The 57671-nt window shown below is 39.2% G+C and carries 62 protein-coding genes (2 of these 62 cut by a window edge); 6 read left to right on the top strand and 56 right to left on the bottom strand.

The window, feature by feature from the left end; genetic code table 11:
* From FG383_RS03115 to FG383_RS03075, 9 genes are all read right to left on the bottom strand, one after another.
* Nucleotides 1-570 carry the 5' portion of a glycosyltransferase gene (locus FG383_RS03115; RefSeq protein WP_142605390.1) on the bottom strand. It extends 1428 nt beyond the left edge of the window, so 570 of the gene's 1998 nt are visible here — the first part of the coding sequence; it begins with the start codon at nt 568-570; the stop codon falls past the left edge of the window.
* A 16-nt stretch (nt 571-586) separates the two neighbouring features.
* Entirely contained in the window at nt 587-754 is a 168-nt protein-coding gene (locus FG383_RS03110) for a GDP-mannose 4,6-dehydratase (protein WP_142605389.1), read from the bottom strand.
* A 124-nt stretch (nt 755-878) separates the two neighbouring features.
* Nucleotides 879-2468 carry an O-antigen ligase family protein gene (locus tag FG383_RS03105; RefSeq protein ID WP_142605388.1) on the bottom strand — a complete coding sequence of 530 codons (1590 nt, stop codon included), beginning with the start codon at nt 2466-2468 and terminating at the stop codon, nt 879-881.
* 16 nt (nt 2469-2484) lie between these two features.
* Complete coding sequence (locus tag FG383_RS03100; RefSeq protein WP_142605387.1) at nt 2485-2979, bottom strand: tetratricopeptide repeat protein; 495 nt, start codon at nt 2977-2979, stop codon at nt 2485-2487.
* A gap of 256 nt (nt 2980-3235) precedes the next feature.
* Nucleotides 3236-5224 (bottom strand): hypothetical protein, encoded by a 1989-nt coding sequence (locus FG383_RS03095; RefSeq protein ID WP_142605386.1) that lies wholly within the window; start codon nt 5222-5224, stop codon nt 3236-3238.
* A gap of 1038 nt (nt 5225-6262) precedes the next feature.
* The gene (locus tag FG383_RS21590) at nt 6263-7141 is read right to left on the bottom strand and encodes a nuclease-related domain-containing protein (RefSeq protein ID WP_425467617.1); all 879 of its coding nucleotides are present in this window, start codon (nt 7139-7141) and stop codon (nt 6263-6265) included.
* Between the two features lie 440 nt (nt 7142-7581).
* Nucleotides 7582-8310, bottom strand: coding sequence for an amino acid ABC transporter ATP-binding protein (locus tag FG383_RS03085; RefSeq protein WP_142605385.1), 729 nt, complete (start codon nt 8308-8310; stop codon nt 7582-7584).
* Between the two features lie 21 nt (nt 8311-8331).
* On the bottom strand, nt 8332-8991 hold the full coding sequence (locus FG383_RS03080) for an amino acid ABC transporter permease (RefSeq protein WP_142605384.1): 660 nt from the start codon (nt 8989-8991) through the stop codon (nt 8332-8334).
* Between the two features lie 31 nt (nt 8992-9022).
* Complete coding sequence (locus FG383_RS03075; protein ID WP_142605383.1) at nt 9023-9844, bottom strand: transporter substrate-binding domain-containing protein; 822 nt, start codon at nt 9842-9844, stop codon at nt 9023-9025.
* 246 nt (nt 9845-10090) lie between these two features.
* Here FG383_RS03075 and FG383_RS03070 point away from each other — a divergent pair, with 246 nt between their 5' ends.
* Nucleotides 10091-10645, top strand: a complete 555-nt coding sequence (locus FG383_RS03070; protein ID WP_142605382.1) for a helix-turn-helix domain-containing protein — start codon at nt 10091-10093, stop codon at nt 10643-10645.
* Nucleotides 10646-10726: 81 nt separating this feature from the next.
* Here FG383_RS03070 and FG383_RS03065 read toward each other — a convergent pair whose 3' ends face one another.
* The 16 genes from FG383_RS03065 to FG383_RS02990 all read right to left on the bottom strand — a co-directional run bounded on the left by FG383_RS03065 (nt 10727) and on the right by FG383_RS02990 (nt 25679).
* Nucleotides 10727-11104 (bottom strand): DUF1761 domain-containing protein, encoded by a 378-nt coding sequence (locus FG383_RS03065; protein WP_142605381.1) that lies wholly within the window; start codon nt 11102-11104, stop codon nt 10727-10729.
* 2 nt (nt 11105-11106) lie between these two features.
* Nucleotides 11107-11574, bottom strand: coding sequence for an SRPBCC family protein (locus tag FG383_RS03060; protein WP_142605380.1), 468 nt, complete (start codon nt 11572-11574; stop codon nt 11107-11109).
* Nucleotides 11575-12288: 714 nt separating this feature from the next.
* Nucleotides 12289-13413 carry an acetylornithine transaminase gene (locus FG383_RS03055; protein ID WP_142605379.1) on the bottom strand — a complete coding sequence of 375 codons (1125 nt, stop codon included), beginning with the start codon at nt 13411-13413 and terminating at the stop codon, nt 12289-12291.
* Nucleotides 13410-14186 (bottom strand): acetylglutamate kinase, encoded by a 777-nt coding sequence (gene argB, locus FG383_RS03050; protein ID WP_142605378.1) that lies wholly within the window; start codon nt 14184-14186, stop codon nt 13410-13412. Before argB ends, FG383_RS03055 begins: the two co-directional genes overlap by 4 nt.
* Nucleotides 14149-15354: a bifunctional ornithine acetyltransferase/N-acetylglutamate synthase gene (argJ, locus tag FG383_RS03045; RefSeq protein ID WP_185907831.1), complete on the bottom strand. Its 1206-nt coding sequence runs from the start codon at nt 15352-15354 to the stop codon at nt 14149-14151. The genes argB and argJ overlap by 38 nt, the downstream gene beginning before the upstream one ends.
* A 35-nt stretch (nt 15355-15389) precedes the next feature.
* Nucleotides 15390-16424: an N-acetyl-gamma-glutamyl-phosphate reductase gene (gene argC / locus FG383_RS03040; protein WP_142605376.1), complete on the bottom strand. Its 1035-nt coding sequence runs from the start codon at nt 16422-16424 to the stop codon at nt 15390-15392.
* 200 nt (nt 16425-16624) lie between these two features.
* Nucleotides 16625-17581, bottom strand: coding sequence for an anti-sigma factor domain-containing protein (locus FG383_RS03035; RefSeq protein WP_142605375.1), 957 nt, complete (start codon nt 17579-17581; stop codon nt 16625-16627).
* Nucleotides 17581-18330, bottom strand: coding sequence for an RNA polymerase sigma-I factor (gene sigI / locus FG383_RS03030; protein WP_142605374.1), 750 nt, complete (start codon nt 18328-18330; stop codon nt 17581-17583). The genes FG383_RS03035 and sigI overlap by 1 nt, the downstream gene beginning before the upstream one ends.
* A gap of 87 nt (nt 18331-18417) precedes the next feature.
* A complete protein-coding gene (locus tag FG383_RS03025) occupies nt 18418-19080 on the bottom strand; it encodes a hypothetical protein (protein ID WP_142605373.1) in 663 nt (220 codons plus the stop codon).
* Nucleotides 19081-19366: 286 nt separating this feature from the next.
* Nucleotides 19367-19561: a hypothetical protein gene (locus FG383_RS03020; RefSeq protein ID WP_142605372.1), complete on the bottom strand. Its 195-nt coding sequence runs from the start codon at nt 19559-19561 to the stop codon at nt 19367-19369.
* A 61-nt stretch (nt 19562-19622) separates the two neighbouring features.
* The gene (locus FG383_RS03015) at nt 19623-20555 is read right to left on the bottom strand and encodes a DMT family transporter (RefSeq protein WP_142605371.1); all 933 of its coding nucleotides are present in this window, start codon (nt 20553-20555) and stop codon (nt 19623-19625) included.
* Nucleotides 20556-20929: 374 nt separating this feature from the next.
* Nucleotides 20930-22177, bottom strand: coding sequence for an efflux RND transporter periplasmic adaptor subunit (locus tag FG383_RS03010; protein ID WP_142605370.1), 1248 nt, complete (start codon nt 22175-22177; stop codon nt 20930-20932).
* Entirely contained in the window at nt 22174-22851 is a 678-nt protein-coding gene (locus FG383_RS03005; RefSeq protein ID WP_142605369.1) for a hypothetical protein, read from the bottom strand. The genes FG383_RS03010 and FG383_RS03005 overlap by 4 nt, the downstream gene beginning before the upstream one ends.
* A 16-nt stretch (nt 22852-22867) precedes the next feature.
* Entirely contained in the window at nt 22868-24247 is a 1380-nt protein-coding gene (locus FG383_RS03000; RefSeq protein WP_142605368.1) for a S41 family peptidase, read from the bottom strand.
* A 438-nt stretch (nt 24248-24685) separates the two neighbouring features.
* Nucleotides 24686-25147, bottom strand: coding sequence for a transcriptional regulator (locus tag FG383_RS02995; protein ID WP_142605367.1), 462 nt, complete (start codon nt 25145-25147; stop codon nt 24686-24688).
* Between the two features lie 163 nt (nt 25148-25310).
* Complete coding sequence (locus FG383_RS02990; RefSeq protein WP_142605366.1) at nt 25311-25679, bottom strand: hypothetical protein; 369 nt, start codon at nt 25677-25679, stop codon at nt 25311-25313.
* A 176-nt stretch (nt 25680-25855) separates the two neighbouring features.
* Here FG383_RS02990 and FG383_RS02985 point away from each other — a divergent pair, with 176 nt between their 5' ends.
* The 3 genes from FG383_RS02985 to FG383_RS02975 all read left to right on the top strand — a co-directional run bounded on the left by FG383_RS02985 (nt 25856) and on the right by FG383_RS02975 (nt 30776).
* Nucleotides 25856-26254 carry a helix-turn-helix domain-containing protein gene (locus FG383_RS02985; protein ID WP_142605365.1) on the top strand — a complete coding sequence of 133 codons (399 nt, stop codon included), beginning with the start codon at nt 25856-25858 and terminating at the stop codon, nt 26252-26254.
* A 233-nt stretch (nt 26255-26487) separates the two neighbouring features.
* Entirely contained in the window at nt 26488-28068 is a 1581-nt protein-coding gene (locus tag FG383_RS02980; RefSeq protein WP_142605364.1) for a hypothetical protein, read from the top strand.
* Nucleotides 28065-30776 carry a DEAD/DEAH box helicase gene (locus FG383_RS02975; protein ID WP_142605363.1) on the top strand — a complete coding sequence of 904 codons (2712 nt, stop codon included), beginning with the start codon at nt 28065-28067 and terminating at the stop codon, nt 30774-30776. The genes FG383_RS02980 and FG383_RS02975 overlap by 4 nt, the downstream gene beginning before the upstream one ends.
* 82 nt (nt 30777-30858) lie before the next feature.
* On the opposite strand, the gene FG383_RS02970 is transcribed toward FG383_RS02975, so the two are convergent.
* Complete coding sequence (locus FG383_RS02970; RefSeq protein ID WP_142605362.1) at nt 30859-31278, bottom strand: single-stranded DNA-binding protein; 420 nt, start codon at nt 31276-31278, stop codon at nt 30859-30861.
* Nucleotides 31279-31523: 245 nt separating this feature from the next.
* Between FG383_RS02970 and FG383_RS02965 the strand changes: the two genes are divergently transcribed.
* Entirely contained in the window at nt 31524-31952 is a 429-nt protein-coding gene (locus tag FG383_RS02965) for a YwpF family protein (RefSeq protein WP_142605361.1), read from the top strand.
* A 46-nt stretch (nt 31953-31998) separates the two neighbouring features.
* Here the strand turns inward: FG383_RS02965 and FG383_RS02960 are convergent, their stop codons facing one another.
* The 10 genes from FG383_RS02960 to spoIID all read right to left on the bottom strand — a co-directional run bounded on the left by FG383_RS02960 (nt 31999) and on the right by spoIID (nt 39085).
* Nucleotides 31999-32358: a hypothetical protein gene (locus FG383_RS02960; RefSeq protein WP_142605360.1), complete on the bottom strand. Its 360-nt coding sequence runs from the start codon at nt 32356-32358 to the stop codon at nt 31999-32001.
* Nucleotides 32359-32508: 150 nt separating this feature from the next.
* Nucleotides 32509-32949, bottom strand: coding sequence for a 3-hydroxyacyl-ACP dehydratase FabZ (fabZ, locus tag FG383_RS02955; protein ID WP_142605359.1), 441 nt, complete (start codon nt 32947-32949; stop codon nt 32509-32511).
* Nucleotides 32950-32961: 12 nt separating this feature from the next.
* On the bottom strand, nt 32962-33228 hold the full coding sequence (locus FG383_RS02950; protein ID WP_142605358.1) for a DNA-directed RNA polymerase subunit beta: 267 nt from the start codon (nt 33226-33228) through the stop codon (nt 32962-32964).
* 24 nt (nt 33229-33252) lie between these two features.
* The gene (locus FG383_RS02945; RefSeq protein ID WP_142605357.1) at nt 33253-34092 is read right to left on the bottom strand and encodes a flagellar hook-basal body protein; all 840 of its coding nucleotides are present in this window, start codon (nt 34090-34092) and stop codon (nt 33253-33255) included.
* A gap of 22 nt (nt 34093-34114) precedes the next feature.
* Nucleotides 34115-34954: a flagellar hook-basal body protein gene (locus tag FG383_RS02940; protein WP_142605356.1), complete on the bottom strand. Its 840-nt coding sequence runs from the start codon at nt 34952-34954 to the stop codon at nt 34115-34117.
* A gap of 31 nt (nt 34955-34985) precedes the next feature.
* Nucleotides 34986-35978 (bottom strand): rod shape-determining protein, encoded by a 993-nt coding sequence (gene mreB / locus FG383_RS02935; RefSeq protein ID WP_142605355.1) that lies wholly within the window; start codon nt 35976-35978, stop codon nt 34986-34988.
* Nucleotides 35979-36205: 227 nt separating this feature from the next.
* Nucleotides 36206-37078, bottom strand: a complete 873-nt coding sequence (locus tag FG383_RS02930; protein WP_142605354.1) for a hypothetical protein — start codon at nt 37076-37078, stop codon at nt 36206-36208.
* Nucleotides 37079-37106: 28 nt separating this feature from the next.
* Nucleotides 37107-37382 carry a sporulation transcriptional regulator SpoIIID gene (locus tag FG383_RS02925; RefSeq protein ID WP_093267914.1) on the bottom strand — a complete coding sequence of 92 codons (276 nt, stop codon included), beginning with the start codon at nt 37380-37382 and terminating at the stop codon, nt 37107-37109.
* 68 nt (nt 37383-37450) lie between these two features.
* Nucleotides 37451-38113, bottom strand: coding sequence for a M23 family metallopeptidase (locus FG383_RS02920; protein WP_142605353.1), 663 nt, complete (start codon nt 38111-38113; stop codon nt 37451-37453).
* Nucleotides 38114-38143: 30 nt separating this feature from the next.
* Complete coding sequence (spoIID, locus tag FG383_RS02915; RefSeq protein WP_142605352.1) at nt 38144-39085, bottom strand: stage II sporulation protein D; 942 nt, start codon at nt 39083-39085, stop codon at nt 38144-38146.
* A 338-nt stretch (nt 39086-39423) separates the two neighbouring features.
* Here spoIID and FG383_RS02910 point away from each other — a divergent pair, with 338 nt between their 5' ends.
* The gene (locus FG383_RS02910) at nt 39424-40371 is read left to right on the top strand and encodes a nuclease-related domain-containing protein (protein ID WP_185907829.1); all 948 of its coding nucleotides are present in this window, start codon (nt 39424-39426) and stop codon (nt 40369-40371) included.
* Nucleotides 40372-41400: 1029 nt separating this feature from the next.
* Here FG383_RS02910 and murA read toward each other — a convergent pair.
* The 20 genes from murA to FG383_RS02810 all read right to left on the bottom strand — a co-directional run.
* A complete protein-coding gene (murA, locus tag FG383_RS02905; RefSeq protein ID WP_142605350.1) occupies nt 41401-42696 on the bottom strand; it encodes a UDP-N-acetylglucosamine 1-carboxyvinyltransferase in 1296 nt (431 codons plus the stop codon).
* 324 nt (nt 42697-43020) lie between these two features.
* A complete protein-coding gene (locus FG383_RS02900) occupies nt 43021-43257 on the bottom strand; it encodes a DUF1146 family protein (protein WP_142605349.1) in 237 nt (78 codons plus the stop codon).
* An 82-nt stretch (nt 43258-43339) separates the two neighbouring features.
* On the bottom strand, nt 43340-43744 hold the full coding sequence (locus tag FG383_RS02895; RefSeq protein WP_142605348.1) for a F0F1 ATP synthase subunit epsilon: 405 nt from the start codon (nt 43742-43744) through the stop codon (nt 43340-43342).
* A 24-nt stretch (nt 43745-43768) separates the two neighbouring features.
* Complete coding sequence (gene atpD / locus FG383_RS02890; RefSeq protein ID WP_142605347.1) at nt 43769-45184, bottom strand: F0F1 ATP synthase subunit beta; 1416 nt, start codon at nt 45182-45184, stop codon at nt 43769-43771.
* A gap of 35 nt (nt 45185-45219) precedes the next feature.
* Complete coding sequence (atpG, locus tag FG383_RS02885; protein WP_142605346.1) at nt 45220-46080, bottom strand: ATP synthase F1 subunit gamma; 861 nt, start codon at nt 46078-46080, stop codon at nt 45220-45222.
* Between the two features lie 45 nt (nt 46081-46125).
* Complete coding sequence (gene atpA, locus FG383_RS02880; RefSeq protein ID WP_142605345.1) at nt 46126-47634, bottom strand: F0F1 ATP synthase subunit alpha; 1509 nt, start codon at nt 47632-47634, stop codon at nt 46126-46128.
* A gap of 27 nt (nt 47635-47661) precedes the next feature.
* Nucleotides 47662-48198, bottom strand: coding sequence for a F0F1 ATP synthase subunit delta (locus tag FG383_RS02875; RefSeq protein WP_142605344.1), 537 nt, complete (start codon nt 48196-48198; stop codon nt 47662-47664).
* The gene (gene atpF, locus FG383_RS02870) at nt 48195-48716 is read right to left on the bottom strand and encodes a F0F1 ATP synthase subunit B (protein ID WP_142605343.1); all 522 of its coding nucleotides are present in this window, start codon (nt 48714-48716) and stop codon (nt 48195-48197) included. The genes FG383_RS02875 and atpF overlap by 4 nt, the downstream gene beginning before the upstream one ends.
* Before the next feature lie 129 nt (nt 48717-48845).
* Complete coding sequence (gene atpE, locus FG383_RS02865) at nt 48846-49070, bottom strand: F0F1 ATP synthase subunit C (RefSeq protein ID WP_053590520.1); 225 nt, start codon at nt 49068-49070, stop codon at nt 48846-48848.
* A gap of 68 nt (nt 49071-49138) precedes the next feature.
* Complete coding sequence (atpB, locus tag FG383_RS02860) at nt 49139-49849, bottom strand: F0F1 ATP synthase subunit A (RefSeq protein ID WP_142605342.1); 711 nt, start codon at nt 49847-49849, stop codon at nt 49139-49141.
* Nucleotides 49850-49878: 29 nt separating this feature from the next.
* On the bottom strand, nt 49879-50250 hold the full coding sequence (locus FG383_RS02855; protein ID WP_142605341.1) for an ATP synthase subunit I: 372 nt from the start codon (nt 50248-50250) through the stop codon (nt 49879-49881).
* A gap of 6 nt (nt 50251-50256) precedes the next feature.
* Nucleotides 50257-50475, bottom strand: a complete 219-nt coding sequence (locus FG383_RS02850; RefSeq protein WP_142605340.1) for an AtpZ/AtpI family protein — start codon at nt 50473-50475, stop codon at nt 50257-50259.
* Between the two features lie 273 nt (nt 50476-50748).
* Nucleotides 50749-51378: a uracil phosphoribosyltransferase gene (gene upp, locus FG383_RS02845; protein WP_142605339.1), complete on the bottom strand. Its 630-nt coding sequence runs from the start codon at nt 51376-51378 to the stop codon at nt 50749-50751.
* Between the two features lie 909 nt (nt 51379-52287).
* Nucleotides 52288-53523, bottom strand: coding sequence for a serine hydroxymethyltransferase (glyA, locus tag FG383_RS02840; RefSeq protein WP_142605338.1), 1236 nt, complete (start codon nt 53521-53523; stop codon nt 52288-52290).
* Nucleotides 53524-53544: 21 nt separating this feature from the next.
* Complete coding sequence (locus FG383_RS02835; protein WP_142605337.1) at nt 53545-54090, bottom strand: TIGR01440 family protein; 546 nt, start codon at nt 54088-54090, stop codon at nt 53545-53547.
* Between the two features lie 18 nt (nt 54091-54108).
* Entirely contained in the window at nt 54109-54546 is a 438-nt protein-coding gene (gene rpiB, locus FG383_RS02830; protein ID WP_142605336.1) for a ribose 5-phosphate isomerase B, read from the bottom strand.
* Between the two features lie 97 nt (nt 54547-54643).
* On the bottom strand, nt 54644-55951 hold the full coding sequence (locus FG383_RS02825; protein WP_142605335.1) for a methyl-accepting chemotaxis protein: 1308 nt from the start codon (nt 55949-55951) through the stop codon (nt 54644-54646).
* A 1-nt stretch (nt 55952) separates the two neighbouring features.
* A complete protein-coding gene (locus FG383_RS02820) occupies nt 55953-56393 on the bottom strand; it encodes a low molecular weight protein arginine phosphatase (protein ID WP_142605334.1) in 441 nt (146 codons plus the stop codon).
* 59 nt (nt 56394-56452) lie between these two features.
* Nucleotides 56453-56956 carry a manganese efflux pump gene (locus FG383_RS02815; RefSeq protein WP_142605333.1) on the bottom strand — a complete coding sequence of 168 codons (504 nt, stop codon included), beginning with the start codon at nt 56954-56956 and terminating at the stop codon, nt 56453-56455.
* A gap of 609 nt (nt 56957-57565) precedes the next feature.
* A protein-coding gene (locus FG383_RS02810; RefSeq protein WP_142605332.1) for an L-threonylcarbamoyladenylate synthase crosses the window boundary here: on the bottom strand, nt 57566-57671 show its end. 923 nt of this gene lie beyond the right edge of the window; only the last 106 of its 1029 coding nucleotides appear in the window; the start codon falls outside the window, past its right edge — the gene reads right to left on this strand; the stop codon is at nt 57566-57568.

The following is a 57671-nucleotide window of genomic DNA, read 5'->3' as shown; positions in this document are numbered from 1 at the left end:
TATGTGAAATCCAATTAAATTATTTTTCCCTAATCTAATGATGAACTCCCAGTCTTCATAGCCACTTAACATTTTCTCATCATATCCACCGATAGTTTCCCAAGCAGAATGTTTAATAAAAATAGTTGCTGGAATTGTATTACGATATTTTAGATAGCTTAAGTTATATGGTAACGTCTCCCATACTTTCTGCTGTTCACCAAACAATTGTACTAAGCTGTATACATAGTTGTAGTTATCATACTTCTCTAGTATCCATAAAGCTTTCTCGATAAATGTTGGCGCAATTTTATCATCTGCATCTAATGTTAAAACATATTCAGCATCCGTATTTCTAAATCCAAAATTTCTAGCAGCTGACAAACCACCATTTTCTTGCCGACATATTTTTGTCTTTGGTTTTTTAGCAATCTGTTTTAATTTTTCAATTGTGTAAGGATCTGTAGAACCATCATCTACCACTATTATTTCTAGCTCTTCATACGTAGAAGATAAACAACTATCAACAGCCTCTTCAATATACTGCCCATAATTAAAACATGGTATCACCACTGCAACTTTTTTCTTCAAATCTAGTCCACCTTATTTATATACTGATTATTTTCATCCATTCGACTTGATTTTTTATAAATTCTATATTCACCATAATTGATTTACTTGCTCTTCTAACTAAACCGTAAAATTTGTAACCCTTTTTTAATAAGAGATACGTTAAATAAGAGCCAGACTGTCCTGTAATTAGTACAGTTTTCAATTTAGATTTTCTTCTAAATAAATGTTGCTATTCTGTTTTAATAAAATTTCTTCCTTATCCAAGCTAAAAAAAGTGAATCTATCGGCAATTTAAATGTCTTTATTTTACAATAGATTCTTGTAAATTATATATTTCTTTCATTAATAGATCCGCTTATCTCTTTCTTGTTGTACAACTGTGCCATCATGATGCCAGCAATAGCAAAAAGTGAAGCAGTAGTACCGGGTAATGAATCATTAAATAAGGCTTGTACTAAAAATGCGAGCCATCCTATGCAAAGTATTACTGTTAATCCTGAAAATACCTTAAAACGAATAATGCTCATTACTGCCGCACATACAGTATAAATTATTATACCTAGAAAGCCCACTATCCCAACAATACCCGTTCCATAAGCAACCCCCACATAAAGACTATGTGGTTTATCAACAATAGTCACCACTGTTAAATTAGACCGTGCTTCTATATCATTGTGAGGGAAATTATACATGAGTGTATCTAAACCATAACCGAACAATGGTCTTTCACTTAATAAATGAAGTGTTTTCTGCCAAATATAGATACGTCCGGTACCAGGACCCCAAGCACTTTCTGGTAACTCTGGCAATTGAAATACTTCATCAGCTGCAAAAGCTTTAGCACCAAGTAAAATCGAAGGGGCCCAGCTAGTATCATCATTAAGCGATGTGTCTACTGATTGTTCATCAATGTAAGGATTTCCAGGTAAAAAGAATCCTATTGATTCATCCCAAGCTTCTGGATCCTTCATAGATAAAACATGAAGTATCCCTGCCGTTAATATAGTAAAAATAACGAGTGAAATGAAAGCCATTTTTTTGTTTGATGATTTAATAGCAAGCCAGATAATTAAAGGTGTAATGCATACAAACGTTACAAAACCACTTGCTGACATTGCTATCAACATTGTAGTCATAGCTAGTATAGCAAAGACAAAGTTAATAACTCTTCGCACCTTGTTCGTATCAATAACTATCCATGATAAATACATAATCGTAACTATTGCAAACATTCCACTCATATAATTCCAGTGATTAAGCGTTCCTAATAGTTGTGAATTTTCTCCTACAACTATCTCTGGTGCAAAAAGTGTAAGAGCTGTTTTTAATGGACCATACATTAATGCATCGTGATTAGTAAAATTCATCGTTGTTACGACAAAGTTTATAATAACTAATGGATAGAATGCATAAAGTACGTATTCTACTACTTTTTTAGGATATTGAATATGCATAGCAACAAACATTAATAAAATATAACATATGTATGAAAGTGCACCATCTGTACGATTGTATTGTCCATACAGGGCTATTGTCTTACTAGGAGAAAACGTAGTTGCTAAAACAATAGCAAGTAGAAATAGTGCAAAAAACCATAAAATAGGGCGTTTGGGTAAGCGATAATCTAAGAAGAAGAATTTATACAAAAATAAACTCGTAGCGATTACAGTTAAAATAATAAGAGCAATAAATTTATAAAATGTAAAAAAGTCAATTTTTTCGCCGGATACAAGTTGGCTGGCATCAGCTATTAGTGGACTCACAACATTTGTAACATGACCTCCAACAAGTAACGGTACAAGAACAATAGCGGCGAGTAGCGAATATAAAATCCATTTATCTACTTGTTGTTGCGAACGTCGATCTTCTTCTTTATCACGCTTGATGTGTACTTTTCTATGTAAAGTATAACTCATTACTTATAACTCCTTATCATGAACTTGTTGAAATTTGCATTAACAACTCATTCACCTGTTCTTGGTAGTTGGGCATTTGTTCTGGAATAGGCAGCGTTTGGCAACGTTCAAAAACAATTTTCGCTTCATCATTTTTGTTTGCATTCAAAAGGACGCTTCCATACTGTAACATAAATAAAGAGTCTTCCACTCTGTATGGGTTCAAATCAAGTACTCTTTTATATTCCTGAGCAGCATTATTCCACTCACCAATATTTGCATATGTTATTGCTAGGTTGTATTTGACATTTGCAGACTCTGGATAATTTTCCTCCACTTGCTTCAAGTACAATAATGCTTGGTCAAATTGTTCTTCTTCGATAAGATCTAACGAATGTTTATAAATTTCTTGTTCTGCTTCATATTGTTCGTCCTGTTTTGCTCCTGAAAACGATGTATAGCCGAGACCAAGAATTAACATCGCAATAATACCTACCACAATATATCGTGTGGCTGTATCGGTAATATTCATACTATTAATCTCTACCTTCCTAAATCAGTTTACTATCACCTTACATTGTACCATTATTTTAAACAAAAATATCCTTAATTTATATACTTTTTCGAAGCCTATGATTTGCAATTTTATTGTTTTAGGTGGAAGTAATCTTACAACTTTTATAATAAAGTTTTCTTTTTAAATTTTTTTATATTTCTATAAATCGCAAAAAAAAGAACTGTTCCCCAACAAAGTTGGGAAACAGTTCTTTAAACTATTAGACTATTAATTAATATCCAGATACAAATCCTTTGACATTAGCTTTTAATCCGTAAGCATTTTCAATTCCAGATACATTACTAACAGTTAATGCACCTTCTAATTTACCACCAGTGATTGTAGAAGGAGTACCAAATGTGATTTTAAATCCAGTACCATCCACTTTTTCGATTTTCGTTCCATTTACACCATTTACATAAGTAGCGCGAGTTGTATCACCATCAACTAATGTAACTTGTGCATTTGAAGAAATCTTTAATTCTTTTGTATCTTTAGTAGAAGTGAATAAAAATACATCGCCAGTTAATGAATCATCTGTAGCATAACCACCGTTAAATGCAGCTTCTGCTTCAAATTTACCATTAACAACTGTAATTTCTTCTCCTAATTCGAATGAATATGCAGGAGCAAGATCATTTACAGAAGGAATTTGATAAGCAGCGAATGTTGTTTTAGTTGGTACTGAAAGAGTTGTACTCCAAAGTCCATTAGAACCTACTGTAACTACTGTAAGTGCTGCAGTTCCATTTGCTACCACATCAGCATTTTCAGTTTTGTAAATAGCTACACGTTTACCAGCTTCGCCAGTACCTGATAATGTAACAGTATTTCCTTCTACACGGTATGCTGTATCTTCAACTACTTCTTGCTTAAGCTCGAATTTTGAACCTTCTTGATAATCAAGCGCAAGTTGTAGAGTTGAACCAATTGATTTGTAGTAAGTACCAGTAACAATGTCACCTTTAGTTAGTTTAGCTTTAAACGCATCTAAAGAGATAACTGCATTGTTAGTATCTTGGTATACGTTTCCTGTTGCTGATAATACAATTTTTTCAAGGTTTTCATTAACGAAATAATTGTTAGCAACATCTACATATTTAACTTTACCAGAATTGTCGTTTACATTAAGTACAGCCGAATCAACTTTTTTGTAGAAGTTTAATGTCCCTGTATTTTGAGTATCAATTGTAGATCCATTAGCTGACTTAGTTGCAATTTTAATTTTCCCGCCTGCAACTGGTACATCCGTTGTAGAGTTTGTAACAGTCATTACTAATTGACCATTAACAACATCTGCCGTTGTTACATCGCTAGTATCAACAGTAGTTCCGTTTACTTTTACAAATTTATAACCAGCTTTGTCAAAAGAAACTTCAACTACACCGTTGTAAGCAGCACCTGAAGTTGTTTTAACTGAAGCAACTACTGCGTAAGTTTGGTTAGTTTCACCGTGGAATGCAGCTGTTTCTACAGAAATGTTACCAGGAATAGCTGGTAGATCTGTTTTTGAATCATTTACTGATTTTTGTAAATCAGCTTCCCATTTAAGGTTGTTAGCATCGATGATTGCTTGTGCTTCAGCGATTTTCGCGTGTGCATCAGCAATTTTTCCAGCTGCAACGTCTTTAGCTGCTGCTTTTACAAGCATGTTAACTGTTACTTCGTTTTTAACTGAAGCAACTGATTTTTCGATTGCTGGTTTAACTGCGTTACGAATTTCGTCACGAGTAGTTTGACCGTATACGCGGTCTAAAAGTTTAGCTTGTTTACGGTACTCAGCAGTTGCTGTGTGGTAAGCAGCTTCAACTTTTTCGATATCGCCAGAAGCGATAGCTGCATCTAATTTAGATGTTAAATCTTTAATTTTTTCACTTGAAGTGATTGCATCGATATAAGCCGCTGCGCGTTTGATTTGTAATTTTGCATCTACAAGTTTAGCATCTAAGCTTAACTTTTCAGATGTAGAAAGCTTTTTAGCTGCTGCTTCTGCTGCTGCTACTGCTTTTTTAGCAGCGTTGAATTGGTCGTATGGACGTGTTACGAAATCAGCAGAACCTTCTACTGAGATAGCCCATTTTAATACTGTACCTGCATTTTGTGCGTCTGTTGCTAATTGATTTACGTTTACTGCTGCGTCAGCTTGGTTAGCTGGTGCTGCTGCAACGAATGCTGAAGCTGCTACTGCAGTTGAAGCTGCAATTTTGATAACTTTTTTCATAAACTTGTGATCTCCCTTCGCTTGTGTGTTGCAATTTTTTAGTGTGTAACGCCGGTCGCTTGATAGCGTCCAATATCATCACCCTAACTAATATATGAGTATACAAAACTCTTATGCTAAAATCAACTAGAAACCTATAAGATTACCAGTTTATTTTTGAGGATGATGTTTTGAAAGCACCAAGGACTCTATTACAAGTTCCATATTACAGGAATATTACTATTTATGCTACCTTTTTTTCTGATTAATTATTACCATTTTTAGAATGATAGATTACCTACCCTTGTTTTTTCAATTAAATAGAATTTTCTTACTATTCTTTTATTTTTAAATACGAAAGGTTTCTCTTTTTGAATTAATTTATTTTAAATTTCTTTGTGTAAATGCGTGCATTTTTTAAAATTTATGTTATGATGTACAGTATAGAAGGTTACTTATAGATGTGTAACGCCGTAAACTTGTTTGTACATTCATTAGTGTGCAGCCTTCTACTTCCTTCGTTTTATCGCTCAAGAAAAGAAGCATCTGAACATCGGATGCTTCTTTTCTTATTTTATCGTCTTTTGCTATTGCAGAGGGCGTTTTTTTATTTATTGATGATGGATATAGATCTTACATATATGAGTTTCTTCTATTTAAAAGAATGTACATATTACAATCACTGATAGCGAAAAACTTTTTATCTGTCTATCTTCTACAGCTGTTAATCACTTAGTTAGTGCAACTACCATAACGCAGCAACAACGGTTACGAAGAAATTAAACGAACGATGCTTTCTAGATCATTTGCGGAGGTTGATTACTTTATATTAGTGTATAGTGCAATCAGGGCAACAACTGCTGGTGCTAGGAATATAGAGACCTGATATAGCATATTGACTGCTTCATACGTCTGCATTCTCTTTTCAAAGGAAGTGGCTTGTTTTTATTTTGAGTATGCTGATGGTTAGGTAGGTTTATGTGGTACTTGTAATTAGTTATGTGGTGCTCGCAAGTTTTTTGTGTGAAAAGGAAGCCGATTTGTAAATTGGCTTCCTTTTTATTTTTGCGTGGATGGTTTTGTTATTTTGGTGTATTTGGTTGATTTTTTGTGACCTCTTTTTTCTAGTTGCATTTTTTGTAGACTGTTATAGATTGTGTATCTGGAGTTTATTTGCAAGTAGTACATGCAGTCCTGAATGGATATGTGTGGTTTGATTAGTATAAATAGATCCTCTATGTTCCTTGGGATTGGGTTGGTGTCTTTGGTTTTACATACGCTGCATATCCAGGTGCGAAGGGATTTTCTTAGGAGTGCTGTGTCACAATGTTTGCATAGTACTCCTTTCTGTAAGTGCTCGGGATTTATGTTCAATCGTTCGCATAGTGGTTTAGATGGGAATTTTTTATTTATGTTTATTAGTTCGTTTGCGAGAAAGGTGAGTTGGCTTTCAGTTAGAATTGGCGGTAGTTTATTTAGTTTTTGGATAAATAACGGGAATTGTTTGACGAAAAAGATATTGCGGTTTTTGGGGGCATTTTCGATTATTGTGTTCTGGGATGGGAAGACGAGCGCTTGGTGAATGGGAAGTTTTAGATTGACTTTTGCTAGGATATTGCTGATTCCATCGCTGTTTCTTTCTAGTTGGACGACGGGACAATCGAATGGTTTTTCTTCTTTGTTGTCTACGATGCGTACGAGTTTATTTGGGTATTCTTTGAATCGAAGGGTGCCTGTTATGTTTTTGACTTCGGTTATTAGGATATAGGATTTTGTTAGGATTAGGGTGTCGATCTGGATGTATCTTTTGGCGTGGAGGCGGATGTGTAGGTCTGGGATGATGTGTACTTGTTGCGGAAATTGTACTTCTTCGATGAATTTGTCTACGCGTAGTTCTCCATGGTAGCCTGCGTTTGTTTGGTCTAGTTTTTCTAGGATGGATGGGTATTTTTCGTGGTGTTTTGGCAGGCGGGCTTTTAGTCGAGCTAGAGCTTGGTGGTTGGGTGATTGTGGTCTGAGGATTTCTATTGTAATTGCTCCTTTCTATTGATCTGGGTATAGAGTAGCAGAATGTTGGGTGGAAGGCAATTGTTTGTTTTTGGTTGGGGTATGTGGTGTTTGGGCTTGGATATGTGGTGCTCAAGCTTGGGTATGTGGTGGTCGACTTGGGTATGTGGTACTCGAGCTAGGTTATGTGGTGCTCTGGTTGAGATATGTGGTACTCGAGCTTGGGTATGTGGTGTTCAGCTTGGGTATGTGGTACTCGAGCCAGGTTATGTGGTGCGACTTAGACATTTGGTACTCGAGCTTGAGTAGTGTTACTGGTGCCTGGCACCAGTAACACTTTTGTAACATAAGAAAAACCACTAGAGAAATGTCTAGTGGTTTAGTACTTTGGATAAGAAGTCTTGGGCGCGTTGTGTGTCTGGGTTGGTGAAGAATTTTTCTGGTGCTGCGCGTTCGACGATTTTGCCGTCTGCCATGAAGACGATTTCGTCGCAGATTTCTTTGGCGAAGCCCATTTCGTGTGTTACGACGACCATGGTCATGCCTTCTTTTGCTAGTTTGCGGATGGCATCTAGTACTTCGGTTACCATTTCTGGGTCGAGTGCGGATGTTGGTTCATCAAATAGCATGACTTGTGGGTCCATTGCAAGTGCTCGTGCGATGGCTACACGTTGTTGTTGACCACCTGAGAGTCTGCTTGGATACGAGTCGAATTTGTCTCCCAACCCGAGTGAGATTAGTAGTTCTTTCCCTCTTTTTTCTGCCTCTTCTTTGGAAAGTCCTTTTACTTTCATCGGTGAGATTGTTACGTTTTCTAGTGCCGTTAAAAACGGAAATAGGTTGAAACTTTGGAATACGAAGCCGATATTTAGTCGGGCTTTGTTGATGTCCGTTTTCTTGTCGTGGATGGATATTCCGTCAACGATGATTTCTCCGTTGTTTATTGGCTCAAGTGCATTGATTGTTCGGATGAGGGTTGATTTCCCCGCTCCACTAGGTCCGATTAGTGCGACTACATTCGATTTGGGTACTTCGAGCGAAACGTCGGTTAGGACGTGGTGGGCACCGAAGCTTTTATTGACATTTTTGATTGAGATCATTTGGGTACACCCTCCTTGCCGTTATGCTTCGCTTTTCGATAATCGTTTTTCGAAGTATCGAATGATTAATGATAAGCTGAATGTCATGATGAAATAGATTAGTGCTACGAATGTCCATACTTCGATTGAGCGGAACGATGTTGCTACTAGGTTTTTTGCGTTTAGTGTTAACTCCGTCGCTGCAATGACAGATACCAGCGATGAGTCTTTTATTAGCATGATAAATTGTGATGCAAGCGGTGGTAATACTCTTCTAAATGCTTGTGGCAAAATAATGTGAGTCATTGCCTTTGCATGAGACATTCCAAGTGATCGCGCTGCTTCCATCTGACCTTTTGGTACACCTTGAATACCAGAACGAACGATTTCGGCAATGAATGCACCAGCAAATATCGCAAGTCCCCAGATTGCCCCCCAATAGGAACCAAGCTTCAAGAATTGTCCAAGTACAAAGAAAATCCAAATAAGTAATACAAGCAATGGAACACCGCGAATAATTTCTACATATATGGAAGAAATTAATCTAAAGATTACGTTTTTCGAAATACGCCCCATCCCAAAAATAATACCTATCGGGATCGCAATGAGGATGGCTAACGCTGAAATTTCAATCGTTTTCAGTGCACCCTCGATAAAGACGTCCATATTGCGACTTATGACACTCCAGTCGTATTGATACATAGCTGTTCCTCCTCTAAGTTGCCAGAGTGTTTTACTCTTCTACTACTTCCGATAACCAGTCAGAAGTTTCGAACCATTTCTCGCGAGATGCAAGCTCAGTTGGGCTTCCTAGGTAGCTATCTAGGAATGAGTTCACCCATTGAATTGTTTCAAAGTCGTTTTTCTTCAATGCAATTCCAAGGTTTTCTGTAGAGATAAGACCTTCTAATTGTCTTACTTTGTCTCCATTTTGTAATTTCCAAACTGCGATTGCTGGCTCGTCATATACAATTCCATCTGCTTGCCCTTGCGCCAAAGCTGCTGCTGCATCCGGGAAGTTTTCGAAATCCATTACTTCTGCGTTTTTAAATACATCTTTTGCAAGTAATGCACCAGTCGTTCCGATTCCTACTGCAATTTTCTTACCTTTTACATCAAGCTCTTGCCATGTTTTAGTCGCTGTATCTGTTCCCGGTAGCATTACTGCTTGACCAGTTTGGAAGTATGGGTTTGCAAAGCTTACTGCCAATGCGCGGTCCCCACGAATTGTCATACCAGCGAAAACCATATCTACTTCCCCTGTTTGTAATGCAGGAATTAAACCGTCAAATGTAAATTGTTTATACTCAATTTCTACTCCTAGTGCTTTTGCAAGCGCTTCCGCAGTATCTGCGTCATATCCAACGAAAGTACCATTTGGATCCTTCATATCAAATGGAAAATATCCTGTAGACATCCCAATAACTAATTTTTTGTTTTTTAATGCTTTCTGAATCGTTGAGTTTTCTGTTGATACCCCTGCCGCTGAATTATCGCTACAACCGGCAATTAATAAAGCCGAAATCATCAGTATTACTGCTAACCATTTTTTCATATATTTTTACCCCCATTTTTTGTATTCTTCAGTTCCCCTTATGAAACTATTGAATTATAAGTAGTATAAATTATTATTATTCACCTGTCTACATAAAAAATAAATAGTTATAATATTTTTATTATTGAATCTATATGCAAAAAGGTGCAAAATAGAATTATTAATAGATTATATGTTAACTATTTATAGATTATTATATGTTTTATTATTCTGTATACTGAATCTTTATTCATAAGGGGTGTTTTAATGGAATTTCCAAAAGGAGAAATAGGTAAACGAATACGCTATTTGCGTAGGCTGCAAGGGTTGACGTCAGAAGAGCTCGCTAAACTTGCTGGAGTGAGTCAAAGTATGATTTCCCAAATAGAAAGAGGACTGGTTTCTCCTTCTTTGGAGACGCTTTGGAAGTTGGCGCATAGTTTGAAGGTTCAGGTGTTTTCATTTTTCGAAACGGAAGAACCTTCTGCAGTTACCATTTCACGGGCTGGCGAAGCTAAAGTGGTGAAGCGGATACGACCGAATGTGAGTTATGAGTTGTTGTCCCCAAGTACTGGGAAGCAGATGAGTTTTTTCAAGATGATTGTGGCGCCTGGTGAGGATTTGGATGTGCCATTTTTGTTTCATGGTGGCGAGGAGTGCGGCATGATGCTTTCGGGTTGTTTACGCGTGGAGTTGGAAGGCGGCGTTCATACGATTTGTAAGGGTGATAGTATTTACTTTGATAGCTCGCTACCGCATCGTTTTTTTAATGTTGGGGATGAGGATGCCGTTGCGGTTTGGACGATGACTTCTAGTTTTTAAGCGTTTGTCGTTTATAATTTATAGTAGTAACTGAAATGCCCTTTGTTTTTGCAAAGGGCATTAGCTTTATTATCGTATTTATTAAAAACAGCCATGTAGAGCGCCAAGTAATGTAAAAATGATGAGATGATCAAAAATTGCGATGAGTGTTGACCTTTTTGAAAGAAGGCCGAATAATGCATTTTTCACGTACACCATTTTGATAAAGATTCCGATGATAAAACCAATTATTGCTCCTTGCAGACATGTATCCGCTCCAGTCATTTGAATGAGAAGCGCCATGAGAAACGAACTGATGAATGCGATAAGGACGGAGTAAATATATTTAACTGGTCCATTGCTTGCATTCTCTTTTTTGCCAGATAGAAGAACCGAGTAATAGATTCCCCCGTACACCATATACAATAGCCCTCCAGCTATAATGGCGATGTAGTTTAAATTGCTCCAATCGATTGACACGGTTATCCCACCTTATTTGCGTCTTTTAACGCTTCTGTACGTACTAGCTCCATAAAGTCATTTACTACTTTTTCGTTTTGTTTTTTGCTGCCCATCTTAGATAACATGCGTCCCATGAAATTGACACCTTCGTTTTGACCAGTGTAGATAAATCTAGTTGTTTGCTCGTCAACTTTTATGAGGGTGAAGCCAGCTTGAATTTTAAATAGGTTTGCTAATGTGAACTCGATTTTGTTGTGTTTTTTGTGTGTGGTGTTTTCGTACTCGATGTCCGTTACGATATACGTTTGGGTTCTTTTGCCTTCTTTGTATGTTTGCTGATAGGTGGAGCCGACGACGCCTTCTTTTATTTCTAGTGGTTTGTGTTCTACGATGTTTGGCATGATTCTTTGGATGTTGTCGAGGTCAAATAGATTCCATAATATTTCGATTGGGGCTGGGATCGTGATTTCTTTGTGCCATGTTAGCATGTGAGCGCTCCTTTTATAGGTAATAGTTGGTCATTTTTTCTAAAGTGTACCATATTTATGAGTGAATGTAATGCTTGTTTTTGCGGGTTTGTCGCGTTGAATGGGGATTATTTTAGCAATTTATATGCATGATCGTTTCGGTGTTATGGGGAGTGCTTAGGAAGTCGGCCCTATCTCATATTAAGTGAACTCTTTACTTTGGGAAAATGGTTGCTTTCGGCTATTGGATGGTTGCTTAGGGGAGTAATTTGGTTGCTCTCGGGGGAGGTTTAGTTGCTTTCAGCGGTCAGTTGGTTGCCCTTAGCCATTTTTTAGGATTATTTTATTGGGAAATCACTTAATATTAGGATCTGACGAGGGGCAACATTAGGCTTGTCGATCGTTTTGCTTGGGATTGTTAGTAAATCTGCTCTATCTCATATTAAGTAAACTCTTTACTTTGGGAAATGGTTGCTTTCGGCTATTGGATGGTTGCTTAGAGGAGTAATTTGGTTGCTCTCGGGATAGGTTTAGTTGCTTTTAGCGGTCTGTTGGTTGCGCTTAGCCATTTTCTGGATTATTTTATTGGGAAATTACTTCATATTAGCATTAAGTTGGGGCATATGAGGCTTTTCGCTTCTTTATTTTAGAAATTAGAAAAGGACCGCCTGGTTTGAGGCGGTCTTTTGGTATGAATAGCGGTTCGCTGAGCGCTTTAATTCAATTTGTTGCTTGTTATATTAATATAGAAGAAAGTATGTCAACGGCTTGGTCGATTTCTTCGGTTGTAACGGTTAGTGGTGGCAGGAGTCGGATGACGTTAGGGCCTGCTGACACTAGTAATAGACCTGCTTGCTCCGCTTTTGTGACTAAGGCTGAAACATCTTCTTCGCATGCGATGCCAAGTAGAAGGCCTGAGCCGACTATTTTGTGGGTTGGTAGTGCTTCTTTTAATTTACCCAAAAAGTACTCGGACTTTTCATTCACGGAGTTTATAAATTCGGTCTGGAACACATTGTCTAGAACGGTTTGTGCAACAGCTACTGCTAGTGGGTTTCCACCGAATGTTGTGCCGTGCGTGCCGGGGCTGAATGTGTCATATAACTCACCTGTGCCGAGCATGGCACCAATTGGGAAGCCGCCGCCGAGACCTTTTGCGAGCGTCACAATGTCCGGTTTTAGGACGGTTTGCTCGTAGGCGTAGCGAGTTCCGGTGCGTGTGATACCTGTTTGCACTTCGTCGATGATGAGCAAGATGTCTTTTTGTGCACAGATATCTGCAATTGCTTGTGCGAAAGCTGGTGTAACTTGATTTACTCCGCCTTCTCCTTGGATGACTTCGAGCATAATTGCTGCAACTTCATCGTCGATTACAGCGTCGAGAGCAGGTATGTCATTGAACGGGACAGTTCGAAAAGTTTCGAGTAATGGCCCGAAGCCTTGGCGTATTTTGTCTTGACCCGTTGCGGACATGGCGCCGAACGTTCGACCATGGAATGATTTTTCGAAAGTGATAATGACGTGTTTGCCTGTATGCTTGCGCGCCATTTTGATCGCAGCTTCGTTTGCTTCTGCTCCGCTGTTACAGAAAAATACGTGTGCAAGATGCGTATCTTCAACCAGTGTCGCTGCTAGTTTTTCTTGTTCTGGACTTTCGAATAAATTCGAAGTGTGCCATAGTTTTTCGCTTTGTTGTTGAATGGCTTCTACAATTGCAGGATGTGCATGGCCGAGACTTAGCACGGCGATGCCACTTGTAAAATCGAGATATTCTTTTCCTGTATCGTCTGTTACGATTGTGCCTTTTCCTTGCACGAGATGAACTGGGCGGCGTGCGTAGTTTTGAAATAATGCACTCATGCGAATACCTCCTGCTGTAAAATAGTCGTGCCTTCGAGTGATTCTCCGACGATTTGGACGGACGGGATGCCTTCTGCCAGGCAGTCTAGTGCCGCAGTTACTTTTGGAATCATTCCTCCGTATATGTCTTCGGATTCGATCCAGTTGTTTATTGCAGATGCTGTTACGACTTGTTGCACTTCCCCGTTGATTTTAATGCCTGGTGTGTCGGTTACTAGTAGCAGGCTTTCTGCTTTTATTGCTAGTGCGATTTTACTCGCTACTGTGTCCCCGTTTATGTTCAGTGGTGTGCCGTCATTGGCGCAACCGAAGCAAGAAATAACTGGCGTAATACCGTTTGCAAGCAGGGTTTCTATGAGATTGTTATTTACTTCTTTTATTTCTCCGACAAAGCCGTATGTTTCTTTGTCCAGGAAATCACAAGTTAGTAAGTTGTCATAGCCGCTTAGTCCGATTGCGGTCATTCCACCTTTGTTCAACTGGTGAACTAGAGTAGGGTTTACTTGACCGACTAGGACCGACTGGACGATGGTCACAGCCTCTTTGGATGTTACGCGGATTCCGCCTATTGTTGTAGATGCGACGCCATTTTCAGCTAGTTGTTTATTGATAGCTGGACCTCCACCGTGGACGATGATGAGGTCGGTTCCTTGTTTTTGCAGTCTTTTGAAGTTCGCGATATGGTTTTCGTTCAAACGTTCGAGCATGCTGCCGCCAAGTTTGACGACGATGCGTTTAGGAGCGGTAGGTTGCGTTGATTTGGACATAGTCATATGTTAAATCACACCCCCACGCTAATCCTTGGCCGTCTCCTTGGTTTAGTTCGACGGTAATTTTCACTTCATGTTGCTTTAAATAATTAAATAAATCTTCCTCTGAGAAAGGAATTGGTTCGCCTTTTTCGACTAAGTTGGCGTCTCCGATTTTAATCTTAACTTCATTAGGATCAAACTTAGCACCACTACGACCTACAGCAGCGATGATTCTTCCCCAGTTTGCGTCGCTCCCAAAAATAGCTGTTTTGACAAGTGGAGAGCCTACTACGGTTTTCGCAACTTTGCGTGCTTCCTCATCTGTTGCTGCTCCTTGCACTTCTACTTCGATTAGCTTTGTCGCGCCTTCCCCGTCTTTTGCAATCATTTTCGCTAAATCTTGTGAGACTGCATGGAGTGTTTGGACAAAGCTTTCCCACTCTGGATGATCCGGTGTAAGCGTGTTATTTTCCGCTAGACCATTTGCCATAACGACAACCATGTCATTTGTCGACGTGTCGCCGTCCACTGTAATGGAGTTGAACGTTACGTCGGTGATCGATTTAAGTGCCGCTTGAAGATGATTCGATTCGATGTTCGCGTCGGTTGTAATAAATCCTAGCATCGTCGCCATGTTCGGCTCAATCATTCCAGAACCTTTTGCAGTTCCAGCAAAGATTACTTCTTTCCCGTCGATTGTCGTTTTGTATGATGTATTTTTTGTAACTGTGTCTGTTGTCATGATCGCTTGAGCGAATCCCATCGCTCCTTCTAGTTCATCGATTGGGTAGAGTTTTTGAATGCCTTCGAGCAGTGGCTCCATTTTCATAATTTCACCGATTACTCCAGTAGAAGCAACGCCTACTAGGTTTGGATTGATGCCTAGTTTTTCGGCTGTTTTTTGTTGCATTGTGTAGGCATCAGCCATCCCTTGTTTACCCGTACATGAGTTTGCGTTTCCTGAGTTGACGATGATCGCTTGCATTTTGCCGGTGGTTTGCACGACTTCTTTTGTTACGAGTAGTGGTGCTGCTTGGAAAACGTTTGTTGTGAATACGCCGGCAACACTTGCTGGAACGTCGCTAACTAGTAGTGCTAAGTCTTTTTTCTTATGCTTAAGTCCACAGTGGATCCCGGTAGCTTTGAAGCCTTTTGGTGATGCTATATTTTTATATGAAATTGATTTCATCGTAGTTACTGTTGTCAAATGAATTCCTCCTAGTTTTAAATGAATAAAGGGACTTGCTGGAGGCCAGTCATTTGATCCAAACCGAACTGTACGTTCATGTTTTGAATCGCTTGCCCGGCTGCTCCTTTCACTAAGTTATCGATAACCGAAACGATAGTCGCTCGGTTCGTTCTGGGGTCTAGTCTCACATGTATATCACAGAAGTTCGAGCCGTACACTTGGTTCGTGCCGAATTTGTTCGTTTCTTTAATGATTCGGACAAACGGGTGGTTGGCGTATGTTTCTTCTAATGCATTTGTGAGTTGTTGTTCTGTTACCCCTGACGTTACGGGTGCATAACTAGTGGATATAATCCCTCTTGTCATCGGTACTAGATGAGTTGTGAATGTGACCGGTGATGTTTTGCCTGCAAAGTTGCTGATTGCTTGCTCAATTTCCGGTATATGTTGGTGTTCATGGATTTTGTAAATGGCTGTGTTTTCGTTTGTTTCACTAAAATGCGTCATTTGGTTTGGTTTGTTGCCGGCACCAGAAATTCCGCTTTTTGCATCGATTACGAGACCGGATGCATCAATTAGGTTTTCTTTAATAAGTGGAAGTACGGAAAGTAGCACTGCCGTCGGGTAACAACCCGGGTTTGCGATTAGTTGTGCTTGTTGAATTGCTTCTTCGTTCCATTCAGTTAGGCCGTATACACTTTTTGCGATTGCTTCCGGTGGTGCTGGTGTTTTTTTATACCATTGCACGTATTCGGTTGCATCTTTTAGACGGAAGTCACCTGACAAATCGATGAGTTTCGGTCCTGCTCCGATTAATGGAGGTAAAAGTTCTGTAGAAACCCCTGATGGCGTGCTAGTGAAAATGACGTCGTAGTTTGCTAGTTTGTCATTTTCAATTTTTAATAACGGCTGGTCGTGAATATTCATTAAATGTGTATATTTATTCGAAAACTGTATTCCCTCTTCCGAAGAAGTGAACAAATCAATGTTTTCAACTTCTTGGTGGTTATGAAGAAGCCGAATCAACTCTAGTCCTCCATAACCCGTTGCACCAATAATACCAACTTTCATTTCGTTCACCTCTTCGTTTATATTAAAATTAGTATAATACTGCATAAATATAAAGTCAAATGTATTTTTATATATTTCGAAATTCGTAGTTTTTGAGATATTACAGAATTGTTACTGATGCCAGGCACCAGTAACAATTCCCCGGATATAAAAAAAAGAGGGCGATTCGCTGGGGAGTCGCTCTCTTTTTTGGTGTATCATTATTTGTTGTGATTGTTTCCTTCTTTGTTTTTATTTCCTTGATTGCCGTTATTCTGATTTCCTTGATTATTATTGTTGTTTTGATTTCCTTGGTTATTGTGATTATTATTTCCTTGATTGTTGTTGTTTTTCTTCTCTAATTTTTTTTCTGCTTTTTCGGTTTTCTTTTGTAATTTTTCTTGTTGCTTCTCTTGCTTGATTTCTTGTTTTTCTACTTTAGGCTGTTGATTTTCCTTAGCTGGTGCTTGCTCCCCACTCTTATTTTCATAAACAGGCGGTTGTACCGGTGCAGGCTTTTGTTCTTTCTTTATTGTTGGTTCTGGTGCTTGTTCCGTTTTTCTCAGTTGTTTGATTGTTTGATTGTTTTTGTTTGCTTTCGTTCTTTCTTCTTCTGTGCTTTCGGATACGTGCCAGGACCGATCAGCGTGCTCATTTTGAACTGTGCGGACTGCTTCTTCTACGATTTTCTTTGTATCTGCCTGTTCTTCGTTTTCGTACACCATGGTTATTTCCAGTTTTTCTACTTTGGGATTCATCTGACTTACCGCTTTATCAAGTACAATCGCTAAAGGGAGTCCTTCCCATTCATCTATATTTACACTTGGCGTTTCATCTAAGGACCTTAGAGACACAACGTTGCCTTTCTGATTTACTCCTAGTTCTAATGCTGTTTCCCCTTCCAACTGCACATAAGCTGCTAACGCGCTACTCGTTTGAGGAATTAAGGATGCCACTAAAAATACAAGCAACACTGCTGCGACAAGCGCTGGTCCAACGAAGAAGGGTTTCATTCGCTTTCGACGGAGCGTGGGTACTGCTACTAAATGGAATTCCGCTTCCTCTCCCACTTCCGGATTCGGGATGTTTGGAATACCACGTAGAAACTCGCCTTCCTTCGTCAGAAAAACCATATATTCATTTTTCTTCTCGCAAACAATGCCCTTGTATGTGCGCATCATATGATTTCTCCTTTTACATACTCTTTTATATAAACGAAGTCACTGTTTAACAGTATTACTACGGCAATCATATATTTGCGATGCCGTTCCAATGTTTTTCGAGATACCTCGACGATTGCTTCGATTTCTTTCAATGGTAGTTGTTTAGTTTTCATTAAATGATCATATAATTGTTCGGTTTCCGCAATAATTTGTGCTATTTGAAATGCCGTTTTTCTTGCATCCGCATGCTTCGGCGCTACATTTGTAAGCTCTTCAAATGATAAATTATATTCCGCTAATAATTCACGGTAATGGATTAGTTCTTCTCGTCTTGTAGCTGTTCGCTGTTCTTCTATGTATGTACTGATGGATTGTTTATCCAATAAGAAATGTTGTTCCGATGTAGCTGCTTGTTCTTCGGAAGCTTGCATTAATAGCACTTTCTCGTTTCTAGCAGCTTCTTTTCGAATGAAATCGACCATGCGTCTTTTGATGATTAAATGGGCAAATGTTTGAATAGAGGCATCTTTTGATGAATCAAAAGCCATCACTGCTTCGTGAAATCCATTCATCGCCACACTAAATTCTTCATCATGCTCATCAATTGGCCTTTTGCAAATAAAGGATGCCGTTTTTTTTATGAATGGGGTAAAGGCGAAAAGGAGGTCACTAAGAACCTCCTCATCGCCTGCTTTCGCCTTTTGAGCAAGCTCATTCGTTGTTTGTTTTGTTTTGAATAACCCTTGAATAATGGACAAAAGCATACATACCCTCCGTTCTCCCTTTGACCTGTTGCCTTTTATTGTAAAGGGCTAATCGGTAAATGAAAAGCGGTTATTTTTGTGAAATGATTAATCTTCGTTTTCATCTTCGTCTTTTTTGTTCTTTTTGTTTTCGTGCTTTTCCGCTTTGTGTTCTGCTTGTAATGCTTTGCGTTCTTCTTTATGTTCTTCTTGAAGGGCTTTACGCTCTGCTTTTTGTTCTGCTTGAAGTGCTTTACGTGCGTCTTTATTGGAATGATCTTTAGGCTCTTCTTTTACAGGAGCTTCAACAACTGGCACTTCAGTTTTTGGCTTCTCTACTTTTGGTACCTCTGTTTTCGGAGCTTCTACTTTTGGTTCCTCCATTTTAGGCTCTTCTACTTTTGGAGCTTCCACTTCTTCTTGAGATGCTTCAAATTTTTCGATTGCACGCTCCGCATTACGTTTGATTGCCGCTTTTGCAGTCTCGTTTCCGGCATTATCATATGCTTTTGAGAGCGCTTCTAAGTTTCCTGCTGTGTATCCTTCAGGAATTGTAATGCCAATCCCAACAGAGTCGCCTGTTGTAACAATAGATTTTACAGTGTCACTTGTCGTAACCTCCGTTGTTTTTTCCGATGCTTTTTCTTTCATTACATCTTTCAAATCAACCGTATCGAACAAGTTTTCATTTGCCCATGCATAGCCAGCACCTGTTAATGTCATCGTTGCCACTAATAGAGCTGCTCCAGTTTTCTTAAATTTCATATGCATATTCCAATCACCTCGAATAGAATTTTGTCCGTGCTTCTTTGATCGGACACTCTATTATTCGTAAGCATATTTCCGTTTATGGGGGTCACGCGTTAAGAAAAGTATATTACAGATATGTTACGGGTGCCTGGCACCAGTAACATGTCTGTAATATAGATTTTTGATGGGTTTTGTCGCGTTCGCGGATTGGTTTGTCGCATTCACGGCGTGCTTTGTCTCGTTCAGCTATATTTTTCAAAAAAAAAAATTGTTACGAGTGCCTGGCACCAGTAACAATTATTTTAGATTATAGGTAATCATAAAAGGTGCCATTTAGAAGTAAAGTGATGTCACCTATTACTCCTATACAAAAAAAGACGAAATAATAGGTTGCTTTTGTTACTTCTTTGTTAAAAAGCTCTTTCAGTGCTTGGATAAATAATTGTTCAAATTTGAACCAGCTTAAAATCCAAGCAATTAGTAGAAAGGAAACGATTGTCATTAATAATATACCTCCATCCTCTAACTAACAATTTCGTTGCATCCAAGAGCTATTAGCTATTTTAGGAGTTATTCTCTATGGATGTGGCTTTTTTTCGTTTGTGTTTTTTCCACATGTCTTCGGCTGCTCCGGATCCAAGCATCACTCCGATAACGATAAGGAATAAGCCGATGAAATGACGACCTGTCAGTATTTCGCCTAGGAAAATAGCAGAGAGAATTAGAGAGAATAGTGGATTTAGGTTCATGAATATGGCCGATTTCGTTGCGCCCGCATTCCCAACTGCGTAGTTGTACATCATATGTCCGATAGCCGTGCAAATGATGGCAGATGTTAGAAATATTGTCCAAAATGATATGTTCGTTTCTGCAAACTTAAAGATGCCGCCTGGTTCTTGTATAAAGCTAATGATAATCAATACGACTGAACCGATTAACAGCATATATGCAGTGAGCAGTCTTGGATCAAGTGTTGCCGCTGCTTTACTTACGACCATATAGCTGAGTACTTGCGCTAAAATAGCGAGGAATACGTAGAAGTCTCCGATATTCGCTCCATTTGATTCGCCTCCACCAACTAAAATGGAGACGCTCACTCCTGCAAGCCCAAATACTAAACCAAGCCATTGGATTTTAGTTGGAAAGTATTTTAATAAAATAGCTGCGGAAATTGCTGTTAACATTGGACCCGTCCCTAAAATGAGTCCGCCGTGGGTTCCGCTTGTGATGGATAAGCCAATATTGAGGAAGTAGTGATGCAGGACGACGTTTGTTAAAGAGCCTAGTAATATAAATTTCCACTCTTGTTTGGTCGGTTTACGTAATAGTTTCATTTTCCACAAAATCACAAAAACTACTATACCAGCGCATAGTATTCGAAAAGCCGTAAGTGTCACGGGTGGCACTATGGTTATTAAATATTTTAATATAGGAAGGTTAGCTCCCCAAACGAACATGACGAACACGAGCATGGCATAAATTTTCCATTCTTTCACTTGAAGACCTCCTTGTTAAAATACGTCATTTGTTTTCTAGATTTATAAACTCAATGCTATTATTGCAAATAGCGATAAAGTAACCGGCACTCCTACTTTGTATATGCCGAATAGTTTTGGGTCTCTTCATTATAAATGTATGACATACTAGCCCTTTATAGCTTATGTTAGCACAAGTATTGACCCTACGAATTAGCAAAAAAATAATGGGAAACTAAGGATATCATTATACTCCTTTACTGATAGCTTATTCAAGAGGATGGATCGATTGTTACAGGGATGTTACTGGTGCCAGGCACCAGTAACATCCCTGTAATAACACTGCAAAATGCAAAACAAATCCAGCTGTTGCCAGGGGCAACGGCTGGATTTGTTTATTTGTATGTTAGGTATTTGACGTAGTCTTTCCATCCGACTGCTTTGATGCTGTTCCAAGATGGGAGATCACGTGGGAATGGTAGAAAAGCTGGTGCTTCGTCGGTTTTTAAGTCCGCGTTTAGTACGATGCTGTCGCTTTGTAATCCTTCTGTTAAAATAGCGTGTTGTTTTAAGTCGAACGGTACGGTTACGAGTGTTCGCATGATTTTCCCGTCTTCTGAAAGTGTGTATACTTCTGCAGTTTCTTCTGACCGGTTTAGTAGCCAATCTCCTTTGACGCGAATAGCGTTTTCGGCTTCGTTTGTAATGATGACGGAGTTTATATTGGCTGCAAAAGGCAATGTTTCTAGTTGTTCGTCTAGTTGAATTAGTACTTCGTATACAGGTTCTTTTGCTTCAGCGCCAAATTGTTCGTATGTTTTTAGCCATTTGGATTCTTTTGCTGGCACTTGGGCTTTGGCATATACAGTTCCTTCTACTACGCCATCTCGATGGGTCGAGTAGTTATTCACGCGTTGGCCTTCGTTTAATTCGTGCCATTCTGCTTCTTTTGCGTAAGTGATGACTGATTTTTCATTCGAATAAATGGTAATAAAGTAAGTTCCGTTTCGTTCTTCGATTGCAGCGATATTCCCGTCTATTGGGCTTAGTAACGCCGTTTCGCCCGAATCTTGACTTAGTTGGGTGCTGACCATTTGTAACTTGCGGTCTATTTCAGCAATTTTTTGTTCTGTTTGTGCAATTGCTTGGGCAAAATTTCCTTCTGGTGAAATGTTCACGTCAACTTGTACATTTACGCCATTTTCCTCATCCGCAGTTGAATGGTTGCTAGTCGAATTCGAATTAGCCCCACCACGCTCCGATTCGAGATTATCTAGAATTTCATAAAGCTTTGATTGTTCTTCCATAAACGCCTGTTGCTCGGTTTCCCAGTTTGCGCGCTGTGTCTCCGCTGACTTTGTATTTAGTAGCGCAAGTTCGGTTCCTTCTTGGACTGCGTCACCTTCTAACACAACGATGTCGCTAATAGTATCCACATCAACCGTGACGGTCATTTCATTTACCGGCACGACAACTGATTCTTTTTCGAGTTCTTTCGCATATGTACTTTCATGTACGCGGTCATATTCATGTACATAATACGATCTTGCTATTTCGCTTTTATTGGAGAATAAAAGAATGGCATTTGTTGCAATGAATGTAGATACCACGATGGCAATACCGATTGTTACCACTCTATTCATACGGCTTGCCCCCCTTCGATCCACGTTTCAATTGGAAGTACTTGGATTCCTGCTGTGAATAAAGCGAGAATCAGTTGGATTACTATTAAAATAATGAATAGATTGCGAGCTGACATTTCCGAAAATGCTCGTAAAAAATGAAACTGGATGGCAATTATAAGTCCAGTAATTAACGTTAATTCATTGAAAAAATAAGTAAAGAATTCACTGTCTAAAAAAGTTGCTGCAAGTGGTCCAAATGACAAAAGCGAAAAATCCGTAGTATAGCCTGCGATTGCATATAAGAAAAAGACAAATGCTTTTTCCATTAAAAGTAGTGCTACTACAAATAGCTGTATTACCGCAGCTTTCGACAGTTCAATATTCGTTATCTTATGTAAAAGAAAGGCGATTCCGAAAAAATGAAACGCCATATAAAGGATAGACCAAATAATCGCCCCTATTAAAGAAGTCGCCCTCGCGATGACGAATGTATCTTCAAAGCCACCTACAAATAGTGTGGTGAGACCTTCTGTATGCATGCCCCATATATCTCGAAGCGCAAACAAGAGGACCCCAAGTATCGCGACTAGCCATACACGCTTTTCAAAGCCGCGCATGTTCGAATCTTTTAGTGATCCAATTAACTCATTTCGGTTGAAAAGATATTTCCAAAATCGAAATTCAAAAAACATTCCATTGTTCCCCCTCTTATGGCTGAACAGTTACTTCCACATAAGCACCAGTTTTCATCATTTCTCCAGTTTTCGCTTGAAATGTCGGATGAATGAGTAGTAAGTAGGCTGCTCCTTTTTCAAGTGGTGCTGTTGGTGTTAAGACAAACTGATTATGCGATTTTTGCTTAATGTCGACTTGCACATTGCTCGCAGATCCCAGTTTGATTAATTCCATTTTTTGCTGTTTGGTTGGTATTACGGTATTTGAAAATGTTACGGTAAATTCTTTCGTTGTTGGCACCTTTTGTAATGTTGGCATTTTTTTATAGGTTTTATTTGCTTCAACAATCGCGTCTAAATGGGCTTTTACTAGTTCTTGCCCAACTGTTGTCGTAATTTGTGGCTTCACACCGGTTTTATGGATCATTGTTCCTTTTGGTCCTGTGAAATTTGCCACCGTTAGTTTTAAGTAAGAACCATCCGATAGGTTGTAAAATGATTGCATGGAACCTTTTCCATACGTTGTTTGACCGTACAATGTCGCAGATTTTTGGTCAAGTAGTGCCCCAGCAACCATTTCAGAAGCACTTGCACTATACCCATTTACGAGCACTTTTGTGTTTGCCGGAAATAGGGATGATTGCTGCACAGATTTCACTAGTCCATCTTGGGCTCTCGTGTGAAGTGCATATGCATAAGGACTGTTTGGAAATAAACCGACCATTTCCTCCGCGGTATGTACAAAGCCACCACCATTATTTCGTAAATCCACTATGAATGAAGTTGCTCCTTGTTTTTGAAGTGCCTCTTTTGCCTGCTGTACAAGCGTTGCACCATCATCAGAAAATGTAGTCAGTTCGATATATCCAACATTTCCATATAAAAGTTGCTTCGACATAGCTGGAACCGTAAATTGGCTGCGTGTTATGTTGTACGTTTTTGTTAGATTAGTAGTTTTTAGTACTTCTAGTTGCACCGTTGTTCCCGCTTTACCAGTAATGAGCGAAGATGCCTGATGAATCGACATGCCTTTCGCATTTGTACCGTCAATCGATACAATAATATCGCCGGGCTCCATCCCAGCAAGTGCTGCAGCTGCTCCTTCAAACGTGTTCACTATTTGAATTCCTTTTTCATGCTCTTCAATTATGACACCAATACCAGTTGTCGTATTGTTAATACCGCTTGTGTACGCTTCAAATTCTTCTTTCGTAAAATATGTAGAATACGGATCCAGTTGCTCTATTATGCCATCAATCGTCGGCAAGCTTTGTAAATTGGAAGGAAGCTCACCTATATAATTTTCACTAACTAGTTGTTTTACTTCATCTAACGGAGCTGCCGCCGCTTTCATCGGTAATCCCAACAAGCCAGTCATCATCAGTACTGCTGCTATTGCAGTAATCCTCCTCATACCAATTCCCCTTTCTTGCCTGTATAAACCTATATTACCTCAAACAGCCTTCATCTGCAGTAAATTCTCCGCTCTCTAAACGAAATTATCAATATTACAAAGTTGATACTGGTGCCAGGCACCAGTAACAACTTTGTAATATTACGCAATTAGATCCGTATTATTTGTTAGGTTATAGGGGATGGTGGTTGTAACTTTTGGCCATATTTTTCGACTTATACATTAAATCGAGATATTTCCCGGGAAATTTACACGAAAAGGAGTTTAAAATATATGAGAATCGACAAATTGAACGGTTTAAGTTGGGGGATATTTTCTTTAGTGTACTTGGATCAAGTGGGTTCGTTTTATTTTTGTACTTTTTTACATCGTTATAACTTTGTAAAAACATAAAACACCTATCGATTTTTTTTCGTTAGGTGTTTTTATGTGTTCGTATTATTCAATTGGGAAACCTCCGTTAAATTCTTTAAATTGTAGCAATTTATTGAACAAGGCTGCGTCTTTATGAAGTAATGCATAGTCGATCATGCGTTCATAGTTTTTTTCCTCAAATTCCTCTATAGCTTCTGAGACGCCCTCCAAAGATGAAGAGCCTAAATTCATTTGAGCACTATTTTCAATAATTACTTGTAAATGCATATGAATATCTGAAACGAGTAATAATTGATAAAGTGGTAGACGGATAAATCGATTCCCTTTTTGGAAGACAAATATATCTGCTAGGTTTTCCACTTGCAATGTTTCTGTATGAACAATAATTTCTTTCCCTTCCACCGGTATGAACTGGAACAATTCATCATCTTTCCGGATGGAGAAGTATTGATATGCAAATACTAATTTTATTCGATTGCCTTCTAGCTTCGTGTAAAATGGTTTCATCAATTGTACGAGTAACATGTCATCCCTCCTCTAGTTAGAATTTTCTGACTACTATTAGTTTATCATATTTTTCATATTTCGTGTAGTGCATCTTGCTCTACACTTAGCTGTTTCAGAGACTTTATAGTAAATAATTAATGAGAAAAAAGCAAATGCTTGATGCACTTGCTTTTGGAATTTATTATTTTACTAGAAGAGCGGTTGGTTCATTTCTTTCTTTAGAATAATGAAAAAAACCAACCTTTCTAGGGCTATATCTAACTGCAAATGTTTGGAATACTTTTTGCAAAATTTCCGATTCCGTTAGTTCTCCTTCTCTTTCTAAGTAGAACGAAAACGTTTCTGTTTCAAAATCTAATTCCAAATCATAAATCGTGAAATCTTCCGCTACAATTTGTTTAATACTAGTTTCAACTTTTTCGGGATTTCTAATAAAATACTTTAGATCGCTTGTTTTAGCACCAACTAATTTTATTCTTTCTAGTTCCATCATCGGTTGGTCATTTTGAACATTTAATAAATCAGGTATATGCAATTCGATTTTCCTCATCTTTTACAATCCCTTTCTATCAATTTAATCCCTAAATTTCACATCATTGTAGTAAGATACTAATACCTATATACTACAAAAGTTTAAACGATCTATTAAAATCTCCATTTTGGCGATTTTCATTATTCTTCCCTCTTATTTCGATATTCTTGTTTCATTGGATAGGAGGGAATTGTATGGCCTTTTATGAGCGCATTCGCGAGTATCGTGAGCAACTGGAAATTACACAAATCGAAGCCTCTAAAAGATTAGGCATCGATCATTCTGTCTTGTCGAAATATGAGCGGGGGGACCTTTCCATTCCAATTGAGTTATTAGACAAATTTTTTGTCGTGTATCGTATACCAGAAAAAGAGTTTTTGGATATGCTAATAGGTACAAAATTAAAAAGGAATAACCCTGGATTAGAAGCGAGAGAAAGTAGAGAACGATATCTGGAGTCCTTTCAAGAAGAATATATTGCACAACTTATTCCCCTAAAAGAGTTTCGAGAGTTAGTCATGGATGTAATAACTGTTACTTCTGATGAAAAAGAACGTAGACGTCTCCTTCAAAATAAACGAAAAAACCATTAAAGTTTTTACTTGGACTGCTCTGAAGAGAGCACGAGTGAAAGCTTTTTTTAAGATCTGTGAGGCTTTGACTTTAGGCCTTCCCCTACTATGTCTACTCGTTTTGTATTCTTCTCCCCACATAGAAAAGTGGGACACTTTTGCTAAATAAAGTTAAAAATTGAAGGTGTGGCTTTTAATCTGCTTCGACTATAAGTATAATGGAAGGAAAGCCTTTTTTCTTAGGAGAGATTCCCTTGACCCTTACTTCTTACCAAAAACTTGCCGCGCATTATAAAAAATATATAAACCAATCGATGGGTACGATAAAAGATAAGCTACATCCTGCTATTTTAGAGGATGAGGAGCTTGTTCGACGTGCCGCTTTTTTTGTGCGAAATGGAGCGGTTTCCATTTCTAATTATTCACCACAGGAGCACAAAATCGATTTCACGGTTCGTGATGTGAGCAATATTGAAATATCTTATAGCCTTTTACATGATCGTTTTAACTGTCCTTGCCCGATGCAAAAACCTTGTCGGCATATAGTGGCAGCTGTTTTTTATTTGTATCAACAAAATGATTCGTTGTCGACGTGGATTTCGGAATGGCGTTCCAATGATGATTTGACCCAGTTAACTTTGTTAAAAGATGAACGTAGTCCTAGAAATTGGGAGCTAATTGTGGAAAACTTTTTCCGGAAGTTTATTTCCCAATATCCGCCTACTAGTTTTTACTTGTTAGAGTTTGCTGTGCATGATTTGAAAGCGCAAATTCGAAAGTCTCGACCTTTTGAGCGCGAATGGCAGCCAATCTATGATGTATATGTAAACCTTTCAATACTCGTTAAAATTTGGCCATATATAGAGCCGTTTGCGGATTCTAATATGCGTAATCGTGTTTTTCATTTTCTACATGATTATGTAGAAGAAGTGGATGACTATTTGGCACAACTTGCTTCCAAACCGAGAATGTTTGCGGCAGATCCCTTTTATGACGATATGATGGAACGTGTTCGCACATTTTATTTTGAAACGGAATCCCTTTTTCGTTTCCGAAAACATGTGTATTTAGCATTTTGGGATGCGCTTGTGACAGACAAAGCGAAAAGAATAGAAGAGGTTAAGTATTTAGAGCAACTAGATAAAACCGATGAAGATATTCCTTTAAATATCGTTTTGCCGTATTTTTATCTCACGCTATCGATGACCGATGAGTTGCTTGCTGCAGCTGAAAAGATGGAAACAGAGCAACTTTTAGAATGGCTAGAAGTGTGTGAAAAAGCGCTTCAGATGACCAACAAAGATATGGTGAATAACCTTGCAAGAAAATTATTGCCGCATATTTCCCACTATTTAAATGAAGTAGTAACGAATCCATCCCGTGTTATGCTCATTCGCCGGTTAGAATTATTATTTGCAGCGATCCAGCTAGAACCAGAAGAATTTGAAAAGCTATATCAATCATTTGGGCTGTATGGGATACAGTCTTATTCGACTTTGTTGTTAAAAGAGAAGCGTTATCGTGATTGGATGGCGCTACATCAGTCTGCAAATTCATCGCTTGAATATGCTGAGGCGTGCGGGCTATCTATTGTCAAAGAAGAAGCTCCAGATGTATTGCTCCCGCTCTATCATCATTATGCGATGCGCTTTATCCAAGAAAAGAATCGGTATAGCTACAAACAAGCCGTTCGAATTTGGAAAAAGATGAAACAAGTAGCAAAGAAATCAAATGACACGGATTATTGGAATGCATATGTAGAGAACGTACGTGAAAAATACAAACGCCTTCGTGCATTACAACAAGAAATAGAGAAAGGAAACTTGCCATTATGACCCAGCCTTTATCTATTACAAAAGACTTTTCGCTCAAAATTAATACAACTGAAAACGGGTATTTCCATTTAACGACTTCAAGTACCCCTGTCGAACAGTGGGTTCCTAACTTATATATAGACCATCGAGAAAGTTTTTTTGGACTAACCGCACAATTGGAAGACAATGCACTTATTGCTTCACCTGTTGAATTGGTTGAACTTTTTTCTGGGAAAACACATCCTTTCGTCACTTTTTCCGGGGTAAATGAGGATTCTAGAGAATGGCTGCAAACGTTTAAAGAAGCTGCAAATGTATGGGGGAGCCCAGACTTATGGGACCAACTACAACTAAAAGACAATACGTTTGAAGTAAATGCTCCTATAGAAGAAAAAGCGAAGGCACTTATTTCGAATGCTGTAACACAAAAACTTTATCAAGCTGGTCTTGCGATGGAAGATGTACCTGCACTTATCCCGTTTTTCCAAGAAGGCGGATGGCCGATAAAATCGCAAACTACACACCCGAATGTACTCGTCGCATTACGATTATCCGAACCAGAAGCACTCGATGATACATGGCTACTCGAAACCGTCGTTCGTGGGAAGAAAAGCAGTGTATACTGGACACCTGCATTTCGTAAAAAGTCACTACCGATCAAAGACGCATTACCCGATAAATGGAATGAATTTAGCCATTTTATAGAAGAAATACAAACGAAAATGTTTTCACTTATTTCTTCGATTGATAGCCTAAATCCAGAAAGTTTCTTCTCATCCACTTTATCTGATGAAGAAGTTCGTGTATTCCTTCGAGATGACTTAGTAAAATTACAAGCGCTCGGATTTGAAATTGTCCTTCCTGCATGGCTAAAAGCAGTAAAAGAGACGAAAATGCGCGTTAAAACGATTGCGAAAACGGCTAATACGTATAAAACTACCGCCGGGCTTAATGAAATTTTGCAATTTAACTGGAGTTTCTCTTTAAACGGGCAAGAAATTTCTTCAGAAGATTTTCAGCGACTTGTAAATGAAAATCGTTCGTATATTCAAGCAGGAAATGAATGGTTCCGTATAGATGCTGCTTGGATGCATGAAATTAGGGAGTTAATGAAGAAATCAGAAGATGAAAACTGGACAGTGAAAGAGCTATTATTCCGCGAGATTCCAGAAGAAATGGCATTAATGTTAGATGATGACGACCAGTCCGATGAGGATCCTTTATTCCAATTTGAAATGCAGAAATCACTCCAAACGCTGATGGAACAACTTTCAGAGAAAAAAGGATTTCCTGCTGTCGAGGTTTCGCCTAGTTTATTGACAACGCTTCGACCTTATCAACAACTTGGTCTAGAATGGCTTGTATTTATGCGAAACGAGCAATTTGGTGCTTGTTTAGCGGATGATATGGGACTTGGTAAAACGGTCCAATTAATCTCCTATTTATTGCATGTGCATGAAAGTGAAAAGCGACAAACCCCTTCGCTTATCATTTGCCCGACTTCTGTTTTAGGAAACTGGCAAAAAGAGTTGGCAAAGTTTGCGCCTTCTTTGAAAGTTCAAACGCATTATGGGTCCGCTCGTACGAAAGAAATAGATATGACCGCAGATGTTGTTATTACAACATTCGGTACGGCTATGCAAGATGTGGAATCACTAGAAGAAGTCACTTGGTCTAGTATTACACTCGATGAGGCACAAAACATCAAAAACATGCATACGAAACAGTCTCGTGCTATTCGAAAACTTGCTGGTGCGCATCATATTGCTTTAACTGGTACTCCTGTAGAAAATAGATTGTCTGAACTATGGTCTATTTTCGATTTTATTCATAAAGGCTATTTAGGTTCGTTCCGTAAGTTCCAGGAAAACTATATTGCGCCGATTGAACGAGATAATTCAGATGCTACGAAGCATAAGCTACGGATAAAAATACAGCCGTTCTTATTAAGAAGAACAAAACAAGATCCAGAACTACTGCTGAACTTACCGGAAAAACTGGAACAACGAGAATACTGCGCATTGACTACCGAGCAGGCAGCACTGTATGAATCACTTATCCAAGAAACGGTGAGCAAGCTTGACACACTTACTGGTTTTGAGAAAAAAGGACTTATTTTAAAAATGCTTAGTAAGTTAAAGCAGCTTTGTAATCATCCCGCACTTTATTTAAAAGAGCCGTTTGATGATGCGGAAGACATGCTTGAACGCTCTGAAAAGCTGGCGCAAATCGTAACACTTGCAGGAGAAATTGCGGCTCGTGGCGAACAATGTCTCATTTTCACGCAATATATTGGCATGGGGCATTTATTGCAGCATTGCTTAACGGAATTATATGATGTGGATGCACCATTTTTAACTGGAAGTATGCCGAAAAATCAGCGTGACCATTTAGTAGAGGCTTTTCAAGCGAAGGAATTCCCTGTTTTCCTTTTATCTTTAAAAGCTGGTGGAACTGGTTTAAATTTAACAGCAGCAAGCCATGTGCTGCATGCTGACCGGTGGTGGAATCCCGCTGTCGAAAATCAGGCAACCGACCGTGCATATCGAATTGGTCAAACGAATTTTGTGCATGTGCATAAATTCATCACGATTGGGACAATTGAAGAAAAAATTGATAAATTACTTGTTGAAAAACAAGCATTATCTGAAGAGCTCATTCATTCGAGCCAGTGGATTACGGAAATGTCTGATGCAGATATAAAAGATTTGTTAACGTTATCGATCTGATTTTTTTTATAAAACCTGACCGTGCTTCTTTCGGTCAGGTTTTTCTCTCTTGATATAAGCAAAGCTTTGCGGTCTTCGCTTTTTACACTGGAAGTTGATTGGATTGTGTTGCTGGAAATTCAAAATCGGTTTCCTCATCCCTTGGTTGTACGTGTGCAGCATTTGTTGGAGTGTTATTTTGTTCTTCTTCGTTTCGTTTTTTAGTCACTAAAAATCGGATGTCCTCCACAACTACTTCTGTTACAAATACTCTTGTTCCATCGCCTTTTTCGTATGACCTCGTATTTAGCCTACCTGATATCCCAACAAGTGAGGCTTTCCCACAATACTTGACGGTCGTTTCCGCGAGCTTTCCCCAAATCGTGCATAGCACAAAATCCGCATCATCGGTTTTATATCCTTTGTTTACCGCAAGGACAAAACTTGTTTGCATTCTCCCTTCCGATAAATGTTTGAGCTGTGGAGCTTTTGTCATTCGTCCGATTATCGAAACTGTGTTCACTTTTGTCACCTCCTTTTGTCTCATTGGCATTATCATACCGGCACATGAAATTGTTAGCAAAAGTCAACAATTTCATTTTCGCACGTTTTTCTTTATCAAAATGGAGTTTTGTATTTCCTCATTCTTCTCAATACTAATAAAACCACTATCCAAAATGCCATTTTAGCATTTTCGTATTTATTTTTTTGCAGTAGTATTACTGTGCTATAATGGGTAGTAATTAATCCTGAAAAGGTGGATTGAATATGAAAACATTCAAAATGATTTCCGTTGATCTAATTCGTGATAGTAAAGAAATGCCGATTACACTGGAAGATGGAATTGTCATCAATCAAGAGAATACAAGCCGGTCATGGGTTTTAGAATTATTTATCGATCAAAAATACGAAGCTTTTTTTAATGAATTAAAAACTTCTGGTGAATTATTTAATACAAAAGTTGTTATTTCTTATCCAGAAAATGAACCTGCACATTTTGAGGTAGTTACTTATTCGGTAAAGCGGATTGGGGATTATTTATCGGTGTTATTACGCGGGACATTAAAACGTGCAAGAAGAAAATATGCGGAGTCTTTACTTGCTGATTTAATCGAAGAAGGGTTAACTGGCGAAGCGCTTTTAACGAAGTTTGAACATGATATGAAAACTAGACCTACTTTAAAAAGAGATCAATGAAAAAGCTGACTCCAAGTTAAACCACTTGGAATCAGCTTTCTTTTTATTATTTATTGATGTCTTCTTTAACTTTAATGTCGTCAATTGTCGCATTAGGTTGTGGAATTACTTCGTTATTAGCATTTGGTGTTACGAGATCATCATTGGGATTTGGTACCATCTTGTCTTGCACATTTGGTTGTGTTTCGTTTATCCCGTTGTTTCCACCGTTATTGTTGTATACATCATTACCATTTTCGTTCGTTGGCGAAGGCGTATTTACACCTGGATCCGGAACAATTTTGTCCACATTATCTCGAACCTCTTCCATCGGAGTTTCGTTATTATTTGGAACAGTTTTGTCCATATTACATCCTACTAACAAAACAGAACAAATAGCCACTACTGGCACTGCTTTTTTGAGCATTAAAAAATTCCTCCTTTCTGGATTATCTTCGTCACACTTTTGTGACTTACGATAGGTTGTCCAAGAAAAGAAGGAACTATCCCATGGCAAACTTGCCTGTTTTTACATGTTTGGGATCTGTATTTTTTAGCGAATAAAGGAATACTATTATTAAGCTTTATCTACTACAGGACCTAATGCAAATAGGATGTCTGCTTCACAAACAAGCTCGCCGTCTACCGTTGCGATAGCATGTCCTTTGCCCATTACACCACGTAGTTTCGTCAGTTCTACTTCTAATTTTAATTGATCGCCTGGCTTTACTTGACGTTTGAAGCGGCAATTATCAATTCCAGTAAAGAAAGCCAGTCTTCCTTTATTCTCAGGAATTTGTAACACGGCCACTGCTCCTACTTGTGCAAGTGCTTCTACGATTAGTACACCTGGCATTACTGGATATCCAGGGAAATGTCCATTAAAAAACTCTTCATTGATTGTTACATTTTTCAATCCTACTGCTCGTTTTCCTTCTTCTAATTCCAAAATACGGTCAATCATTAAGAATGGATAACGATGGGGTAAAAGTGCTTGTACTTGCTCTGTTGTTAACATGGAATCTTCCTCCTATTTCCCATCTTTTATATCTAAAATATGTTGGTATGTTTCCCACTTAAGTGCATCTTTCGGTGTTCCTCCACCTAATACTCCGTATCCTACCATTAATCCTGCAGCGGCAGCTCCAGAAAAAAGTACGATACATAGTAGTATACGCAGCCAAATAGGGAACATACGAATTTGTACCCAATGTATTTTTTTAGGTTCTTCTGCTCGGGCTTGTTCGTTTTCTAATCGTCGCTGTCGTCTGCCAGAGATTTTTACTTCTTCTGTCATAAGCCTAACTCCTTACGGAAATGATTATCTTATTCCATTGATGAGACCCATCATCTGGTCTGCTATTGTAATCGAACGTGCATTGAATTGGTATGACTTTTGCGCTGTCATGAGATCCGTCATTTCCTTTGATATATCTACATTTGACATTTCAAGCACTTGGTTGGTTAGTGCAATTTCGCCTCGATTTGCTCCTTGGAGATCCGTCATCACGTCATCTTCATTGACACCTAGTTCATCTAAGTTAGTAGGCATGGCAATATAGGTCGAAGAGATTTGTTCCATTAACTGCGGCTTTTGTAAAACAGAGACCGCTAGTTCGCGCTGAACTGTTGCACCATCTGGGTACGTCGCAGTGAGGATACCTGTTTCATTTACCGAAAAGCGTGAAACATTTTCTGGAATCATAATTGCTTGCCCTGTACTATCTGCCACTGGATAGCCGTCGCCGTTTACAAGCATTAACTGACCGTTTTCTACTGGCGATACATAGAATGCTCCTTGACGTGTATATGCTGTTTGTTGTCCATTTTCGCCGTCTGGCATTAGGACATTAAAGTATTGTTTCGGTTCTTGAAAAGCAAAATCTAGGTCACGATCAGTAGATTGCAAGCTTCCTTGTTTCCAGTTCATCTGCGCTTGGGCAAGGGAAGCACCTACTCCATAACGAATTCCTACAGGAGATTGTCTTTCGGCTGTGTCCAATTTATCGTTATTAAATTGTTGGTAAAGTAATTCTTGAAATTTTACGTCTTTTGTTTTGTAGCCATGCGTGCCCGAGTTGGAAAGGTTATTTCCGATAACATCTAGTTGGCTTTGTAGCTGCGTCATCGTGTTTGTTGCCGTAATCATTGTACGTAACATGTATGTGGACCTCCTTTCTTTATTAGTTCACGCGTCCTACTTCGTTTACTGCTTTTTGCATGCTTTGGTCGTATGCTTGCAGTACTTTTTGGTTTGCTTCAAATGCTCGGTATGCAGTTAACAGATCTGTCATCGTTCTTGCGGCATCGACGTTTGATCGTTCAATATACCCTTGTTGCATAGAGAAGCTTACGTTTGCCGTATTGTAAGCGGATGGCAAGTTAGTACCGTCCGCTGTTTGAAATAGACCGTTATCTTGTTTTCTCAGACTATCTGGTTGTGCTGCAAATGAAACCCCGATTTGTGCAACAGAAGCGTCATTTACAAAAATCTGTCCATCCCCTGCCACGCGGAAATCATCATTTTGCAGTTGGATCGTCTCTCCATTATTGTCCAGTACATACAACCCTTGTGCATTCGTTAAAAAGCCTGCTGGATCTAGCGTAAAATTACCGTTTCGAGTGTATGCTTCGCCTTCTACAGGATGTTGCAAGCGATAAAAAACTGCTCCTGTTTGACCAGTTTCCGCGTCTACGGGAAGTGTACCATCGATCAAAGCAATATCCGTATTTAGCTCCGTTTGTTGCAATTGACCTTGCGTTAATAATGCAATCGTTTCTTGCATATACACACCTGTACCAAGTTCACCAATTTCCGCTGCATACTTTCCTTGTACAGCATTTTCCGTTGGTATTTTAGTAGCTCCTAACCGAGACAGGAGCATGTCTGGAAAAGAACGGATCGTCGATTGATCCGCTTTATACCCTGGTGTATTGGCATTGGCCATATTATTTGTCAGCAACTCTGTTCTACGTTGTTGCGCAATCATTCCAGATGCAACAGTATGAAATCCACGAAACATGAGAAAGCCTCCACTCTAATTTGATGTTTAGCTAGCGTCTAGTTATTTTATCTATATTGTCTAACATAATTCCGGTTCCGATTGCGACACAATCCATCGGAGCTTCTGCAACAAATACAGGTACTTTCAATTCTTCCATTAGTAGATGATCCATGCCATGTAAAAGCGCTCCCCCACCAGTTATAATGACACCTCGGTCAATAATATCTGCTGATAATTCAGGTGGTGTTTTTTCGAGCACATTTTTAGCAGCTTGTACAATTACAGAAACAGATTCACGTAATGCTTTTTCTATTTCTTCCGAATGGATCGTTATCGTTCTCGGAAGTCCTGTTACCATATCTCGTCCGCGGATATCCATTTCTTCTTTGCGGCCGTCTGGGAAAACCGTCCCAATCGTCATTTTAATATTTTCTGCTGTACGTTCCCCGATTAAAAGCTTGTACTCTTTTTTAATATATTGAAGAATGTCGTTATCAAAAACATCTCCTGCAATTTTAATCGATTCGGAAGTTACAATATCTCCCATCGATAGTACTGCAACATCTGTCGTACCGCCTCCAATATCCACAACCATATTACCGCTCGGTTGGAATATATCCATGCCGGCACCGATTGCCGCCACTTTTGGTTCTTCTTCTAAGTATATCTTTTTACCGCCAGATTTCTCTGCAGCTTCACGAATTGCTTTTTGTTCTACACTTGTAATGTTTGTTGGACAACAAATTAAAATGCGTGGCTTGGACAAAAATCCTTTTACGTTCAATGAATTAATGAAATACTTGAGCATGGCCTCTGTTATATCAAAATCGGCAATTACACCGTCTTTAAGGGGTCTAATCGCTACGATGTTACCTGGAGTCCTCCCGACCATTTGACGGGCTTCCTCGCCTACTGCAAGCACTTTTTTGGTGTTTCTATCTATAGCTACAACGGAAGGTTCGTTTAATACAATCCCTTTTCCTTTTACATGAATTAATACGTTCGCAGTACCTAAATCTATTCCAATATCCTTGGCAAACATTAACAGTGTTTCTCCTTCCCTGTTAGAACCTTATAATATGTATTTTGCGTTATGTCTCTAACATATAATTTTATCATAGTTTTGTCAGAATTACACTTTTTTTAGAAACGTATTATGCAGAATTTGCGGGAAATAGTGAGAAAGGACAATTTGATGTGGGGGGGAACTGAATTGCTTGGGAAAGCGACTAGTTCGTCTGCGGGAGCGACTAGTTTAATGCAAGCTTCTTATTGCCGCTGGAGAATCGCTTTATGTAGTGGAATATGGTGATTTATTTGAAATAATTGGCTTAGGGAAACCAAATTGGAGGGTTGAGCAACCAGTTGGGCAGTGACAGCAACTAAAATGTCTGGGAGAGCAACTAGTTCGACTGCGAGAGCAACCAGTTCTTGTTGCAGCAGGAAAATCACTTTAAGCAGTGGGATGCGGTGATTTATTTGAAATAACTGGCTTAGGGAAACCAAATTGGCGGGGTGAGCAACCAATTGAGCTGCGACAGCAACTAAAACGCATGGGATAGCAACCTGTTCGTCTGCGAGAGCAACCAGTTCAATGCAAGCTTCTTGTTGCCGCTGGAGAATCGCTTTATGTAGTGGAATGAGGTGATTTATTTGAAATAACTGGCTTAGGGAAACCAAATTGGCGGGGTGAGCAACCAGTTGGGCTGTGACAGCAACTAAAATGCATGGGAAAGCAACCAGTTCGACTGCGAGAGCAACCAATTCAACGATAGCTTCTTGTTGCCGCTGGAGAATCACTTTATGTAATGGAATGCATTGATTTATTTGAAATAAATGGCTTAGGGAAACCAAATTAGCAGGGAGAGCAACCAGTTGGGCTGTGACAGCAACTAAAATGCATGGGAAAGCAACCAGTTCGTCTGCGAGAGCAACCAATTCTTGTTGCCGTAGGAGAATCGCTTTATGTAGTGAAAAGCGATGATTTATTTGAAATAATTGGCTTAGGGAAACCAAATTGGCAGGGACAGCAACCAATTGAATAGTGATAGCAACTAAAACGCTTGGGAAAGCAACCAGTTTGCCTACGAGAGCAACCAACTCTCGAAATCTTTTTATCTTTGGGCAATGCTTAACTTGCATTCCAATCTACAAGAAAAAGCCGTGATTGTTACAAATCACGACCTTTCCTATCTTCCTTTTTTGTTTTCCATTTTCTTTTCGTAGCTTCTCCACCTCGCAAATGCCTGACCGATTTATGATACGCAAGAATTTCTTTCACTTCTTTTGCTAGCTGCGGATCTACTAAATGAAGTCTTTCCGTCAAGTCCTTATGAACGGTACTTTTGGAATGACCGGTTGTGCTCGCGATGGCACGGACAGTTTTTTTCGTTTCAATGACCATTTCACCTAAACGTATACATCTATGACGAATCGTTTCGTGCACCAACTCTTCCTTTCGTTAGTAAAGGAACACTTTTCATCACTTTATGCATACGTATAGGGTATTATGAATTAAAAAGCTAGTAATGATTCCGGGTTAATAAGTACGCCGTTTTCGAGTACTTCAAATTGCAAATGGATACCTGCTGTTGGATTCCATTCATTTTCCGATGTAGTTGCAAGGGGTTGACCTTGTTCTACTTCGTCTCCAACTTTTACTAGAATACCAGTGACTGAGCGATATTTCGTTTGCTTACCATCTGCATGCGATAAGACGATTTCATCTCCTACAAATGGATCTAAATTAACTTCTTCTACTTTTCCACTCATTGCAGCTACTACTTCGAAAGGTTCGCTATTCATAGAAAGAGATACGCCTGTGCTTGTGCTGTAAGTTTGATTGAATACGAGCAAGGATTTTTCACGTGTCGTTTCATCCGCTTCCATGTCGTAATAATGTTGTACAACCTCAACTTTATCAAACAGTTCTTCTTTGAAAGGATATTTCATCGTTTCTGCTTGAGCGTTCGTTTCGATTGCTACTTTGTCAGGTTCATTACCAGTTTTGGTCCATTCAGCATCTTCTGCTGAATCATTGCTCACATAGACATTGTACCCCCAAATCATTCCTACAAAAGCTACCGAAAAACCTGTGTACACTAGTGGCCAAAACCACGGCTTTTTCGGATTTGTTTTCTTCTTCTGAGAAGTCTTGTTCGATTGTTCTTCTCTCATTTTCATCACCTCAATTGCATTCTTGGCAAATCAAGGAGATTTTAAACATGCCGAAAAACTTTTTATTTCAGTTCCTTTATAATAGTGCAATAAAATATCATGAGCGCTTGCCGAATCATTCGCCAGCACCTCGGCCCCGTACTGGCTCATCCCTACTCCATGCCCGTATCCAACGGTGTCCACTACCACCTTATCATTCTGGAAAGTTACTTCGAAATCTGTGGAAGGGAGGCCAAGTAATGCGCGAACTTCTCTGCCTGTCCATGTTTTGCCACTCATTTGAACTGACTCTATTCGGTTTGTATCTGTCTTCGTAACTTGAAAACTAGTTGCTATGTTAGAAGACCATTTTAGACCAAAGGCATTTGCCCATTGTTTATGCGTAAACTCGAATTGTTTTTTTACATTTGGAGCATATTGTTCTTCTGCCCCACTCGGCACCGAAACTAAATACGGAATCGCATACCCGCTGTAATTTTCTGCGCTTTCTGTTTGGCCATTGCTTGAGGAAAAGAACATCGCCGTAATCAGCTGATCTTTATATACGATAATTTCTCCTTTTGTAGCTGCGACGACCTTTTGAAGCTTGTCCTCATATGCTTCAAAGGAGGCCCCCCATTTTTTCTTGCGCTCTTCTAGCGTTGCGTATACTTGTTTTTGCACCGTTTTATCGATCGACTTTTTCCCATAGTTTGTTTCTCTTAGCACATACGTCCTTGCCGCAATGGATTGTGCCTTTAACGCTTCTTCATGGAAGGAAACAGGCATTTCTGCAGCTACTACACCTAGTACGTATGTTTCAAGAGGAATTTTCTCCTTGACCCCTTCCACTTCTATTAGTATTGGGCAGTCTACTTCGATTACTTTTTCGACTTCTGGTGCAGGTTGTGCCTCGTGCTTTTCTTTGATCAATAAAAAGGGTAATAACAAGAGTCCGATGCAAAGGATGAGTAGTAGGATATTTTGTTTCATGGGACAACTATATGCTAGGGAGGGAGTTCTCATGAGTAGATTTTTTTGGAACAGCAAGAGTGGAGTGGAATTATTATCCAGCATTTAACGAAATATAGCTAAGGGAAACCAAATGAGTCGGGAGAGCAACTGTTTGTAAGCCGAAAGCAACCAGTTCCGTCGTATGTATGAAAGCAACCAACCTAATAAAAATTATAGCAAAATTGATTTTTGATGCTTTATTTCAAGCCAAAATGCAATTTCCACTTACTTTCCTTGCAAAAACTAATACTAAAACGCTATTTCTGGCATTTCTAGTTTTCATGTAGATTATGCTAAGCTACTTGCGAGGTGATATGATGATAATCAAAAAATATTCGGCTTCCCTATATGTAGAAGCTTTGCATGCTCTATATAAAAGAATGCCTAAAAATGATTTGAAATTTTCTAAAATACAAGAAGAATACTATCAAAAAGTGGCTGGTAATATCGGAGAAGAAGCCGTGATGAAAGTAATTGAGCAATTGGATTTGCCTTATAAATTTTACGCTTTTCATAATATTTTATTGTATTCCGAAACTCTTTTTCAAATGGATATACTAATCATTACTCAGTACTATGCGTTAATTTTAGAAGTGAAAAATATTAAAGGCGAAATTACATTTACAGACCAGCAAATGATTAGAACGTTGGCAACAAACGAAACACATGCATTTGACAATCCATTCCTTCAATCAGAAGACTACCAATCCCAATTGAAACGATTATTTCAAGCAAATCATATTTCATTGCCTATCTTTAGTGCCGTCGCTTTCGCCTTTTCTTCAAGCATTATTAAAGACCCCCCAAAAAATAAAACTATAGTATTCCGAAGAGGAATCAAACCTTATATACGAAATATCCCAGCTAACGCTTGTATTCTAACAGATGCACAGTTAGAAAGCTTAAAATATTTTCTTCTAAAAGAAAGTATCGATTTTCAGCCATTTCCATTGACCAATCATTTTGGTATTGATCCCAACTCACTTCGAAAAGGTGTCGAATGTGTGCACTGCGGATTAATTGGAATGAAAAAAGTGATTCGAAATTGGTATTGCCCAAGATGCAGATCCTCTCATCGCCACGCACATGAAGCCGCACTAAGAGATTACTTTCTCGTCTATAAAAGCACAATATCTAACCAAGAATGTCAACAATTTTTACAGCTAAACAATAAGTATGAAGCAACAAAAATATTAAACAATCCTATGCTAATCAAAACTGGACAATCCCGAAGCAGAAAATATAGTATGAAATTTGATAAATAATGTGTACTAGGGGAAATAAAATAGCTTTGCCTCCGAAATGGGGACTCTCGCCTACTAGTAATTGGCAAAGGGACACTAAATCGACTATAGAAGCAACCAATTCGCGGTCGAAAGCAACCAATCTCCTTCTCTAAGCAACCAGTTCCCTGGTGAGAGCAACCAACTACAAATGACGAATGCAATTCAGCTACGCCTCCGAATGGGGGGCTCTCGCCTACTAAAAAGTGGAAAAGGGAAACCAATCCCACCGTGAAAGCAACTAATTCGCAGTCGTAAGCAACCAATCCCTCTCGCTAAGCAACCAGTTCCCTGGCGAGAGCAACCAACTACAAATAATGACTGCAATTTCAGCTACTCCTCCTAATTGGGAGCTCTCGCCTACTAAAAAGTGGCAAAGGGAAACCAATCTCACTGTGGAAGCAACTAATTCGCAGGTGAAAGCAACCAATTTCCCGCGCTAAGCAACCAGTTCCCTGGCGAGAGCAACCAACTACAAATGACGACTGCAATTCTGCTACGCCTCCTAAATGGGAGCTCTCGACTACTAGTAATTGGCAATGCGCAACTAAAATGACTTTGGAAGCAACTAGTTCGTGGTCATAAGCAACCAATCCCTCTCGCTAAGCAACCAGTTCCCTGACGAGAGCAACCAACTACAAATAATGACTGCAATTCAGCTACGCCTCCGAATTGGGGGCTCTCGCCTACTAAAAAGTGGCAAAGGGAAACCAATCCCACTGTGAAAGCAACTAATTCGCAGTCGTAAGCAACCAATCCCTCTCGCTAAGCAACCAGTTCCCTGGCGAGAGCAACCAACTACAAATGGCGACTGCAATTCCGCTACGTCTCCGAAATGGGAGCTCTCGCCTACTAAAAAGTGGCAAAGGGAAACCAATCCCACTGTGAAAGCAACTAGTTCGTGGTCATAAGCAACCAATCTCCCTCGCTAAGCAACCAGTTCACCAACAAGAGCAACCAAACACAAAAAGCACTATACACGAATACATGTACAGTGCTTTACATATTATATTATACGAATTGTACTGCTTTTTCAGGTCTTTCGGTACCGATACGTTCAATGTCTGCACCAAGTGCTGCGAGCTTTTTGTCGAAGTCCACATAACCGCGATCTAAATGATAAAGTTCAGTTACACGAGTAATACCTTCAGCAACTAAGCCAGCGATGATTAATGCTGCTGCTGCACGTAAGTCAGTTGCACCAACTTCTGCGCCTTGTAGATTAGATGGTGACTCCATAATAACGGAGCGCCCTTCAATTTTCATATTGCCATTCATGCGTCGGAATTCTTCCACATGCATGAAACGATTTTCAAAAACGGTTTCTGTAATGATACCAGTACCATGTGCTGTCATCATCAATGCCATCATTTGTGATTGCATATCAGTTGGGAAACCAGGATGTGGCATTGTTTTAATATCTACAGATTTTAAATCGCCACTAGCTTTCACACGAAGGCCCTGTTCCTCTTCTTTAATTTCCACACCCATTTCTTGCATTTTGGAAATAAGCGCAGTCATATGTTCTGGAACAGCATTTTCGATAATTACATTACCTCTTGTAATAGCTGCAGCTACCATAAATGTACCTGCTTCAATTCGATCCGGGATGATATGATGCTCTGTACCGTGAAGTTCCGCAACACCTTCAATACGAATAGTGTCTGTACCAGCACCACGCACATTTCCACCCATTTCGTTAATGAAGTTAGCTAAATCGACAATTTCCGGTTCTTTTGCAGCGTTTTCAATAACTGTTGTACCTACCGCAAGTGCCGCAGCTGTCATAATGTTTTCAGTTGCACCAACGCTTGGTACATCTAGATAAATTTTGGCACCTTGTAAACGACCGTTTGTTTTTGCCTCTACAAATCCATTACCGAAAGAAATTTCAGCACCCATTGCTTCAAAACCTTTTAAATGTTGGTCAATTGGACGTGATCCAATCGCGCAACCACCAGGTAGTGCAACGCGAGCAAATCCATTGCGCGCTAAAATTGGCCCCATTACAAGAATAGAAGCACGCATTTTACGCACATACTCAAATTGAGCTTCACTCGAAAGTTTCTTTTGTGAATCAATAATCACTTCGTTTTTCTCAGGATTATATATTACTTCTGTATTTAAACTTTTTAAAACCTCGTTTATTGTCAAAACATCTGCAAGTGTTGGTACATCTTTAATAACGTTTTTCCCGTTTGTCGCGAGCAATGCAGCTGCAAGTACTGGTAGGACAGCATTTTTTGCACCTTCTACTCGAACTTTCCCGTTTAACGTTTGGCCACCTTTAACAACGATTTTATCCACTTCGTTCCCTCCGCGTTCTTATCCTCATTTGCTTTATATAAAAGAAATATGTATGATGTCATATTTAGGTATTCAAAACAATATTCATCATACAACGTAATTCGACTATATACAAGCATCAAAAACACTATTTTCAATGTCTATTTCAGTATATTTTCTTGTTCTATTATACGTAATACCCAGGCTTTTCGTGTAGATAATTTTAAGTACCCCGTAAAGCTTCGTACAAAACCTTTTCGACATAATATTTCCCAGGAAATACGTGCAGATTCTACATGCTCATACAAACTTATCCATTATTTGCATGAGCATATAGGATCTGATTTAGTTAAATAAAAACTGTAATTGGTCCGACCAGGCAGTGAGGTTTAAGAAAAAATTTGCTACAGAAGAACCAATTGTTATGCTAGTCAAAATAAATAAAAGTTGTGCTTGAAACACATGATTCTTTTTAATTATTCTGTCCACCATGAGTGCCTGTAATGCATAAAAAGAAATGCCGATAAAAAAAATATTTGCTAAAATCGCAATTACTGCTTGTTCGCTATTTAATAAATCCATTTTTCATCGTCCTCCATTTTTCACAACTCAAGAAAAAAACGAGCAGAACTAGTTCTGCCCGTTCCATATTACTAAATTATAGTTAAATGTTACCCTCATAAACGTTGATACGATTCATCGCACGTTTCAAAGATAGTTCTGCACGACTAAAGTCAGTTGCATCAGCTTTTCCTTGAAGACGTTCTTCTGCACGTTTCATCGATTCTTTAGCACGAGCTACATCGATATCAGAAGCAACTTCAGCTGATTGTGTTAGAATCGAAACCTTTTCAGGACGAACTTCTACAAATCCACCGCTTACTGCTACGTACTCGGATTTTCCATCTTTTTTCAGTTTAACTGCACCTACTACTAGTGGCGCAACTGTTGGAATATGCCCAGGTAAAATACCGATTTCACCGGATGCTGTTTTAGCGATGATCATGTCGACTTCAGAATCGTATACCGGGCCGTCGGGAGTGACAATATTGACTGTAAGTGTCTTCATATTTTTACCTCCTGGTCCGATTTATTATACTTCTACGCCCATGCTTTTTGCTTTTTCAACTACTTCTTCAATGCGTCCAACTAGACGGAAAGCATCTTCTGGAAGGTGGTCATATTGTCCTTCAAGAATTTGTTTAAATCCTTGAACTGTTTCTTTAACTGGAACGTATGAACCTTTTTGACCAGTAAATTGTTCCGCAACGTGGAAGTTTTGAGATAGGTAGAACTGAATACGACGAGCACGGTTAACCGTTAACTTGTCATCGTCCCCTAATTCATCCATACCTAAGATTGCAATGATATCTTGAAGCTCTCTGTAGCGTTGTAATGTATATTGCACTTGACGTGCTACATCATAATGCTCTTGTCCTACGATTTCTGGTGAAAGCGCACGAGAAGAAGAAGCTAGAGGATCTACCGCTGGGTAAATACCCATCTCAGATAATTTACGCTCTAAGTTTGTTGTTGCATCTAAGTGAGCAAATGTTGTTGCAGGAGCTGGATCCGTATAGTCATCGGCTGGTACATAGATCGCTTGGATAGATGTAACCGAACCAGTATTAGTAGACGTGATACGCTCTTGTAATTGACCCATTTCCGTTGCAAGTGTTGGTTGGTAACCAGCAGCAGAAGGCATACGACCTAGTAGTGCTGATACTTCCGAACCTGCTTGTGTGAAACGGAAAATGTTGTCGATGAATAATAGTACGTCTGCACCTTGTTCATCACGGAAATATTCAGCCATTGTAAGACCAGTTAAGGCAACACGCATACGTGCACCAGGTGGCTCGTTCATTTGACCGAATACCATTGCTGTTTTCTTAATAACGCCAGAATCGCTCATCTCATGGAATAAGTCGTTTCCTTCACGTGTACGCTCACCAACACCAGCGAATACCGAAATACCACCGTGTTCTTGTGCGATGTTGTTGATTAGTTCTTGGATAAGAACTGTTTTCCCTACTCCGGCACCACCGAATAGACCGATTTTACCACCTTTAATATAAGGAGCTAGTAGGTCTACTACTTTAATACCTGTTTCAAGAATTTCAACTTCTGTTGAAAGATTTTCAAATGTTGGAGCTGCACGGTGAATTGGATCACGACGATCATTCACTGAAATTTCTTCTCCTAAGTCGATAACTTCACCTAACACGTTGAATACACGTCCTAGTGTTACGTCACCAACTGGAACAGAAATCGCTGCACCAGCGTCAATTACTTCCGTACCGCGCTTAAGACCATCAGTTGATGCCATCGCAATAGTACGAACTGCGTCATCTCCTAAGTGTAAAGCTACTTCTAACGTTAACGTAGTAGGCGCTTCGTTTGGACGTTCAATCGCTACAGTTAAAGCGTTATAAATAGCTGGTAATTGGCCATTGTCAAACTTAACGTCAACAACCGGACCCATTACTTGTAGTACTTGTCCTTTGTTCACTACTGTTCCCTCCTGTCTTACTTTTCTTTCATAGACTAATCAAGAGCCGCTGCACCGCCGACAATTTCCGTAATTTCTTGCGTAATTGCTGCTTGTCGTGCTCGGTTATAAACTAATGTTAAGTTACCAATTAAGTCAGTTGCGTTGTCTGTTGCAGATTTCATCGCAGACATACGCATAGCATGTTCACTTGCTTTACCATCGAGTAATGCACCAAAAATTAGGCTTTCCGCATATTGTGGAAGTAACACTTCTAGAATCGCTTCAGCTGAAGGATCGAATTCATAAGAAGCAGTTGTGCCTGTTTCTACTGCAAGATCCGTAAGTGGCAGTACCTTTTTCTCCGTAACTTCACTAGAGATGGCACTGACAAAGTGGTTATAGTACATATAAAGTTCATCATATGTACCATCCGTGAACATACCAACAGCTCTGCGCGCTATTTCTTTAATATCAGAAAAAGCAGGTTGATCTGGTAAACCTATTACATCTCCGATTACATTCGAACCACGTTTCACGAAGAAGTCACGTCCCATACGACCAATTGCAAAGATAACATACTCATCTTTAGAAGAATGTCGCTCCGCTATTGCATTAGATGCTGCACGGATAATATTACTATTATACGCGCCTGCTAAGCCACGATCTGCCGTAATAACAAGATATGCCGTCTTTTTCACAGGACGAGAAGTTAGCATTGGATGCGCTCCGTCGCTTGTTCCTGTTGCAATTGCACCTACTACTTCTTGAATTTTCGACATGTAAGGAACATATGCTTTCGCATTTTCCTCCGCACGGTTCAATTTAGAAGCTGAAACCATTTGCATAGCTTTCGTAATCTGACTTGTTTTCTTTGTTGACGTAATTTTACCTTTAATATCGCGTAATGATGCCACTGGTATTTCACCACCTTATCGTTTTTTTTCACTTAGACTTTAGAATTACTCAGATTTAGCGAAAGTCTTTTTAAATGCATTGATTGCATTTGACATATCTTCATCTGAAGGAAGGTCTTTAGTCGTACGAATATGATCTAAAACGTTTGTGTGGTTTGAATCTAACCAGCTATGAAGCTCAGCTTCGAAGCGAGTAACATCTTTCACTGGAATATCATCTAAATGGCCACGAGTTAGAGCGTATAAAATCATAACTTGTTTTTCCACTTTAATAGGGTTATTCAAGTCTTGTTTTAATACTTCTACTGTACGCATACCACGGTTAAGTTTTGCTTGAGTTGCAGCGTCAAGATCTGATCCAAATTGAGAGAATGCTTCTAGTTCACGGAATGCAGCTAAGTCTAGACGTAGTGTACCCGCAACTTTTTTCATTGCCTTAATTTGAGCTGAACCACCTACACGAGATACGGATAAACCAGCGTTGATGGCTGGACGTACACCCGAGAAGAATAGGTCAGATTGTAAGAAGATTTGACCATCTGTAATGGAAATAACGTTTGTTGGAATATAAGCAGAGATATCTCCAGCTTGTGTTTCAACGAACGGTAATGCAGTGATTGAACCTGCACCAAGTGTTTCATTTAACTTCGCAGCACGCTCAAGAAGGCGGCTGTGTAAGTAGAATACATCCCCTGGATATGCTTCACGACCTGGAGGACGACGAAGAAGTAATGAAAGCTCACGGTAAGCAGCTGCTTGTTTAGATAAATCATCATAAACGATTAGCACGTGCTTGCCTTCGAACATAAACTCTTCTGCCATTGTTACACCAGCATAAGGTGCTAAGTATAATAATGGAGCCGGTTGTGATGCAGATGCAGTAACAACGATTGTGTAGTCTAAAGCACCTTTTTTACGAAGTGTTTCAACTACGTTACGTACAGTCGATTCTTTTTGACCGATTGCAACGTAAACACAGATCATGTTTTGGTCTGCTTGGTTAAGAATTGTATCGATTGCAACAGTTGTTTTACCTGTTTGACGGTCACCAATGATTAACTCACGTTGACCACGTCCGATTGGAACAAGTGCATCGATCGCTTTAATACCTGTTTGAAGTGGTTCATGAACAGATTTACGTGCCATAACCCCTTGTGCAGGACTTTCGATTGGACGAGTTTTAGTTGTTGCGATAGGACCTAGTCCATCAACTGGTTGACCAAGTGGATTAACAACGCGGCCAATCAATTCTTTCCCAACAGGAACTTCCATAATACGGCCAGTTCGACGTACTTCATCGCCTTCTTTGATGTCAGAGTATGGTCCAAGGATAACGATACCAACGTTGTTCGCTTCCAAGTTTTGTGCCATACCTAAAACACCAGTTGAGAATTCTAAAAGTTCTCCAGCCATGACGTTGTCGAGGCCATGAGCAAGGGCGATACCGTCACCAATTTTGATAACTGTACCAACATCGCTAACTTTCATCTCAGATTCATAATTCTCAATCTGCTGTTTAATCAAGACACTGATTTCTTCAGCTTTGATGCTCATGTATGTCACCTCTCAAAATTCATAATATTAACCGATCAAATTACGTTTTAAACGGTCTAGCTTCGTGCTAAGACTGCTGTCGTAAATGCGGTTTCCGATTTGTATGCGCATTCCACCAATAATAGATGGATCTACAATGTTTTGAATACGTAATGATTGTTTTCCTACATTTTTCGCAAATACAGCTGAAACGTTTGCACGCTCTTCTTCTGTTAACTCACGTGTAGTATATACTTTCGCGTCTGCAATACCTTGAGCTTCGTTCGAAAGTGCCATAAATTCAGTAATAATATCTGATACTTCATCTAATCTTTTCTTATCAATAAGCACTAGAAGTGTGTTGATAACGATTGGATTAGCCTCAGAGAAAATGTCACGAATTAACGATTTTTTCTTATCTAGAGACAGTTTAGGAGAAGTGAATAATGTCTTCACGTCTTTATTGCCATTCCAAACAAGTTTAAGTTCACGTAAATCATTTTCTACAGATGGAAGTTCGTTTTTTTGTTGTGCTAGTTCGAATAAAGCGATTGCGTATCTTTTTGCAGCAGTTGAGTTACTCAATTAACTTCGCCTGCCTTCGCAATCGTTGCCTCGATTAGCGCACGATTATCTTCTTCCGAAACTTCTTTTTCAAGAACTTTCGACGCTGCAAGTACAGAAAGTGAAACTACTTCTTGTCGTACTGCCGCAATCGCTCTTTCTTTTTCTGTATCGATTTCACGGATAGCAGATTCTTTCAAACGCGCTGCTTCAGAACGAGCTGTCGTGATAATATCTTCACGAGATGCTTCGCCTTGTTTCTTCGCATTTTCTACAATCGCTAATGCTTCCGTACGTGCTTCTTTTAGTAAGTCACGTTGTTCTTCAAGTAAACGCTGTGATTCCCCGCGGCTATTTTCAGCTGCTTGGATTTCACTTGCGATTAACTCTTCACGTTGAGTCATAATCCCCATAAGTGGACCCCATGCTACTTTCTTCAATAGAGCCATAAGTAATAAGAAGAAGAATAGTGTAGCGATGATATCCCAAATGTTTAACCCGGCACCACCAGCACCAAGGATAAGGTAATCAAAAGACACGATTGTTTCACTCCTTTCAAACGCTATTAAGAGATCTTGCTTCTATAATGTAAACATTTGATCATTGTTTTCTAATTCATAAAGAGAATGGCGGATAAGTTTCCGCCATTATAGACTTGTCTATGTTTATTATTTGTTTAATACGATGAATGCGATAACTGCTGCGATGATTGGAATCGCCTCAACTAATGCAACCCCGATGAACATAACTGTTTGTAAAGCTCCACGTGCTTCTGGTTGACGAGCGATACCTTCTACTGTTTTTGAAACGATTAATCCGTTACCAATACCTGCACCAAGTGCACCTAAACCGATTGCTATAGCTGCTGCTAAAAGACCAACTGAACCTACCATTGTTTAATTTCCTCCTTGGAATGTTGTTTTGTTTTTATTTATTTCTGCTTAAATTTTAAGCAGTTATATTAATGGTCTGTCGACACTTTGTGCGACATATAAACCATCGTTAACATAACGAAAATGAACGCTTGGATTCCACCTATAAATAGGGAGAAACCTTGCCATGCCATTGCTGGAATAATTGCTCCAACAAAGCCGAAAACGCTAGATGTTGCTAAACCTGCAAGTAGTCCTAGTAGAACTTCCCCTGCGTAGATGTTACCGTAAAGACGAAGACCGAGTGTCAACGTATTTGCGAATTCTTCAATAATTTTCAAAGGTAATAGGAATGGAAGCGGCTTTAAGAAGTCTTTCCCATATTCTTTTAACCCTTTCATTTGAATACCATAATAGTGCGTTAATAGAAGAATCATTACTGCTAATGTCATTGTTACTGTTGGATCTGCTGTTGGCGATTTCCACCAAAGCACCCCATCATACGAAATGGAAAACGGAAGTCCTAATACGTTCGCTACAGCGATAAACATGATTAATGTAATTCCAAGAATATGGAATCGTCCACCAGTTTGCCAGTCGAAGTTACTTTTAATAATGCCTTTCACGAAGTCCATTATCCACTCCATGAAGTTTTGCATACCAGTTGGCTTCAGCTTCAAGTTTCTTGTCGCAAAATATGCGATCAAAAATACAATGAGTGTAGTAACTGCAAGCATTAAAATGTTGGACCAGTTACCATGCATACCTAGAAACACAAATTCTGGATTTTTATGTTCCACGATTCATTCACCTCTCTTTCACATACTCATTACTGATTTCTTGCATGAAACATAATACGTTCTACAACAAGCAGAACATAGGGAATCATTAAACCGATAACTGTGCTAATAAGATGAATATATTCTGGAAGGGCAAGTGCAATTGCTACGGCAGCAACACCTGATGCAAATCGGATTGCTGTGCCTAAACCTGCTCGTCCTTTTTCACCAGATAACACACGATCAAATTTCTCCATTCTACGAGTTAGAATCCAGAAATTATACAGACCAAATAACGAACCTAGTGCTAAGCCTGCAAAAATTGTCGAATAAGGGGTGAATCCCCAACCTAGCGCACATACTGCTAGCAAAAAAAATATGTATTTTTTCTGCTTCGTAAAAATACGTTGCATTTCTAGCATTGTTCTTTAGTCTCCTGAATCATATTTTCGAATGGTAGTAATAAGTGCCATTACGCCGACCAAAAGGCCAAGTAGCAGACATATTACTAAAAAAACTGAAGTGGTTCCATAAGTTTTATCCATCCACATTCCTGTGAATGTGCCTATTAAAATAGAACCTACAAGCTGTGAGAGAATCGCCGAATATAATGCTATCCCTTGTAACGGACGTCTTGTCTGACGCATAAATGAATCCTCACGTTTTTCCTTATTAAGTAAAAACTGCGAATCTAGTAGAAAGTTGATGCGATAGGTGTTTCAAGCATGAAACCCCTATCATTGATATCCTTTGTAAGCATACAATAGGGCCAATTTGATGTCAATTGCTAAGAGTGAAATACTTCACAAATAGATTTAAATTGACATCGTATTGACAAATTTAAGAGAATTGCGTTTATTCTATGATTGTCAAACGCTTTTTTTTTATGTCTCCAGTTTCACATACAAAAGTGCAGGTTATTACTTTGTACCGAACAAACGGTCACCAGCGTCACCTAGTCCTGGGACGATATAACCATGATCATTTAATTTTTCATCAAGCGCCGCTATATAAATATCTACATCCGGATGTGCTTTTTGTAATGCTTCTACACCTTCTGGAGCTGCGATTAAACACATAAACTTAATGCTAGTTGCACCGCGAGTTTTAAGGGAATTAACTGCCTCTATCGCAGATCCACCCGTTGCAAGCATTGGATCTACTAATATGAAATCACGTTCTGCAACATCTGCTGGAAGCTTCACGTAATATTCAACGGGTTGTAGCGTTTTCGGATCTCTGTATAGTCCGACATGCCCAACTTTTGCAGCAGGAATTAATTTTAAAATACCGTCAACCATCCCAATTCCAGCACGTAGTATTGGAACGATTCCAATTTTCTTTCCAGCTAACACTTTAGATTTTGTCATTTGTACTGGTGTTTCCACTTCTGTTTCTTCTAATGGCAAATCGCGTGTGATTTCAAAGGCCATTAGTGTAGCCACTTCATCCACAAGTTCACGGAATTCTTTTGTTCCCGTTTCAATGTTGCGGATATATGTGAGTTTGTGTTGAATAAGGGGGTGATCAAATACGAATACTTTTGGCATATTTTTATCTCCTTCGTGGTTTTATTTGAAATTCTATTAATTATAACAAAAAACGCAGGAAACATACTACTAATCCTACGTTTTAATATTTCGTCTATTTACCCGGACGTCATTGGTTTGTAAAAATAAAATTCTTGACCGCAAAACTGAAATAAAAAGTTCGAATTAGTGTCCACTTCAAGCCTGCACTTTCCGTTCCAATCAAGGGAATTTGCTGACTACATTAATATCTACACTGAATAAAGTATGAGGTTATCGGCACCACCGTTTTAAATCCTAATACGATGCAGCTTTTCATTGTTAGTAATCCAGAATATGGCTAAGAGCAACCAATCGGTCATGGAAAGCAATCAATTCTATTCCGAAAGCAACCAAACCAGTACTGAGAGCAACCAATTTGCCGATGAAAGCAATCAATTCTTAAAATAGCAAGTTTACTTGAAGTGAGACGCCTATGACTGTGACGCATTAACTCCAAATATTTCCTTAAACGCAAAAAAAGCGCAAGCGACTGTCTCTAACCTATATGGCAAGCGGAAACGATGAATGGAATGTCGAACATAATAGAGATACTGCACCTTAATGAGCTAAATGAAGTATCCGCTGGGATTTCCGCTGCAGGGCGGACGCTTTCCGTGGGGTGAGCGATGAGCCTTCACCGCCGCACGGAAACCAGTAAATGGATTAGGGCAACCAATCGGTCATGGAAAGCAATCAATTCTATTCCGAAAGCAACCAAACCAGTACTGAGAGCAACCAATTTGCCGATGAAAGCAATCAATTCTTAAAATAGCAAGTTTACTTGAAGTGAGACGCCTATGACTGTGACGCATTAACTACAAATATTTCCTAAAGCATAAAAAATAAGCTACCTTTCTCCAAAAAGGTAGCCTACTTTCAAATTTTGTATTAGTTATACAATGGGAGTTTATCAGTTAAAGCAGCGACTCTGTCTTTTGCTTCTTGGATCACTTCTGCGTCTTCATGGTTTTTCAAAAGTTTCGCAATGATCGAAGCGATTTCTTTCATTTCTTCTTCTTTAAATCCACGAGAAGTTACTGCTGGTGTTCCTAGACGAACTCCTGAAGTAATAAATGGACTTTGTGTTTCATATGGAATTGTATTTTTGTTTACTGTAATTCCAACTTCGTCAAGGACGTGTTCTGCAATTTTACCTGTTAAGTCAATTGCTGATACGTCTACTAGCATTACGTGGTTATCCGTACCACCAGATACGATGCGAAGACCTTCTGCTACTAAGCTATCTGCTAGTGTCTTAGCATTTGCGATCACTTGTGCTTGGTATTCCTTAAATTCAGGTTGTTGTGCTTCTCCAAATGCAACTGCTTTTGCAGCGATAACGTGCATTAATGGACCACCTTGGATTCCAGGGAAAATTGTTTTGTCAATTTTCTTCGCGAATTCTTCAGTTGTAAGGATTAATCCACCACGTGGTCCACGTAATGTTTTATGCGTTGTTGATGTAACGAAATGTGCGTGTGGCACTGGATTTGGATGAAGACCTGCAGCAACTAATCCTGCAATATGAGCCATGTCTACAAATAGGTATGCTCCAATTTCGTCTGCGATTTCACGGAATTTAGCGAAATCAATTACTCGTGAGTATGCACTTGCTCCAGCAACGATCATTTTTGGTTTATGTTCTAATGCTTTTGCACGAACATCTTCATAGTCGATTGTTTCGTTTTCTTTATCCACACCGTACTCGATAAAGTTATATTGAATTCCACTAAAGTTTACAGGGGAACCATGTGTTAAATGCCCACCATGTGACAAGTTCATCCCTAAAATCGTGTCACCTGGTTGTAAAGCAGTCATGTAAACCGCCATGTTCGCTTGTGAACCTGAATGGGGTTGTACGTTTGCATGTTCTGCTCCGAAAATTTCTTTCAGACGATCACGAGCAATATTTTCTACAACGTCTACATGCTCACAACCACCATAGTAGCGTTTACCTGGGTAGCCTTCTGCGTATTTATTTGTAAGCACTGAACCTTGTGCTTCCATTACTGCTTCGGATACAAAGTTTTCAGATGCGATTAACTCGATATTTGTTTGTTGACGCTTTTTCTCCGCCAGCATCGCTTCGTATACTGCTGGATCTTGTGTTAAAATTTTCTCCATTTCTCATTTCCTCCTCTAATATCAACCGTAAAATGCACGTTCTCCACCAATTAGTTTCGGACGTGTGTTTGCAATCGTCACGACTGCTTCCCCAATTTGTTTTGTGGACACGCGAATTGGGACAGCTACAGGTTGCAACTGCATCCCAATAAGGGTTTGTCCTATATCAATGCCGGCACGCGCTTGGACATGCTCGACTACGACTGGGTCTTGGAATTGCGTGTACGCGTGTGCAGACATGGAGCCACCTGCACGAACAACCGGAATAACCGAAACTTCCGGGTATCGATACAGCTTTTGCGTTTTTCTTTCCATTGTAAGGGCGCGGTTAATATGCTCGCATCCTTGAAAAGCTACATGCACTTTGTTACGCTCAGCAAAGGCTTGGAATGGTCCAAATAAAACCTCGGCTACTTCTAAACCACCAGCCGTTCCAATCTTTTCACCGATAATTTCTGAGGTTGAACAGCCAATAACAAAAAGATCATCTTCATGCAGTTGGATTTGCTGCTCCACTTCCAGGAGAAGCTGTTCTATTTGCTGTTTCCACAAATCTTTTGCTTCCATCTGAAAATCCCTTCTTCCTCAGTTTTCTAGTGCTGTAATTTTTTCTACTCGACGTGTGTGACGTCCACCTTCAAAATCTTGTGCAAGCCAAGTTGCAACGATTTCTCTTGCAAGTCCTGGACCTATTACTCGTTCTCCCATTGCAAGTACATTTGAGTCATTATGGCATCTTGTTGCTTTTGCCGAAAATACATCATGTACTAATGCACATCTAATACCTTTTACTTTGTTTGCCGCGATTGACATACCAATGCCTGTACCACAAATTAAAATACCACGATCAAACTTCCCACTTACTACACCTTCTGTAACTGGCATTGCATAGTCAGGATAGTCAACAGAATCGTCACTCGTTGGACCAAAGTCTTCATAAGAAAGTCCGAGCTCCTCTAGTTGTAGCATAATTTCCTTGCGAAGATTATTTCCACCGTGATCAGAAGAAATTGCAATTTTCAATTTGTTCCCTCTTTTCTGTTTTAGTACTCCCATTCATCATACCATTTATCCGCAAAAAAAAATACAATTCACGTAAAGTGAATTGCATTTTAAAGCTCTATTTTGACGAATTTCTGTCAAATTGCGAAATAACTTTAAATAATTCTTCCGATTGTCGCTTTAATCCGAACGATAAGCGATCAATTTGTTCGATTGATCGTGCTTGTTCATCTGTTGCACTTCTCACTTCTTCTGCTCCTGCAGATGTTTCTTCCGCAATGGCAGCTACTTCTTGGGATTGACGTGCTGTATTTTCGATATTCGTTAATTGATTTTCAACTAATGAAGAAATTTGTACAACGGATTCCGCCATATCATGGATTTTATGTGACATCCCTTCTACCGCTTCATTCGTTTCAGAAACACGTTTTGCTTCCCCTACTGCAAAGTTTACTTGATTCGTCATTTGATGGACAACCGTTTGGACATCTGTTTGAATAGCAATGATTAATGCTGAAATTCCTTGCACCGCTTTGCCACTTTCATCTGCTAGTTTACGCACTTCTTCCGCTACGACCGCAAAACCTTTTCCGTGTTCTCCAGCACGAGCAGCTTCTATGGATGCATTTAATGCAAGTAAATTCGTTTGAGCTGCAATATCGCCGACTAGTTGAATAATATTTTCCACTTTCCCGGCGTTTACTTCTAGCTGTTTTACATTTACTAAAGCCGCTTCGCTTCCAGAAGCAACTTGCTGAATACCATTTACAAGGGATTGAATGACTTCCGTTGTTTGCGCTAAACCACGGATCATTTCCCCGGACTGTACGTTTGATTTTTCTGCACGCATATTTACTTCAGAAGCTAGTACTCGTACATCTTCTACAGATTCCACTGTTTCTTGAACTGCGATGGCTGAGTGTTCAGCACCTTCGGAAATTTGTGCAATCGTTTGTGCAATCGCTTCTGCCTGTTCGGAAGCAACGGAAGATTGTTGCGATAATTGTTGCACGGTATTATTTGTTTTTTCAAAGTTATCTTCAATGCTTTGAACCATTTCTCTTAAATTGACAAGCATTGATTGAAATGCGATAGAAACAGATTGGATTTCATCTTTCGATTTTGGTACTTCCACATCTACACCAATTTTACCTTCTGAGGCAAGGGTCGCTACTTTTTCCAAATTAAATAATGGCTTAATAATTAATCCACTGAAAAAATATGCAAGTAGCCCAGACCAGAAGATCCCTAATGCATACATGCCAATTTCGAAGTTAAGCGATTTCGTTGTATTTTCAAATATAAGCGGCTGTATAAAATTGATAAACACCGCACTCGTTGTGTATGTAACTAATGCTAAAACCGTTACAAATAAAACAATCTTTTTTTGAATTCCAAATGAGTACCGCTTTTTTTCTGTCTTCATCCTAATCCCCCTGGAGTTTTTTCACTAGTCCGTCTGTAAGTGTGTGCAGTTCTAGAAACGTGTGTTCATATGTACGTAAATTGCCACCATATGGATCCGATACATCCTGCATGTTTTCAGGTGTCACAAATTCTTTGTACATATATACTTTGGAAATAGCTTGCGGAAATGCATAAATAATTGCTTGCTTATGAGATGCTGTCATGGTGAGAACAAGATCCGCCCAATCCACTAGCGATTCTTTTAATGCAGCTGATTCATGCGTAAAAGATATGTTTTCTTTTTTTAAGACTTTTTGCCCATTTAGAGACATTTCTCCTCCATCCGTCGCATAAATACCTGCTGAACGGACGTTTATATTTTCCAAATTTCGGTCCTTTAATATCGCCTCTGCCATTGGACTTCGACAAGTATTTCCCGTACAAACAAACAAAATATTCATAGTTACATTTCCTCATCTCTAGTATATAATAAATAGTCTAATTATAATGTGTTCATTTGTTAAATATTTCGTAAAGTTATAATCCCTATTAATAAAATAGCGACTCCCGCCAGCTTCATAATAAGTCCTCGGTTCAAAAAAGCATGTTTGAAAATCACTTTCTGCGCAATAAATACAGCTAGATAGGAGAATATACCTGAACTTAATATGAATAGAAATTTTTCTACTCTAAGCATACCAAATGAAATACTTACTGAAAAGGTGTCAATACTTGCAACTACTGCTAGTAAGTAAGGTGAAAGTAGAGGCACTTGTTTAGGTGACCTTGCTAGAATCATTTGTAATCCAACAAGCGACAGCAAAAATCCAGATAAATATGGGCTTGCATATTGCAAATAACTTTGCATAATTGCCCCTGCATAATAGCCGATTAAAGGAAAAAGCATATGTAAAGATGCCACCCACGCTGCCAATGTGAAAATTTGCTTCCGATATAATACGAGTGAAAACAAAATCAGCACATCAACTGACATTAATGCACCCGCTACAATCTCACGCCACAAAAAAATCTCCCCCGTCCGTTTGCATAATTAAATGTATGCAAAAGAATGGAAGAGAATACACTCGGCTAACAAAAGCGCAAGCACCCTCTAAGTACAAAACCTGTTTCGTATCGTTTTCGGAGGTATTTGGACAGAATTATTGCTATATTATTACCGTTTGATTTTTTAGGGAGGCTGGTCGTCGCCCTCCTTCAACAGTACGAATAAGGTTAAAACCTTTTTGGATAATGAGTGAAAAGATGCTTTCCAACTCAAAAAGGAAGCACCTGAAGATGCAATTTCAGGTGCTCTAACACTTTCTATCATGCGTTCCTTACTTATTTTTGAAAAGTGAACGCTAGCAATATGGTGACACTATATTAAAAAGGGACATTTCCTTCCAATCGAAAAGGTGGAAATATTATAGAGAAGGACTGAGCAGCCAAAATTGCATCTTTGGCTGCTTTTATCTAGATAGGAAAGTGACTATTCTCTCGTTCCAAAAAGCTTTGGCATTTTGATTATCTGTGCCTTTGGAGAACGACGGACGAACGACTAACACACGATTATCGGAAAAAAAGCTCTCCAAAAGCACCTATACATAAAGTACCTAGTATGTTATTACAGTGCTTAACTTTCAAACCATTTCCCATTAGATGCTTTTTCGAGTCTGTTCATGATGGCTGTACCAACACCTTGTTTCGAAAAGATTGGGACTAAAATAATGTTTGCATCT

Source organism: Psychrobacillus soli (assembly GCF_006861775.1).
GTDB classification, from domain to species: Bacteria; Bacillota; Bacilli; order Bacillales_A; family Planococcaceae; genus Psychrobacillus; species Psychrobacillus soli.
The sequence above is the reverse complement of the archived record's forward strand: the minus strand, read 5'-3'. Positions and strand labels throughout refer to the sequence as shown.

What these genes read in the sequence shown, in the direction of transcription:
- FG383_RS03105 (WP_142605388.1), bottom strand. Translation starts at nt 2,468, where the DNA reads ATGAGTTATACTTTACATAGAAAAGTACACATCAAGCGTGATAAAGAA.
- FG383_RS03100 (WP_142605387.1), bottom strand. Translation starts at nt 2,979, where the DNA reads ATGAATATTACCGATACAGCCACACGATATATTGTGGTAGGTATTATT.
- FG383_RS03095 (WP_142605386.1), bottom strand. Translation starts at nt 5,224, where the DNA reads ATGAAAAAAGTTATCAAAATTGCAGCTTCAACTGCAGTAGCAGCTTCA.
- FG383_RS03085 (WP_142605385.1), bottom strand. Translation starts at nt 8,310, where the DNA reads ATGATCTCAATCAAAAATGTCAATAAAAGCTTCGGTGCCCACCACGTC.
- FG383_RS03080 (WP_142605384.1), bottom strand. Translation starts at nt 8,991, where the DNA reads ATGTATCAATACGACTGGAGTGTCATAAGTCGCAATATGGACGTCTTT.
- FG383_RS03075 (WP_142605383.1), bottom strand. Translation starts at nt 9,844, where the DNA reads ATGAAAAAATGGTTAGCAGTAATACTGATGATTTCGGCTTTATTAATT.
- FG383_RS03070 (WP_142605382.1), top strand. Translation starts at nt 10,091, where the DNA reads ATGGAATTTCCAAAAGGAGAAATAGGTAAACGAATACGCTATTTGCGT.
- FG383_RS03060 (WP_142605380.1), bottom strand. Translation starts at nt 11,574, where the DNA reads ATGCTAACATGGCACAAAGAAATCACGATCCCAGCCCCAATCGAAATA.
- FG383_RS03055 (WP_142605379.1), bottom strand. Translation starts at nt 13,413, where the DNA reads ATGAGTGCATTATTTCAAAACTACGCACGCCGCCCAGTTCATCTCGTG.
- argB (WP_142605378.1), bottom strand. Translation starts at nt 14,186, where the DNA reads ATGACTATGTCCAAATCAACGCAACCTACCGCTCCTAAACGCATCGTC.
- argJ (WP_185907831.1), bottom strand. Translation starts at nt 15,354, where the DNA reads ATGAAATCAATTTCATATAAAAATATAGCATCACCAAAAGGCTTCAAA.
- argC (WP_142605376.1), bottom strand. Translation starts at nt 16,424, where the DNA reads ATGAAAGTTGGTATTATTGGTGCAACGGGTTATGGAGGACTAGAGTTG.
- FG383_RS03035 (WP_142605375.1), bottom strand. Translation starts at nt 17,581, where the DNA reads ATGCGCACATACAAGGGCATTGTTTGCGAGAAGAAAAATGAATATATG.
- sigI (WP_142605374.1), bottom strand. Translation starts at nt 18,330, where the DNA reads ATGCTTTTGTCCATTATTCAAGGGTTATTCAAAACAAAACAAACAACG.
- FG383_RS03025 (WP_142605373.1), bottom strand. Translation starts at nt 19,080, where the DNA reads ATGCATATGAAATTTAAGAAAACTGGAGCAGCTCTATTAGTGGCAACG.
- FG383_RS03020 (WP_142605372.1), bottom strand. Translation starts at nt 19,561, where the DNA reads ATGACAATCGTTTCCTTTCTACTAATTGCTTGGATTTTAAGCTGGTTC.
- FG383_RS03010 (WP_142605370.1), bottom strand. Translation starts at nt 22,177, where the DNA reads ATGAATAGAGTGGTAACAATCGGTATTGCCATCGTGGTATCTACATTC.
- FG383_RS03005 (WP_142605369.1), bottom strand. Translation starts at nt 22,851, where the DNA reads ATGTTTTTTGAATTTCGATTTTGGAAATATCTTTTCAACCGAAATGAG.
- FG383_RS03000 (WP_142605368.1), bottom strand. Translation starts at nt 24,247, where the DNA reads ATGAGGAGGATTACTGCAATAGCAGCAGTACTGATGATGACTGGCTTG.
- FG383_RS02995 (WP_142605367.1), bottom strand. Translation starts at nt 25,147, where the DNA reads ATGTTACTCGTACAATTGATGAAACCATTTTACACGAAGCTAGAAGGC.
- FG383_RS02990 (WP_142605366.1), bottom strand. Translation starts at nt 25,679, where the DNA reads ATGAGGAAAATCGAATTGCATATACCTGATTTATTAAATGTTCAAAAT.
- FG383_RS02985 (WP_142605365.1), top strand. Translation starts at nt 25,856, where the DNA reads ATGGCCTTTTATGAGCGCATTCGCGAGTATCGTGAGCAACTGGAAATT.
- FG383_RS02975 (WP_142605363.1), top strand. Translation starts at nt 28,065, where the DNA reads ATGACCCAGCCTTTATCTATTACAAAAGACTTTTCGCTCAAAATTAAT.
- FG383_RS02965 (WP_142605361.1), top strand. Translation starts at nt 31,524, where the DNA reads ATGAAAACATTCAAAATGATTTCCGTTGATCTAATTCGTGATAGTAAA.
- FG383_RS02960 (WP_142605360.1), bottom strand. Translation starts at nt 32,358, where the DNA reads ATGCTCAAAAAAGCAGTGCCAGTAGTGGCTATTTGTTCTGTTTTGTTA.
- fabZ (WP_142605359.1), bottom strand. Translation starts at nt 32,949, where the DNA reads ATGTTAACAACAGAGCAAGTACAAGCACTTTTACCCCATCGTTATCCA.
- FG383_RS02950 (WP_142605358.1), bottom strand. Translation starts at nt 33,228, where the DNA reads ATGACAGAAGAAGTAAAAATCTCTGGCAGACGACAGCGACGATTAGAA.
- FG383_RS02945 (WP_142605357.1), bottom strand. Translation starts at nt 34,092, where the DNA reads ATGTTACGTACAATGATTACGGCAACAAACACGATGACGCAGCTACAA.
- FG383_RS02940 (WP_142605356.1), bottom strand. Translation starts at nt 34,954, where the DNA reads ATGTTTCGTGGATTTCATACTGTTGCATCTGGAATGATTGCGCAACAA.
- mreB (WP_142605355.1), bottom strand. Translation starts at nt 35,978, where the DNA reads ATGTTTGCCAAGGATATTGGAATAGATTTAGGTACTGCGAACGTATTA.
- FG383_RS02930 (WP_142605354.1), bottom strand. Translation starts at nt 37,078, where the DNA reads ATGCAAGTTAAGCATTGCCCAAAGATAAAAAGATTTCGAGAGTTGGTT.
- FG383_RS02920 (WP_142605353.1), bottom strand. Translation starts at nt 38,113, where the DNA reads ATGAGAGAAGAACAATCGAACAAGACTTCTCAGAAGAAGAAAACAAAT.
- spoIID (WP_142605352.1), bottom strand. Translation starts at nt 39,085, where the DNA reads ATGAAACAAAATATCCTACTACTCATCCTTTGCATCGGACTCTTGTTA.
- FG383_RS02910 (WP_185907829.1), top strand. Translation starts at nt 39,424, where the DNA reads ATGATAATCAAAAAATATTCGGCTTCCCTATATGTAGAAGCTTTGCAT.
- FG383_RS02900 (WP_142605349.1), bottom strand. Translation starts at nt 43,257, where the DNA reads ATGGATTTATTAAATAGCGAACAAGCAGTAATTGCGATTTTAGCAAAT.
- FG383_RS02895 (WP_142605348.1), bottom strand. Translation starts at nt 43,744, where the DNA reads ATGAAGACACTTACAGTCAATATTGTCACTCCCGACGGCCCGGTATAC.
- atpA (WP_142605345.1), bottom strand. Translation starts at nt 47,634, where the DNA reads ATGAGCATCAAAGCTGAAGAAATCAGTGTCTTGATTAAACAGCAGATT.
- atpE (WP_053590520.1), bottom strand. Translation starts at nt 49,070, where the DNA reads ATGGTAGGTTCAGTTGGTCTTTTAGCAGCAGCTATAGCAATCGGTTTA.
- FG383_RS02855 (WP_142605341.1), bottom strand. Translation starts at nt 50,250, where the DNA reads ATGCTAGAAATGCAACGTATTTTTACGAAGCAGAAAAAATACATATTT.
- FG383_RS02850 (WP_142605340.1), bottom strand. Translation starts at nt 50,475, where the DNA reads ATGCGTCAGACAAGACGTCCGTTACAAGGGATAGCATTATATTCGGCG.
- upp (WP_142605339.1), bottom strand. Translation starts at nt 51,378, where the DNA reads ATGCCAAAAGTATTCGTATTTGATCACCCCCTTATTCAACACAAACTC.
- glyA (WP_142605338.1), bottom strand. Translation starts at nt 53,523, where the DNA reads ATGGAGAAAATTTTAACACAAGATCCAGCAGTATACGAAGCGATGCTG.
- FG383_RS02835 (WP_142605337.1), bottom strand. Translation starts at nt 54,090, where the DNA reads ATGGAAGCAAAAGATTTGTGGAAACAGCAAATAGAACAGCTTCTCCTG.
- FG383_RS02825 (WP_142605335.1), bottom strand. Translation starts at nt 55,951, where the DNA reads ATGAAGACAGAAAAAAAGCGGTACTCATTTGGAATTCAAAAAAAGATT.
- FG383_RS02820 (WP_142605334.1), bottom strand. Translation starts at nt 56,393, where the DNA reads ATGAATATTTTGTTTGTTTGTACGGGAAATACTTGTCGAAGTCCAATG.